We start from the raw sequence: 57,671 nt of genomic DNA, 5'->3' as shown, positions 1-57,671 counted from the left end.
GTGCAGGTAGAAAAAACCTGTTTAGATGAAAATGGTATTTTAATTAGTGGTTGGGAATATTGGCGAGAACATCAAAATGTCTTACCTGCGCCACATCTATTAATTATTGCGACTTTACCTCTACCATCTTTAGAAAATCCTTTGGTAGCCGGAAGGGTAGCTCATTACAAGCGATCGCATCAAGATTGGTTCCGGGTATACTTATTACCAGCCGCTTTGAATGAACTACAACGCGCGATCGCCCCTGTAAGAGAAAATCAAGGTGTAGTAGCTTTACTTGACAGTCGAGTGGTTAACCGTAGCTATGGCTCACAAATCCTCGCCGCCCTTAGCCCTCTAGCACGCATTAACTATCTTGACCCCAGTTTATTCGCCAACCCAGATAAAGAAGATTCAGCTTAAATGACGAATAACTATTTACATTTTGTCAACGGATAGCGATCGCCCCTGAAGCAAACGGTATTATCAGCTTGTTCGCAAATTTTGAATTAAACACACACTAATTAAAATTTTGAATTGCTAATTATGGGTGAAGCAAAACGTCGCAAAGAAACATTGGGAGAACAGTACGGTCAAGATGAGCGCATATTATCTTGGGTTCCCATCACCAAACGTCAATCCGAATTATTTGTGACTTGGACTACTCGCGGAGCCTGGATTGGTATTGGTGGTATGGTTGCTGCTTGGGTAACTATTCGTTTTATCGGCCCTGCTTTTGGTTGGTGGCAAACTGTAGGTTAAAGAAAAATCCAGATGGTTGGGTTTTGCTATTGCTCAACCCAACCGACTGTTTTAATAAATAATTTTAAAAAAATACGTTCAAATTATCAAAAAAATGAGCGTTACAATCTGGTTAGCTAGAGAATGGTCTGATGAGGAACTTCTTGAGTTTGTAGAAGGCGATCTTGTTGATATTAACAATGTGCTTCAACAGCAAGGTTTACCAACTCATCAGGAAGCATTTGGAGAATGGGTTCAGAATTTAGAATTTCCACAACTTAGTTGGTCATATTCTACTATTCACTATCTGAGATACTTTGCTGCTAGATTTATTGAAAATCGTGGCTGGAATCCAACAGTTGAGGATAGTAATAAAAAAGACATTCCTACATATTTGGGAGATTATATATTTGAATTAAAAAAATCTCATTTAATATGTCATTCTGATTGTAATGGCTATTATCTACCAATTGATTTTGAAACAGTTATATATGATCAAAATTTACCTGGATATTGGCTAGGTTCCAGTATTTATTTAGTGAAAGAATTAGAATATTTAGCAGAATTATTAAGTTTTAATCTGGGAGAATTTACGCCTAATCTAAACAAAGTCTATGAACAAAGAAAAGAAGAGTTAGATAATAAGAGTGATTTTTTGAGTGTTCATAAATCATTACTATTAGATTTATATAATGTTGCACAAGCAAGTGTTGAATATGGAAGTGCGATCGCTTTCACCTAGTTTTTCAAACAAAACAGATTGACAGGGAACAGACAATAAATATCTATTCCCTATTATTTTCTACGGTTTAGTCAATTCGCTTTTCTAAATATTGACCAATCATTAACTGTTCACCAGCGCGAGAGATGATTGTTTGTCTGGTGCGATATTTATTCCCAATTAACTTTAATTCTTCCTCAAACACTGAATTGTTGTACTCAGTTCGCAAGCACAGAGTTTCCGAATTAGGAAAATGATACTCTGCGGTGATGGGTTTGGATGTGGCAAAACCGCGATCGCGGTACAAAATATTTCCTAATGCACCAAATAATGTCGAACCTTGAGAATCTTGCCTATTTTTTAGTATATCCGTACTATTCCATAGTACTTCTGCACCACAAATTAAATTAACCGTATCAGGTAAATTGTGCAACTGCGCCAGCTTTTGCAACTCAGTGCATCCTGCTGCTAAAAACCGAATGGTGATGAGACTCACCATTTCTTTAGTTTCGCCTTCTGGCAGAGTATAGTAGCGTCTTTCTGAGCGCCACTGACCGGCCGATTTGCGAAAAAATTGGGTAATTTCTGCTTCGTTAGTACTTTGAGTCAGTCTTAGCGGTGATGTCACGCGTTATTGTCCTCGCCTATCCTAAAAATAGCGTTTGTACATATACTACATGGTGACAAAAGACAATTACAGTTTAGAATTTTTAATATCTCTCATAAATACTGAGAATTGCAGATTGCTTTTCTAGCATCTTTGCTAGTATATATTAGGTATACTTAGTAAAACTAAATATTATTATTTAAAGCGTACTAACGCCAAAATCCGGCTAAAAATTAGGACTACATGGGAATTTTTACAAGTCTTATATCGTGAGCTTAAAGCCAAGATATAAGACAAAATTTACTGCCAACTTTATTTTATCAAAGGTAAAAAAACCCTCTACATCCGCATCAGCAGATAGCATCGGGTTTTTAAACTTTGATTTAGTAAAAGTAGTAAAAATTGATACAAAGAATTTATCTCAACATTGATTTATTATTAATTCTTCTATCTAAGGAAATATATTCAGAATTACTTGGGAAAAAGGCGGCTATTTTTGAAAAAAGTTTTTATATAAGCAAAATAAATGATTTTCAACGGACAACCGCAAAAATCGATGAAACAGCAAACCTACATAGCTCCAATCCCAGTGATGAATAGCCAGTTAGATTTATTCGCCACAATTAATTTCGGGAAACCAGCAAACAAGAGGACGTTTCCCCTTAGCCAAACCAGGAAATTCCTATCATTATTTGCTTGCTTATTAACCACAGGATTACTTTCGGCTAGTTGTGCTTCTCTACCCAAAGAAGCCGCCGAAGCACAATCGCAACGTGGTAGTAAACAAAGTGGTGGTGCGACACCTGTAGATGTAGCGATCGCCAGTACAGGTACACTGCAAACACAGCTAGAGTATATGGGTACGACAATTCCTTTCCGCACTGTCTCCCTGCGATCGCAAGTAGAAGCAAGATTATTATCTTTAAATGTAGACGTAGGCGATAGGCTCAAAAAGGGGCAGAGCATTGGACAGTTAGATGATGCTTTATTGCTGACAGAATTAAAACAAGCCGAAGCCGAACTCGCCGCCCAAAAATCAGATGTAGCCAGAGCCGAAACCCAGGTGAGTAACGCGCGTGCAGAAGTTGAAAGACTGCGGTTACAACTGGTACAAGCCGAAGCCGACTCCCAAAGACAGCAGCAATTATATCAACAAGGTGCGATCGCCCAACAAGCTGCCGAACAATCACGCACTCAAGCCCAAACCGCCGCCCAAGCCTTGCGGGCTGCAACAGAGCAAGTCCGTACAGAACAGCAAGCCGTCGCCGCTACCCAAGGTAGAGTTTTAGCCCAACAAGCAGTAGTCGCCCAAGTCAAAGAACGCCGTTCCTACACCCGATTGATTTCCCCCATCAATGGTGTAGTTACCAGCAAGGTTACAGAACCAGGCAATCTTTTGCAAGCTGGTGGCGAAGTTCTGCAAATTGGCGACTTTAGCCGCGTGAAAGTCGTCGTCCAAGTTTCCGAATTAGAACTCGCAAAAATTAAAGTTGGACAATCTGTACAAGTACGCTTAGATGCCTTTCCCCAAAGAACCTTAACAGGTAGAGTCATCCGCATCTCTCCCGCCGCCGATGTTACGGCTCGCCTCATCCCCGTAGAAGTTGAAGTTCCCAACAGTCAAGGCAATATTGGTAGCGGATTGTTAGCACGAGTTAATTTTGCTACCCAAGCACAGCCAAGAGTTGTAGTTTCCCAAACCGCCCTGCAAAAGTCAGCCAAACAGCCTTCTGGGTCTGAAGCAGCAAATAACGAGACAAATGGCACTGTATTTGTAGTTACAGATACACAAGGTAAACCAACAGTAACAGCACGTAGCGTCACCTTGGGCAAAAAAGCTGACAGCAAAGTAGAAATTTTATCGGGTTTGCAACCAGGAGAACGTTACGTAGTTCGCAGCGGTAGACCCTTAAAAGATGGCAACCCTGTACGTCTTTCGATTCTCTCCGAAACAGGCGAATCGAAATCTTCACAACGCGGAACTAGAAATTAAGAATCTTAGATTTGGAGTGCAATCATAAGTCATGCAGCAAATCCAGAAAAGCGGCGGATTTAGTATCAGCGCCATTTCCATCCGTCAACATATCGGTACACTCATGCTTACCCTGGCGGTAATCGTCATGGGTATATTTTTTATAGTCAAACTACCAGTAGATTTACTACCATCAATTACTTATCCTCGGATTGGTGTGCGGATACCAGCGCCAGGGATTTCGCCAGAAGTAGCAATTGATGAAGTGACAAAGCCTTTAGAAGAAGCCTTTTCCGCTACCGAAGGCGTATTACAAGTTTTTTCTCAAACCCGTGAAGGTCAAGTCAGTTTAGATTTGTACTTTCAACCGGGAGGTAATATCGACCAAGCCTTAAACGATGCTACTGCGGCATTTAATCGAGCCAGAGGTACTTTACCCGACACCATAGAAGCACCACGCATATTTAAAGTAGATCCTTCCCAGTTACCTGTTTATGAAATAGCTTTAACTTCACCGAGCTTAGAAGGTGTAGAGTTACGTGTATTTGCCGAAGAAGAATTAGCCCGTGAACTAGGGGTTGTCCCTGGAGTCGCTGGGGTAGATGTATCAGGCGGAGTCCCAGAAGAAGTTAGAGTCAATATTGATTTGAACCGACTGCAAGCTTTGGGAGTAGGTTTAACAGATGTCTTAGATGAACTGAGAGACCGCAACCAAGATATCTCTGGTGGGCGAATTTTGGGGCAGAATTCCGAGCCATTAACTCGGACTGTGGGGCGCTTTCGGAGTGCAGAAGAATTGAGAAATCTATCCTTTGAGGTATCTTCAGGAACTGCTGCGTCAAATACTAATACACAATCCTCTGTCCCTAAGTACCGTGTCTATTTGCGAGACTTTGCCGAAATTATAGATGGTGCAGAACAACAAAGAGTTTTCGTTTCCCTGAATGGCGAACCAGCCGTCAAAGTCAGTATTCAAAAACAACCAGATGCCAATACTATCAATGTGGTTGATGGTGTCAAACAACGGGTAGAAGAACTGCAGCAGTCTGGTGTAATTCCTGAAGGGACAGTAATTACTGCTACGTTAGATGAATCAAGATTTATCCGTAACTCTATTTCTAATGTTACCAGTTCTGGTTTGATTGGGACAGCATTAGCCGCGATCGCAGTTCTTTTATTTCTGGGTTCTATACGCCAAACCTTAATTATTGTCCTAGCTATTCCCTTAGCCACCCTAGCCGCAATTATCTTAATGGGTTTATTTGGCTTATCTATCAATGTTTTCAGTTTGGGTGGTTTAGCGTTGGGTGTGGGTATTGTCGTCGACAACTCCATCGTTATGTTAGAGAACATTGCCGAAGGTGCGGGAATGACTCCAGGGAAAACGGCTAGAAGTAGGTTGAGTCAAGAGCAACTAATTAATCAATCAGAACAAAGTAGTCGAGAAGTCGAATCAGCCTTAGTCGCGTCTACTAGTACCAATTTAGTAGCAGTATTACCATTTTTGCTGATTGGTGGGTTTATCGCCCTACTATTCAATGAATTAATTTTGACAATCAGCTTTTCTGTAGCGGCTTCAATTGTCATTGCCGTTACCGTTGTCCCCATGATGGCATCTCGCCTATTGGGATGGAAGTTTTCTAGCCGTTTGAGTGAATTTTGGCTATTGCGAGAATTTAATCACCGCTTTGATGCTGCTACCAGGGGATATGGCAGCTTTTTAAGTATGATATTACGCTGGCGATTAATTACAGTGGCGATCGCCCTCCTCTTCTTTGGTGGTGGTAGTTTGTGGATGGCTCCGCAAATTCCCCAAGAAATCCTCCCCAGAATTAATACCGGACAAGCTAACTTAAATGCCCAGTTTCCTCCAGGTACACCCTTAGACTCTAACCTCAAAGTCATGAGCGCCGTGGATGAGGTTCTCCGCCAACAGCCAGAAACAGAATATATATTTTCCACTGCTGGTGGAGCCTTATTTGGTAACACCACCAACGCCAACCCCTTACGCGGTTCCAGTACCATTAGCTTAAAATCTGGTACTGATGTCGAAGCTTATGTAGAACGAGTCACCAAAGAACTTGATAAATTAAACTTAGCGGGAATTCGTTTGCGTCTCTCACCAGGACAAGTGCGGGGTTTGATTTTAAATAACTCTCCTGTCCGGGGTGCTGATGTTGACGTGATTTTGCAAGGTAACAACCCAGATACTTTACAACAAGCCGGTCGTCAAGTCTTAGCCGCGTTAGAAGAACAAGCCACCCTCGCCCGATTCCGCCCCGATGCTGATGAACGACAACCAGAAATTCAGATTTTGCCCGACTGGGAGCGAGTTGCAGCTTTAGGCTTAACTACGGCAGATATTGGCGATACCATTCAGACTGCCCTCGAAGGTAGCGTCCCCACCCAGTTACAACGCGGCAACCGCTTAGTTGATGTACGCGTCAAGTTGAATGAAACAGCTATCCAAGCACCATCTCAATTAGAAAGATTGCCGTTATTTGTAGATAACAATCAGCAAGTCCGGTTAAGTGATGTTGCCAGAATCGTGGAAGGCCAAGCTCCTGGTGAAATTCAGCGCATCAACCAGCGTCAAGTTGTCATTCTCGCAGGGAATTTAACCGAAGGAGCTAGTTTAAGTCAAGCCATAGCCCAGGTAAAACAAGTAATAGATAACCTCGAATTGCCAGAAGGTGTGAGTGTTTTACCTAGCGCCGCAGCCGAATCAAATCAGCAATTGCAAAGCTCACTGCAACTATTAGGTGGATTAGCAACATTCCTTGTATTTGTAGTTATGGCAGTGCAATACAATTCCCTGATCGACCCATTGGTGATTATGTTTACCATTCCGTTAGCACTAGCGGGGGGAATTTTCGGTCTTTATATTACTCAAACTGCCATTGGTGCAACTGTGATAGTTGGTGCAGTCTTGTTAGTAGGTATTGTGGTTAACAATGCCATCATCATGGTTGAGTTAGCCAACCAACTTCGAGAACGAGACAATATTGATCGCAAAACTGCAATTTTACAAGCTGCGCCACAACGTTTACGGCCTGTACTCATGACTACTATTACCACCGTTTTAGGTATGTTCCCCTTAGCATTGGGAATTGGCGAAGGCTCAGAATTTCTCCAACCATTGGGCGTAGTTGTGTTTTCAGGTTTGTCATTAGCAACTGTATTAACACTGTTTATTATTCCGTGTTTTTATACATTGCTGCACGATGTTTTAGATTTTGGCTGGATTCAACCAATATTAACCAAGTTGGATAAATGGAAGAAAAGGTATTACTAAATCAAGGCTAGAAAATAAAATGAGAAGTAATAAGTAAAAAGTATTATGTTGGTTTTATGCGAATGGACTCATGGCTATATAAGTAGAAAAGTGCAAATAAACCGAACTATGTAACGAACAGTAAAGTGGCTAGAAAACCTCTTTCCTCCTGCCCTCTGCCTCCTGCCTTGTCATAACGACAATTTTTAACACCGACCTACTTATAACAGATAAAACTGCTGTGAATTCTATTCGCGCTTGTTCCTTAAATTGCTCACAACTGATTTTGAGTGAACCTCTAATATAAGACAAACTTGCGGATAATTTTACTCTGAAAATGCAACCGACGTAAGAAGACAGTAGTTAAGAAAATTTTCCAAACCATTGGCGAGAATGCCGATTTGTTTAACATCATCAGAAAGTCAGGAAAATTTTTCTGCTTCAGTTCTACAAAAGCCCAATGTAATATCAAATATCTTCTTATATCTGGCATTTTGGGAATATCATGGCGATGCTTTTCATTAACTAAAGCATGAATTTTTTCTTTGATTAAAATATTGGTATCTAACCGCTTGGATACAGAGAATTTATGATTATAAGCACCTGTCCAAATCGTCCGATAAGCTAAACATTGATTGATAAAAATCGCATCCCCAAATTGGGCAATGCGTAGCCAAGAATCGATGTCATCACAGTTAGCATCAAGTTGGGAATCCCAGCCTTCTGTTTGCCAAAAAGCATCCCGACTACAAGCAACTTGTACAGGTGTCCCAAAGGGCAGTAATTCCAAAAGCATTCCATAGTGAATATCGGCTTGGGGAACGGAAAAAGCTAATCCAGGCCCAAGGTGAGGGGTACGACTGAGTTCTACTTCCTGTTCATCTACCTGCGCCGCTACACAAGAGCAAATCACGGCACTCGGACAAAGAGCGATCGCCTTGGCCATCTCTTCGATACAATTGGTAGCCAAATAGTCGTCATCATCCAAAAATTTAATCCAGTCGCCACTAGCTTGATTGACTCCTGCATTCACCGTGGCTGCATGACCTTTATTTACCTCATTTCGATGGTAAATTACTTTATTACCTAAGCTTTCTACGTAGGCTTGCGTCTCATCAGTAGAACAATCATCAGCTACAATCACTTCGCAAGGAATTGTTTGGTTGATAGCAGAATCAACGGCTCGGCGTAGTAAGCTTACGCGGTCATAGGTAGTGATCACGACGCTAAATTTCATAAATATCACACCTGTAGCAAAGCTTTATGCAATATAGCTTTCATTTTTCGATCTGTGGGATCGGGGAAAAAATTATAAATCTCACATATCACTAGACTGAAAGCAGATTCTCGACTTATTATGGATGATTGTGAGTTTTTCACCAGATAGGCTATGAACGCTCAAGAGATCATCCGCTCCATAGAAGCGGAACAACTAAAATCTAATTTGCCCAACATTTATGTGGGCGATACAGTCAAAGTCGGCGTAAAAATCAAAGAAGGCGAAAAATACCGCGTACAACCCTACGAAGGCGTTGTCATTGCTAAACGCAACGGTGGTATTAACGAAACTATTACCGTTCGCCGCGTATTTCAAGGCGTAGGCGTAGAGCGAGTGTTTTTATTGCATTCCCCTCGCATCGACAGCATCAAAGTTATCCGTCGTGGTAAGGTGCGGCGTGCTAAACTGTACTATCTGCGCGATCGCGTTGGTAAAGCCACCCGGATCAAGCAACGTTTCGACCGTCCTTTGTAATTTTTTGCTCAGGGTATGAGAGAAATCTCAATTAACAAGCGGCTTTTGCCGCTAAGTTGTTTCCCCGACAAAAATCATGTACAATAAGAATCGCAATTGCGTTAAACTAAATAAAAGTTCAGCGCAATCACCGAATCAAAACCAACCTGTGCGCTCTTAGTTCAGTTGGTAGAACGCAGGTCTCCAAAACCTGATGTCGGGGGTTCAAGTCCTCCAGGGCGCGCTCGCAAGCAAAAAATAAAACCCGAAACAGTAGCACTTCTACTAATACAGTAGTTAGTGCTTATGATTTCGGGTATAATTGTTTGATAATTAAGAATTTTTTGCGGCAAATAGGCAGGATGGAATCAAAGCTGTAAAAGTAAAATCAAAATTAGCAATATACAGCTGTACAAGAAACGGGGGGATAAACAACAGTGGCTAAAAAAAGTGAAGCTGAATTGCCAGAAAACACTAGTGGATTAAACTTGCAAAACTTCATTCAAGGGACGAAAGAAGAACTTGAAAAAGTAGTTTGGCCAAGTCGAAGACAGCTAGTGAGCGAATCAGCAGCCGTCCTGTTAATGGTGACACTCTCCGCATCTTTGATTTATTTGGTGGATGGATTGTTTGCTTGGGCGGCAAAACAGGTGTTCTGATGACTTTTGCAACAGACGACCCACTTAACTCAAATTTGCAGTCAGAGGAAACAGCAGAAGCGGCGCTCAAAGAAGCGCGGTGGTATGCGGTGCAAGTAGCCTCCGGCTGTGAAAAACGCGTCAAAACAAATTTGGAACAACGTATCCAAACATTTGACGTTGGAGACAAAATAATTCAAGTCGAAATCCCACACACACCAGCGGTAAAAATCCGTAAAGACGGGAGTCGCCAGCACACAGAAGAAAAAGTTTTTCCTGGCTATGTGCTAGTACGGATGGTACTGAATGACGATACATGGCAGGTAGTGCGTAACACCTCTCATGTCATTAACTTTGTGGGTGCAGAACAAAAACGTGGCAGTGCTAAAGGTCGTGGTCACGTTAAACCAGTACCTCTGAGTTACTCAGAAGTAGAGCGTATATTCAAACAAACCGCCGAACAAGAGCCAGTTGTCAAAATTGACATGGCCACAGGTGATAAGATAATCGTGCTTTCTGGGCCATTTAAGGACTTTGAAGGCGAGGTGATTGAAGTCAGTCCAGAGCGAAGTAAACTCAAAGCCTTGCTCTCGATTTTTGGCCGAGATACACCAGTGGAATTGGAATTTAATCAGGTAGAGAAACAGAGCTAAATACAGATGGCGAAAAAAGTAGTAGCGGTCATTAAACTGGCCCTGAACGCTGGAAAAGCCAACCCAGCACCGCCAGTAGGCCCTGCATTGGGTCAACATGGCGTTAACATCATGATGTTCTGCAAAGAGTACAACGCCAAAACAGCCGACCAAGCTGGTATGGTAATCCCTGTAGAAATTTCGGTTTATGAAGATCGGAGTTTCACATTTGTACTCAAAACCCCGCCAGCATCAGTATTAATTCGCAAAGCAGCGAAAATCGAAAGAGGTTCCAACGAACCCAACAAAAAGAAAGTTGGCTCAATTACTCAAGCACAATTGCGAGAAATTGCCCAAACTAAATTACCCGATCTCAATGCCAACGACATCGACGCGGCAATGAACATCGTGGCCGGAACCGCTAAAAATATGGGCGTAACCATTACTGAATAGTACAAAAAGGCAGGAGACCGGGGGCAGGAGGCAGAAGTAAATAGTAGAACTTCATACTCCGCACTCATACTTCGGCTTTGCTCGGTGTAAAGCACTTAGCATTTAAAAAACTATCGGGGGAGAAGCCAAGCTTCGCCAATGACCCCAGGAGAAAAAAATGGGAAAAAAATTATCACGTCGCTTGCGAGAACTGCAAGCAAAAGTAGAGGATAGGGAATATTCACCCCTAGAAGCTTTAACACTACTCAAAGAAACAGCAACAGCTAAATTTGCTGAAGCCGCAGAAGCGCATATCCGGTTGGGAATTGACCCCAAATATACAGACCAACAGTTGCGGACAACGGTAGCACTACCCAAAGGTACAGGACAAATTGTCCGGGTAGCAGTTATCGCTAGAGGTGAAAAAGTAACAGAAGCAAGTAACGCTGGTGCTGATATTGTTGGTTCCGAAGAACTGATTGACCAAATTCAAAAAGGCATGATGGACTTCGATAAACTGATTGCTACACCAGATGTCATGCCACAGGTAGCCAAACTAGGTAAATTGCTAGGCCCCCGTGGTTTGATGCCGTCTCCCAAAGGTGGTACAGTAACATTTGACGTTGCAGGTGCGATCGCCGAATTCAAAGCTGGTAAATTAGAATTTCGGGCTGATCGTACTGGTATTGTCCATGTTATGTTTGGTAAGGCAGGTTTCTCGCCAGAAGATTTATTAGTCAATCTGAAGGCCTTGCAAGAAACAGTTGACCGCAACCGTCCTTCAGGAGCAAAAGGTCGCTATTGGCGAACCTTCTATATATCTGCTACTATGGGGCCTTCGATTAAAGTTGATATCACCGCTTTACGGGATTTAAAACTTACCGAAGCTGCTTAATTTTTAGTCATTAGTCATAAGTCAAGGGTCATTTATTAGAGATAAACGGCAAAAGACAAGTGACTAACGACAAAACTAAATAATCCAAACCGGAGACAGCAGGTGCCAATAGCTTAATATCCTGCCGAGGTAAAAATTCTCATTAGCTGAAGTCCTACCTAAAAAGTGTAAGTGCTACAGCGTCAAGAGTTTTGCTGTGAAACCCCGGTTGAAGAAATCGGGGTTTATTGTTTTGGGTTACTCACAACTAGAACACACAAGCAGGGAAATCACTGATTTTGCCCTTGGAGGTGAAACAAGATGGGTCGAACGTTAGAAAACAAACAAGAAATAGTTGCTGACCTCAAACAATCTTTGAGTGAGTCAACTTTGGCACTTGTAATTGAATACCAAGGGCTAACAGTTGCCGAAATCACAGATTTGCGGCGGCGGTTGCGTCCGACTGGCACTACTTGTACAGTTGCCAAAAATACCTTAATGGGTATTGCCATTCAAGAGGATGAAAAATGGCAACCACTGTCAGAGTTGCTCAAAGGTTCTTCCGCCTTTTTGTTAGTCAAAGAGGACTTCTCATCAGCAATTAAGGCTTACCAAGACTTCCAAAAAGCCACCAAAAAAACAGAAATGCGTGGCGGTGTCATGGAAGGCCGCTTGCTAAGAGAAGCCGATGTCAAGGCTCTAGGTGACTTGCCATCCAAAGAACAACTCATGGGTCAAATTGCTGGCGCTATCAACGCTTTGGCAACAAAAATTGCTGTGGGTATCAACGAAGTTCCTGGTGGCTTGGCGCGGGCTTTACAGGCTGTGGCCGAACAAGAACAAGGAAGTTCGGCTGAATAGTCAAGAGTCAATAGTCAGTGATAATGACAAATGACAAATGACAGATCACTAATAACTAATCAAACATTACAGGAGTTACATCCATGTCTGCAACAACCGATGCTATTTTAGAACAGTTGAAATCCTTGAGCTTGCTAGAAGCTGCTGAATTAGTTAAGCAAATTGAAGAAGCTTTTGGCGTAAGTGCTGCTGCACCCGTTGGCGTAGCTATTGCTGCTCCTGGTGCTGCTGCTGCACCTGAACCAGTAGAAGAGAAAACTGAATTTGACGTAATTCTAGAATCTGTTCCTGCTGACAAGAAGATTGCCGTACTGAAGATTGTCCGGGAATTGACTGGTCTAGGTCTGAAAGAAGCAAAAGACTTGGTAGAAGCTGCACCCAAGGCTGTTAAAGAAGCTATTGCTAAAGATGCAGCTGAAGATGCTAAGAAGCGAATTGAAGAAGCTGGTGGTAAAGTGACTGTGAAATAGTACAGTTTCAATACTAGTGTTGAAAAAAGAAGCCCAAAATAGGCTTCTTTTTTTGTATTAGATTCATATTTTTCTCTGGTGGTTTTCAGTCAGATAAGCACTGATAATTTCAAGATCATGAGCTTGGGTTCGTGGCTATTTCATCTGAGAATAATCCGATTACGTCCTTCGGCCTTTGCTGTGTAAAGCGCTTTATCGGCTGCCACAATCAAATCGGAAGGAGACAATTCCCATGTAGGAATTAAGGTAGCTACGCCTATGCTCAGGGTGACATACTCATTCACAGCAGAAGCATCGTGAGCAATTTGTAAATTTTGGACACCAGATTGCATGATTGTCGCTACATGAAATGCACCAGAGGCATGAGTATTTGGCATAACTACAGCAAATTCTTCACCCCCGTAACGTGCGACTAAATCGTGATGTTTTTGGGCATTTTTGCTCAAAACAGCACCGACCTTTTGTAAGCAAACATCTCCAGCTGGATGACCATATTGATCGTTATAAAATTTGAAATAATCGATATCACATAAAATTAATGACAAAGGAGATTCCTCCTGTGCCAGATTAATCCACTGTGTATTGAGATATTCATCAAAACGACGGCGATTAGCAAGACCTGTTAAGCCATCAACATTAGCAAGTTGCTGTAAAGCTAGATTGGCTGCTTCTAATTGTTTGTATACTTGAGCTTGCTGTAGCAGACGACGTAAACGCTGGCGTAAAACTGCCCAATGAATTGGCTTAGTAACATAATCAGATGCTCCTGCTTCAAAGGCACGGTCAACAGACTCGGCATCATCCAAACTGGTGATCATTAATATCGGTGTGCGTTCCCATAATTTGGAGATAACAGTGTTGCCCGTAGCCGAGTCAGTATCAAGGTTTGCCAGTGCTGACATCAGGTTATTTCTGGCAATTTGGAGCAAGTGCTTACAACAAGTAAAGCCATCCATTACAGGCATAATTGCATCTAGCAATACTATGTCTGGTTTGACAGTCTCATAAGCATCTAAACACTGCTTACCGTCTGCAACCTCAACAACTCGATAGCCTTCTTGTTCCATAGCTTCACGCAAAAGCAGGCGGATGGTCTTATCATCATCAGCCACCAGAATTACTGGAGGTTGTTTAGGAAGAGAAAATGGGCTTAAGCCTGACATGAATTGCGTTCCACAGAAAATGAAAGTATCGACGAGGGGGAAACTTGAGAAAACCTGCATAACACAAACAAATAGCCAATGAGCAAGATTTTATGACAGTAAATCTTACTGGAAGGCAACTAGCTGGAAGTTTATGACCGCAGCAAAAGTTGGAGATACAGTAACGGTCTGAGTTGTACAGGATGTCTAAACTTAATGCTTGTTAGCACCACTATCTGATGCCACAAACTATCTGACTGGCAACTAAGGCGGCGATCGCATAAAAGCTCAATCAAGGCTATAAATTTTATACCCAAGCTGTCTAACTGCACAATCAATTTTTTCTGGTCAAAAGAATATTTAATGAGCTTCAGCAAAGAAAAGTTTGGATAAATCTGTTTCATAGACAATTTACTGAAAAGGGAAAGGCAATTTTTAATTGGCTAGATCTGGCTTTAGAAGGAAGTCTTATATTTATATTTCCCTAGTGATAAAGTGTAATTACTATTTTGAGCAAAACTTCAAATCTACACTATGGTTATTAAGCTCTAAAGTGACTTTAGACACATACTGAGGATATTCTCAGCAATTACAGAATATTGCCCAGCAAATAGCTAAACCTAAATCTGGCGATCGCTTGACTGTTTTTTATTTATACATATTGTTAAACTTAACCCATTTCAATTGACGGGTAATTACATAAAATACGTGAGGTTAATATCAAGTTGTATAATAAACTTTATTGTTGAGCGGCTAATTAACTTGAGAGTTACGTAAAATTCCTGATTTCGTTCTGAATCATTTATGTGAAATACAAAACATAGATATAGCTTTCAAAAAATCCTCATTTACTGCTTACAATATATAAAGGTACTATTTAGGAAAAATTTATTTAACTAATTTGATTGCATTTGAAATTTTTCCAGAAAATAATTTAAATTAACTCAAGTACAGCTATGCCAGACTCTTTAATGTATCAACAAGATAATTTTGTGGTGTTAGAGACTAATCAACCAGAACAATTTTTGACAGCATCAGAATTATTTGAAAAACTAAAAACAGTTTTACAAACAATTAATTCCCAAGATTTACCGCCAGATCTACAAAATATTGATTCTTTGGAAGCTCAAGTTCAATATCTCATTGATACTAGTTGTGAGTTGGATATTGGAACTGGACAATATTTACAGTGGTATGCAGTGAGATTAGAAAAGTAATTAGTGTGATGGGATTTAAAGTATTCCTAAATGTTTGGCTAATTTTGGATGTCAGTAATATCTTTAGTCGTTACACCATCATAGGTCTCAGTGTTATAGCTTGCACCAGCCTCGATCAATAATCTTATCGCTTCTAGGTATTGATTGACGGCTCATTGAATAGTCTGATTAATAGAAGACAGACATCATACTTACAAATAGATTACTTAAAATATCAGCGATCGCACAGTCAATAGCTAATAATTAATATTTATTGCTATTGACTATTGAGCATTGACTATTGATTAGTAACTAACGCTAACTCAATTTTATCTTCAGCTGGCTGAGTGATTTTAATTTCTACTCCAGGGCCAAAATAGCTGGTCATTTTTTCTTGTTTTTCTTGCCAAACACTAAGGGGGATGAAAGGAGAATCAAATTCTAAAATTAAGGTATAAGCGCCATTAGTATCTTCTTCTCGTAACCCGGTAACTATTGGTCTTTCTTCATCAGAGGGACTCAGACGTAAGTAAGAGAGTGCTGCATCTAAGTGAGCATCTTGACCGTAACAATAGCGGGTAATGTCTTTGCGAATTTTATTTTGAGTGATAGTTGCTTGCTGCTGCCGCAGAAATAATACTGATGGTGTTGTAGTTTGGCTGAAGGGTATTGGGTTAAGTTCATTGGCTTTGAGTGCCAGTCCTCCCAACAACAGCGGAAAACCGTAAAAGAAGCCGACAAGATTTAATGTGGCATTATTAGCAGCATAGGCGATGAAGCCGACAAGAGTTAATATGCCACCAACAGTTAAACCTATAGTTCCCAAAGATATTTTGCGTAACATGAGCCGAAGATAATATTTATTAACACATTAGTTTTATTATCATCGGCTATGTGTAACAGATTAGGGAAGCCCAACAAATTAAAACTTAGTTACTTGATGCATAACAACTCATCTGGTGAGATGGTGACAACTTTTGACTGCTTGATCAAGCTTCACTTTGTTTTGCGTTAACTTTAAACTGGACTATAGTTAAAAATTGGCAGACAAACAATGGATTTACAAACTATCAAAGACCGAATTGCCGTAGTTCAAAGCAAACGCGACTATCTTTTAAGTCTCTTAGAACAGCCAAACTTGGGAACTTTGAGAATCGATGTCAATCAGGCTTTAGAAGAACTGGATGATTTAATAGATGAATATAGACGCACTATTCCACAAACAGGAAATAATTAAGCTGCACTAAAAATTGCGTCGGTAACTCTGATAACTAAGAGTTTTACCGACGCTTCTGAATAACACAACATTAGTAACTCTCCAGAACGAACCCAAGCTTAAGTCAATCTGCCATTAATTTCCTGGCCATATTTATCTTGTCAGTTCACTATTTCCTTTACGGTGTCCTAACTGTCTGACTAAAGCGATGAGTTCAGTTGTCGATACGTCTTTCTTGCAAAAATCGTCAAAGCTAGTCATTCCGATTGCGCGTGGAGAATTCCCCTCTTCTACGGAGGAGTAAGCGAGTATCTGAGTATGGGGAGATATGGCTTTAATTTGACTAGAAGCACTCCAACCATCCATGATTGGCATCTGTAAATCTAAAACAATCACATCAGGCTGGTAGCGTTTCACCATTTCTATAGCTTCTTGACCGTTACTCGCTAACCCAACAACTTGCATATTCTCTTGACAAGAGAAAGCTAATTGTAGGGTTAAACGAGTCAATTCGTGGTCATCAACTACAAGAACGCGTAAGGCAGAAGACTCACAGGAGAGCATTAACATTCAAGGGAAGAAAAAAATAGTGACAATAATGTTTATAGTTTATGAGAGCGAGTACCGACAATTACTCTATCTTATGGTTGAATCACTACTTTTTTCCCAATTAATTCATCTAGATAAAATGCGGAAAAATTAAACTTTACTAAAAAAATCAAATTTTTCCTAGCTATCAGTGTAAGAAAGACTCTTTTGTGAATCCAGCAAGTTTGGAGTTCCCCCTGTAGAACGCAGTGCCATATTCATAAAACTTATTTGTGAATTAGCTTCTGGACAATCATCACCAGGACGGCGTTGTGTGTAACTACCATCAGCTTGTAATTCCCAGGCTTGGCGATTGTCTGCCAACATAATGCCCAAGATTTCTTGCAAATCTTTAGCAATATCTTGATCTTTAATTGGCGTAATTACTTCTACTCGCCGATCGAGGTTCCGGCGCATCCAGTCAGCACTACCGATATAGATTTCTTCTTGACCATTATTGTAGAAATAATATATGCGGGAGTGTTCTAAAAAGCGACCGACAATGCTGATTATGCGAATATTTTCACTAATGTCTTTGAGTCCTGGACGTAAACAGCAAATCCCTCTAATAATCAGGTCGATTTGCACGCCAGCACGGGAAGCTTCGTACAAGGTGGCGATGATTTGTGGATCAACAAGAGAATTCATTTTGGCAACGATGCGTCCAGAAAACCCTTTTTGTACATTGGCGATTTCGCGCTGAATTAAAGACAAAAAGCGATCGCGCATATTCACAGGTGCAACTAATAATTCTCGATAAGATTTTTGTCGTGAATAACCAGTCAGAAAATTAAACAAATCTGTGATATCAGCGCCTAATTCTTCACGACAACTAAACAATCCTAAATCGGTATATAGTCGTGCAGTTTTTTGATTATAATTTCCAGTACCAATATGTACATAGCGACGCATTCTATCTTTTTCTCGGCGCACTACCATAACGGTTTTGCAATGGGTTTTTAAGCCAACTAACCCATAGACAACGTGAACTCCTACCCTTTCTAAACGCCTTGCCCAATAAATATTATTTTCTTCATCAAACCGGGCTTTTAATTCGACCAATACTGATACTTGTTTACCATTTTCAGCCGCAGCAATTAAGGCGTTAACTATTGGGGAATCACCGGAAGTGCGGTAAAGGGTCATCTTGATAGCTAATACATTCGGGTCATGGGCTGCATGGGTAATAAAACGTACAACTGTTGCCGAGAAAGATTGATAGGGATGGTGGACAAATAAATCCTTTTCCCTAATCACGGCGAAAAAATCTTTGCCTTCTTCCATCTCCAAAACATCTTCATCTATATGCGGTTCGCGCAACCGTTGCAAACGAAGAGGGACAACAGACTGACGGGGTGGATCTTTAAGTTCTGGTAAGGGCAAAGCCATAAAATACATCAAGTCTCGCAGACCCAATAAACCATCTACTTCATAAACATCGCTATCTGTTAAATCTAAATCTTGTAATAACCTTGCCCGAATTGGTTCTGGAGTCTGGGATTGGATTTCGATTCTAACAGGACTACCACCGATGCGGCGTTTGCGTAGTTCTTGTTCAATAGCTAACAGCAAATCATCGGCTTCATCCTCTTCCAGCGCTAAGTCAGCATCACGGGTAATGCGGAAGGGGTGATATTCCTGGATATTCATCCCTGGAAATAAAGCATTTAAATTATGGGCGATCGCCTGTTCTAAAGGTACACCTGTCCAGTTGGCTGGTTGTCCATTTTCTTGAATGCCTAATTCTGGTGGTAAAGGCAAAAATCTTGGTAGTACATTAGGAACTTTAACTCTGGCAAAAAATTCTTCCTCAGTATCTGGGTTTTTGACGACAACTGCCAAATTTAAACTGAGATTGGAAATGTAAGGGAAAGGGTGGCTAGGGTCAACAGCCAAAGGAGTCAAAACCGGAAAGATTTGTTCTTCAAAATAATTATCTAAATAAGTCCGCTGTTTCTGATTTAAGTTGATGTAATCAACTAGATGAATGCGGTGCTTCGCCAATAGTGGACGCAGGACTTGTTCAAAATGTTGATGCTGTTGGGCTACTTGCGGGCTAAGATTTAAGCGAATATCGTCTAGTTGTTGTTGCGGGGTACGGCCATCAGGAGTTAACTGAGTAACTTTTGCTTCTACTTGCTGCTTTAAAGCGGCAATCCGCACCATAAAAAATTCATCTAAATTAGAACTGAAGATTGCTAAAAACTTCAGCCTTTCTAACAGTGGTGTGCGTGAGTCGCAGGCTTCGTGCAATACTCGATGATTAAATTCTAGCCAGCTTAACTCTCGGTTGAGATAGTATTGTGGATCGTTGAGATTGATGGGATTGGGGCTTTTTTTAGATTTCGGCATGAGGATCTGCGGGTAGCCAGAAGTAGCCCACAGGAGTGGAGAACAATAAACATAGTAGTGGAAATCAGTTAGAGACGAGAAGCAGCTTTTTTACAAAAGTCAGACAAGTTGAGATTGACCTGATGAGAGTGAAGCAAAAAACTTTATTTTTCCTTAATTTCTTTAGCTGCTGTCGAAATTGGTAATTGCAGATTTTGGTCGTAGACAAACTCGTTGCGGATAGTGACATCGCGTTTAGGGAGAGTATCGCTACTAGCGATCGCATCTTGTGGCGGAACGCGTAATGTATAATTGCCAACAGGAACACCATCTACACGATACAGACCAAATTCGTCAGTCATCGCCGATAAAACTTCTGTACCAGCAATATTGACTAGTTCTACCCGCACATCAGACAAAGGCTGGCCTGCAACATCGGTAATTCGACCAGCTAAACCATATTCTAATCTGGCGGCAAAATCTACATTGGTAACACCTGCCATCCCCACCTCAGCCACTCTGCCTGTTTTTGGTAAGGTAAGTTCTACAGGTAATTGATCTGGGTCAACTTCTACTCGATAAACACCCTCTGGTAAACCACCAACAAAGAAGTTACCGCTAGAGTCTGTTGTTGCACCACCAACAGGCTTGTTGTGGTTATTGATTACCCTGACACTAGCCCCTTGTAAGTCATAACCTTTGTTTTCACCTTGGACAGCAATACGTCCAGCGATCGCACCCCGTTCCTTACTCAAAGAGTTAAAGCTACTCGGAATAGCCCTACCACCAGCAAAGGATAAGTCTGATACTAATGATACGGTCAGGCGATCGTCATTAAATCCGCCAAAAGCATTTCTTCTCCCAGCAAAGGGAATACCTTGATATTCAACTCTGGCAAATAATCCTGGTAGTACTTGCATACTAGCACCAACAATCGGGCCAAAATTCCCCTCACGGTAAGCCAGTCCCATTCGCCAACTCAGTTGTCTAATATTTGGAGGATTATAGTTTAATGCTGCTGTATAGCGAGTAGCATAACTACCACCAAAATCAGTACCTAAAGAAACTTGATAGTTGCGATTAAAGTCATAAATTAGACCGGTAGTGTATCTATCACCAAAAGTATTAAAAGATAGTCGTGCCGCACGATTTACTTGATAATAAGCATTGAATAAATACTGCCCATTAATATCAGGCCTACCGTTTAAAGATAAACGACCAAAAGGTCTTAAAGAGAAAGTAGGCGATATATATTCATTTGTATCACTACCGCTTTTACGACTACGTGCTAGAAACCCTAACTGAAAATTATTATTAAATCGATAACTTACTTCGGCACTATGGTTAAAGAACTCACCAGAGTTTTTCCCATTCCGATATCCATTAGGATAAGATTGGGAGTTAGCTGTAATATCTAATTTTCCTAATTGAATATCTAAATCTGTATTGTAAGCTAATTTACCAAACGAATTACCTACACTAGCAGATAAAACAACAGGATTAGCTACTCGCCAAATTAATCCAGCTTGGCTCTGTAATGTGTTAGGAATAGCTTGTAAAGAACCTTCAAAAGTTAAATTGTTAGAAAGACCTTGACGAACTTGATAAAAACCTGCAAATTGACCAGCCTCAGTACCATTATTATTATCAAACAAAGAATTCTGTACTAAATTTCCAGTTAAACCTACACCAGCTAATTGAACATTCCCACCTGCTGGCAGTAATAAATCAGAAGAATTAATTCTTACAGAACGAATCTCACTAGGAACGTTCAGATTATTCCGATCAAAAACTAAAACTTCAATCTGGTTATTTTGCCCAACTGGTAAATTAACATCAACAAATTCGTATCTACCATCAAATCCAACCTGCTGCTGTGCTACAACAACTCCAGAAACTCTAAGTTGCACAAAACTAGCGGCTGGAACTACACCTTGGAAAGTTTGTAAAGGTCTAGAACGTCTAGGTAATAACTCATTGGCACTGTTAGTTTGATTAAAGCGATTAGTTGGTATATTGGTATAACCGAATTGCGCTCCTGTCAAATTCAGACTATTGACTAATGGGTTAATACCAATTTGTTGCCGACCGACTTGATAAAGAAATCCACCATTGCGTTTATAGTAAAAATATTCAGATAAATCAGGAGAGTTTTCAAAATTATTATTGACCCGTACCCGCCATAAACCACCTGCTAATCTGCCACCCAGTAGTGTAGTACTGCGTAAGTTTACATCCCCAGCATTACTAACAATATTTAACTCTTGCCTTAAATTAGAAAATCCGTTGAGTGGGGCAAATACATCTGGTTGTAAGTTGACTGCTTCACTTGTATATGCTGTACCATCACCACGCCAAGGTAAATCAATAATTAAAGCTAGATCCAAAGAGTTAAATTCAATATTTGAAGACAGTTTATCTCTAATAAAGGCATCACTAATATAGTTAACACCTTTGAAGTTTTGAATGTCATCTTCAGCCAGATTAATTGCGCCTAAAGGCGTGTTTAAATATGTATTATTATCTTTTGTCTCAACTGTAATACCAGCAAGTTTAGCAAAATCATCCAAAGGCAACAGTAAAGTATTTCCTTGACGGATAACATCTAAGTTACCTACTTCTCTCCTGTTAATGATTACCCCAAGCAATAAATTTTCTAAATTTGAGCTTGCTGTTTGAGTGAAAGTTATGCGTGAGTTATCATCTACATTTAATATATTCGTGCTGACATCTACCCCTTGTTTCTTCGGCTGTACTTCAGCCGGGTTAGTATTGAGAGGTTTTTGAATTGATTCTGCTGATGAATTTGGCGCAGGAGTGGGGTTAGTTGCAGTTTTTTGTGGAACCTGTGGATGAGATGGTTGTTTTGTTAAAAACGCTGATAAATCTTCCGATTTTTTTGATGTTTGGGTGGTACTTGGAACTTCCGCAGGTACATTGGCAACTTTATATTGAACTGATGAATGAGGGGGTTGTTTGGTTAAGAAACTAGCTAAATCATGAGAATTTATCGAAGTTTCAGTAATTGCTTCAGTAGATGCAGTTGTACTAACATCAGGAAACTGTGACTGAGATGCTTGTTTACCTAAAAAAGTGCCAAAATCATCAGTACTCTCAGAAGCATCTTTGGTAGTTACTTCTGAGAGTGCTGTAACTGTTTGTGACCTTTGTTTAGTGACAAAAGTTGCTAAATCTTCTGGTGCTTTAGCCGCAATTGTAGTTGACGCAGAGGCTGTTGTAGTTTGACCTTGTTGTGGTTGTTTGGTCAAAGAACTAGTTAATTCTTCCGATTTTTTGGCAGCATCAGCAGTGCTGGCAACTTCAACTTTAGTATTTAGTGCCTGTGGTTGAGGTGGTTGTTTTAATTTTGTGGAGTCAGTCTCACTAGTAGCGACTTTAGCAGGTGGGGTGGTTCTTGTACGCTGAACTGATGCTTTTGGTTTGGTCTTTTTGTTGGGAGTTGTAGCCGCAACTTGAGTAGGTGCTTGAACTTTGCGTTGAGCAGAAGGTTGTAGTGTTTTTTTTGTTGTGGATGCTGAGTTATTAGTAGCTACAGCAGCAATTTCAGTAGGTGCTTTGACTTTCTGTTGAACTGAAGGTTGTGACGGTTGTTTTGTTAATGACGCTGCTGAGTTATCTGGTGTTGTTATAGCAACTTGAGCAGGTGCTTTGACTGGTTCACATTTCACCAGTTGTTTAGTCAATAAATCAGGAGATTCTTCTAATTGTCCTGAAATTGCATTAGTTGAAGCTACTTGTGCAGATATTGTAGCTGTTTTGCATTGATCTAGTTCTTTAGTTGACTTGTCTGGTATTTCGGGAATTCCACTAGTAAAGGAAATATCAGAGAGTACTGTACCTGACTTCTTCTGTGGAACTGATGCTTTATCAGAATTGTCCTCATCTGACTTGTCTGATATGTCGGGAATTCCAGTTGTAAAGGAAACATCAGCAAGTATTGTATCTGACTTCTTCTGTAATACTGGCGCTTCACCAGAATTACTCTCAGCAGAGGATTCCCATTCTTCTAAGCCATTGGTGGAAAACTCCGCTTCTGGTGTGGTTTCTGGCGGGATGGGGGTCGCTACTGTATGCCGTGCAGTTTTGTAGGCTGGGTTAGCATTATTTTTATCCGGCGCTGTAATAGGAGTATCTTGCGCGGGTAGAGTAGTAACTTCTGCTGGTGGTAAAGGTGGTGAAGCTTGGTAGATCATACTTGTATACAAATGCTGGTATGACAGCCTAAAAAAGTTCTAGGCTGGAAATTAATTGCAGAGACAGACAAGGTAAATAACTTAAAAAATTAGAGAATTTCGGTTGAGAACTGGCAAAATCTATATGATGTGAGGAGAGATTAGAAGATTACCAGAAGTGAGAAAACTGATGTTTAAAAGCTGTTTTATTTACTTCTGGATGTAACTGTAAAAGTAATGCCTTTATCAATTGCACCGCCATTCAAATCACCATTAACATCTAAAACATATTGACCAGGAGGCAGTTTTTTACTGATATTAAGGATTAATTGACGACGAGTACCAGGTAACACAGGCGTTGAAGGTAACATTCCAGCATCTAACACACCATCTGGTTTCTTATTTTTTTGTGCTTGCAGGTTAGCTATTTGCTTAGTAGCACTCGCACCAGGATATTTGTTAGCAGACCAGATTGCATATTGACCATTCATTCGCACATAAGCATTACCTTGGCTAGAAATGTCAAATGCAGCTTTGAGGTTATTGGCTTTACTATCAACCGAAATGGAATTGAGAACACCTACTTTCTTTATACTGCCAACATAAGCATAGACAGCAACACCAAAACGTCCCAAAACTCTAACTCCAGACCTGGGTTTTTTATCTTGGTCAGAATTGACTTCTTCAACAAAAATTAAAGCGCGGTGTTCTCCAGCTGGAGGTTTGACACGAGGACGAACTGAAAAACGCACGGTTTGGGTTTTACCAGGAGGAAGGGTAAAGGTTACAGGGTTGACGGTAATCCAGTTATCTAGAGATTGCTCACTTGATTTTACAGGTTGAATTTCATTTTTTTCGTCAATTGTCCAACCTTGGATATAAACCCTAAATGTTGCGGGTTGATTATCAACGTTAACGACACGAAAAACCTGAGTTTTGGCTTTTTTATCATCAAGTTTTAATTCAAATCTCGGTGGACTAACCCCTATTGAGATTGCAGAAGTATGGGGACAATTTAATGCTAATGTGCTTAGTGTTAATAGCGCAGTAGCTCCAATTTTATAAATGCTGTTAACTAATTTTTGCTGCTGATTCATTGGTTGATTGAGTGAAGATTTAAATCCCGGTAAAAGTGATAGTTAATGTGCCTGAATAAACACCGGGAATTTTGATATCGGAAAAGTCTAAGTTAAAGATAGCTCCTCCCTGTAGAATTCTCTTGGCAGAATTGGGATCTATAGTTGGGTTAATAGGAGTAATAGAAACTTTGATTTGTTCACTAATACCTCCTTTACTCAGACTATTAGTAGTTCCCTGATCTGAATTCAAACCATAACTAACAGATATTTGATTTTCATCTTGATTCGCATCAAGTTCTAGTCTCCAAATGTTTGAGACTGTACGATTCACTGTTGTAGTCAGTGAAGGTGCGGTTAAGGATGGACTAATTGATGATTTGCTGATTATGCCATCGTTGACTTGATTAGAACCTGCCGAAAAAATATCAGTGACTTCAATTTTGTCTAGAGTTAGGGTATTACCAGGTAAACCTAATTGCCCAAAAGTTTTGGGTTGAGCCAACAGAAATACAGACAAAAATGTACTGAGAAATAATAGTCGGTTCATCAGATGCTTACCCAAACTAATTCAGAAAATGACCTTGAGATAATAAGTTTCGGGAAGAGCAATTAAATTAATATGGTAATTTTGCTCTCAGCCATAACTGTTTATTTTTGGCTTTTGTTGAGAAACAACTCAAGGTCAAAATATATGATGTCTAAATACCCGTAGCTGTGATGGTCAAATATTCATTAGGATTAGAGTAAGTACCAGCTGATGAGGCGTTTGCGAAGTTAAATGTAAATGCTACAGATCCTTCAATGGGAGTTGCGTTCGTTACATCAAGCCCTGGTGCTGTCGCAGTTCCACCAAGTGCGCTGATTGTCACACCTACATTAGAGCTAGAGGCCGTATCACCACCAAGATAAAGCGTTCCAGTGGTGCCACCGTTAAATTCAACAGAGTGCTGAATCTGACCGTTACCACCAGTACTAGTACCCCAAATTCTATAAATTAAAATATCTCCTGTTGTGATATCTCCTGTAGTGGGAGTTAAAGTACCGTTAGGGGCAGGAAGTGTAGTAATAGTACCGTCTGAAGAAAAGAATCCATCAGTATCATTCACAGGTGCGGCAGATCCGAGATACTCTGCGCTAGTAGGTCTAAAAGTCAGGCTTTTGTAAGTTTGGATGTAAATAACTTCTGGAACTTCAACTTGGAGTGGAACATCAACAGAAACGGCTCTAGCAGGCGCAGATAATAAAGTATTCGCCAGAGAAACTGCGCCTAGAGTAAATGCTGCTAAAAAGAAGTTCTTTTTCATGGGGGCTAAATAATTACTCTTTAGAAAAAGATGACAAAATCAATGTAGCCGTTGTAGCAAAAATAGCACCTCAGAGAATTTACCAAAGTCTACGCATTTTACATATATTTCCCTTGTAGATAATTCTCTATAAAGCTACTGTAAAAATAGAAATTATTTATGCTAATTTCTGCCTAAGTATATCGATATAAACTTAATTAATATATCTTTGTCGACGGTGAAATTACTATTGTTAAGTCGGGTTATCTAGCCTTAGATCAAGCAGTTTATGAGTTAAAATTAGGAGAAAGATGTAAAGTTTTTATTAAATCAACTTCTAAATTGATAATGTAGACTCAATTTAATTGGCTCTTATGGAACTTTTTAGCCATAAAGTCTAGTAATCTACGATATTTTTAGCTATTAGTTAATGTTCTCAATAAATCTACTTAAGTAGATTTTGGTTGCAAGTATGTTTCAAGCTACTCGTCGTCGGCTGGCTATTTGGTACACTGCCGTAACAGCGGTGTTATTATTACTGTTTGCCAGTGGTGTTTATTTATATGTCCGTAGTACGTTGGTGGAGCGAATTGACGATACTTTAAATCATGTGGTGGAAATTGTAGAGCGATCGCTTGTGATTGAGCCAGTAAATAATGAAACTAATAAACACCGCATCAATGTAGAAGCCAGCTTTCGCAACAATGCCAATAATGTAGAGGATGACCACATTGACTTGGAATGGTTTAGTCCTACAGGAAAATTACTTTGGTCGACTTTATCAGAACCTCTCAATATCCCTATTCACGGTAATCATACTGGTGAAACAGTCCGTGTACCTAAACAAGACCAATGGGGAGACTCAGAACTATCGTTGCGTCAAGTAACCCAGCGCGTGGAATTTGGCCGACAAGTCTTAGGATATCTGCGTGTAAGTCATCCTTGGTTTGAAGTTACTAAACCCAGCCGCCAGCTAATTTTGGATTTAGCACTGGGGATTTGGTTAATGTTAGTATCTGTAGCTGCAAGTGGCTGGTTTCTTTCTGGGAAAGCAATGGAACCAGTAGGTGATTCTTATCAAAGACTCAAGCAATTCACCGCTGATGCTTCCCATGAACTGAGAAGTCCCATTACTTTAATTCAAACTAATGTGCAAGTCGCCCTGAGTGAATTAGAGTTAGTAGAAACAGAAGTGAGTACTTCTACCAACTATCGTCAGCAGTTAAAGGTAGTGGAACGACTGACACAACGCTTAGGTAAGTTGGTTAATGATTTATTATTTTTAGCACGACAAGATAGCGGTATCAGTAAAGATACATTCTCTCCTTGTCCTTTAGATGCCTTGTTGATGGAAGTTATCGAAGAACAGCAACTTCTAGCCAGTGAAAAAGGCATTGCTTTGAATTTAAACTTAGTTGATCCTCCTGTTGCTGACACTAGCCCCGAATTATTAGAAAATTGGTTCACACTAGCAGGTAATTGGGATCAACTCGTCAGACTATTGACAAACTTAATTAGTAATGCTTTACAGCATACTCCGGCTGGTGGCAAGGTAAACGTAGAGTTGGCACGCCAAGAAGGAATCAGCCGCGTTTCCAGAATGCGCGTTAGTACTGCTCAGTTACAAATTAAAGTAAGTGATAACGGAGTTGGTATTCCTACAGAAGCATTGCCACGTTTATTTGACCGCTTTTACCGGGTAGATCCTGCACGTACGCATAAAAAAAGTGGAAGTACAGCGACTGACAGTGCTACAGGTTCAGGATTAGGACTAGCGATCGCTCAAGCTATTGTTGAACATCACCAAGGTCAAATTCAAGTTGAAAGTACCATCGGAAAAGGTACAACTTTCATTGTCACTCTACCTATAACTCTAGAGTCTTAAATTTTAATCTATTGTTTACTGTAATATTAATAAATTTTTATACAAAAAGCCTGTTTGAGATAATCATCCACAAACAGACTAGACTTTTTTTGGCTTTTAATTAAGCTTGTTCCCAAAGCTCACGGATACGATCGGGGAGCCAGCCAGCAATTTCCTGAATCCGCTCTTCGGAAAGTTCGTCTTTGGTAGCAGAGAAGACAGCTTTAATTGCCTCATCTCGGTTTACTGTTCCGGGTAGTCCTCCTTCATTGGCAACTCTGGTAAGAAATAGATTGGAATCAATTCCAATTGGAGCCGGCCCTCTCAAAGGTTGACGTACTCGACTTAAGAATCTCACAATTGGATTGGTATCTTTCCAAAGTTCAGCAACTTCCATTTGGAGTGCTTTCTCGTCCGTAGGCACAGCTTCATGATGTAGCTCTGACTCAACGCGATCAATGGCATCTGTCGTCATTAAGTCGCGCATGACGCGAAACACAACTTCGCTAAAGTCTCTTGCGTCATACAAATCTGCAAATCCGGCTTTAACCATAACCTTTTCTAGGAAGGAGCGGTGTTCGTCGGCGATCGCAGTTCGAGAATCTTCAATCTCCGTTGGGTCAACTTCTGGAATGTTTGTTCTAAATGTTTGATCTGGCATTGTTTTTTGTGCTTCTTAATTTTGAGTCTTTATGCTTACTTATGTAAGGTCGCACAAATCAAAAACACTTAGTCTCATCCAGAAGTTCAAGATACTATCTATCCAAAAGTTAGAAATCTCACGAATAATATTCAGAGAGAATTGAAGAAATTGCTAGTTGGCTACCAGATAGGGTTCGCCAACTTTGGGAAGAAGCTTAGATTCTTCAATATAGCTGGCTAAAATTTTTGGGTTATGAATTGTAATTTACTTGCAATTTATAACTCAAGTCTTATTTATAAAATTTTTAATGCAATTGCTAATATCCCACTCTAGAAGTAATTTGATTCTTGATATTTCAACACTTTAGCTAGATATACAAAAACAAGTTAACAATTAAATTTAATGATTGTAAGTCCAAAAAAACCATTAAATCAGACTTATTAATAAGTATCATTTGTATTGAGCTTATATAAAAACAGGGAAGTGAATACATCAAATTTATGTTGATTAGCCTATCAAATCAATATAAATGTTATCGTCACCAACTAATACTAAAAGTGTTGAATTCATTTCTTTATAAAGTTTCCAGACAATTAATTCTCAATTTACTCAGGAGTTAAGAATGAATATGACTTATCAAAAATTACGCAAGTTTACTGAAATATTCGGCGCTGTTTGTGGAGGTTTATTGATTAGTGTACCTACGATTTCTCAAACAGCATTAGCTCAACAACCAACTTCTGTAACACCCCAGCAGTCTACGGTTAAGGTTAACCCTTGCCCTAGTATTTTTTATGAAGAGCCACACAATAGCCGAGTTGTCGTACCACAAGGATGTCCGCCTAATGCACTCACTCAACGACTAGCTAATCAAGGGCTTCTTCCTCGTGCAGGTGCTACGCCTACATCTAGTCCATACCAAACAGGTGTAGGTGGAGAAACACCCCAGGCTGGTGCTACTACACTTAATCCTTGCCCACGAGTTTTCTACGAAGAACCCTTCAACAGTAGAAATCTCGTACCACAAGGGTGTCCACCTAACGCTTTCTCACAAGGACAGCAACCGCAAGGGAACATTTCTAATCAAGGTGTACCTGTAACTCCGCAAAGTTCTACCAGTGGAACTATGACACCTCAAACTACCGTACCATCTCAAGGGGAAACATCTAGTCAAGGTGTACCTGTAAATCCGCCGGTTTCTACAGGTGGAACGACCACAAATCAAACCCCTTCAGCATCTCAACAACAAATGCCTAGTGCAACGATCGCTCTTGCTAATGGTAAAGTTGATGTGAATTTGATTAACGCTACTGGTGCTAGAGTAACTTACCAAGTTATTGGCGATACAGAAGCGCGATCGCTAGAAGGTAAGTCAAATGTGATGTTACAAGGTATCAGCGTCCCAGTTACTGTCACATTCCAACGCGAAGACGGCGGACTATTGTTAGTCACACCCCAAGCTTCTGCTGAACAATCAGGAATGTTAGAAGTAACTTTGAATGAAGCTACTGACTTAGCTCAAGATACTAAAGCTATGCGAATTCAACAAAACGGTTCAGTGTTCTTGAATTAGTTTGAATTGGGAGTAGGAAAAAAATCTTCAGGATATATAAACTCTGATATTGAGTATTTTCCTACTCCCCACTCCTACAAATTAGTACCTTCTGGAGTTGATGACTGAGGTAACAAAGGTTCAGGTTGAGGTACTGGTTGAGGACTCAACAATTGCTGCCAATTTCTGATTTGTTCTTGTGCTGTGTTGTAAGCAGTTGTACCTCTAGGAATCAACTGAGCAGTTTCAATGGCTTTGCTGAGATTAGAACTACTTTGAGAGCGAGCAATGTCTAGTAACTGTTGACTCCATTGGTCAATAGCGACATTTGCATCTAAGCGGAGGATATTACTACTTGGTACTTTATTGGCTAAACGAATTGCCTCAACTAACGCATCTGGTGTACCCACAACTGCAACTTCTCTAGCTTTTTTCCAGTTATCTTTAGCGCGAATTTGTCCTCGCCAATCATCGATAGCTGCTTGGGCTTCACCAGACAGCGCTCTTCCAGAAGATGCAATTGTTTGTGCTGCATTAATAGCAGCATTTAAATCTCCAGTTTGAGCTAAATCTCGCGCCTGATCTAAGTATGGCTGGTCTTGGATGCGTTGTACTTTAGCTGTCCAACTGTTAATTCTTTTGCGTGCTTCTGGGTATAATGCCCGACCCCGCCGAATTTGGCTGGCTTCGGAGATAGCGGCTTGCAAAGAGTTGATATCCTCTAGTAATGCTATTTGTTCGGCACGTTCTAAGTAGGGACGGTCTTCAATTGTCTCAACTTGAGCTTGCCAACGGCCTACTTCTTCTCTAGCTTCTGAACCACGCGGATTGTTAGAAGGAATCTGCTGGGCTTGAATGATTGCTGCGGCTAAATCGTTAATTGTACCTTGACCAGCTAATGTGCGTGCTTTTTCCAGGCGGGTGACATCGGCAATTTCCAGTTGCCAACGGTTAATTAACTGTTGTGCTTTGTTATAGTTGGCGCGGGAAGGATCAATTTCTTGTGCTTGGGCGATCGCTGTTTCTAAACTGGAAACTGTACCTAACCAAGCGCTTCTTTGGGCATCTGCTAAAGAAATAAAGTCTTCAATATCCGCTTGTAATTTGGTGATATCAGGAATTTGTCTGGCAATATCTAAGGCTGCATCTGCATCCCGTGCATCCATCTTAGCTTGCGCTAATTCCAACATTTTGCGACCAAATAAAGGAATCGACTCCTGGGCTTTTTGATAGAAATAGCTGTCTTTGCCAATCGATTCGGCAATTTTAATTGCTTCTAATAAGTTATCTACTACTTTGGTTTTTGCTAAACTATCAGCTTTATCTAACTTATCTCCATCTTCCCGCACCGATACAATCAATCGGTTGATTTGATCATACTTAGTACTTGACCAGTATTTGTTATCTACACGCAGTAATTTCGCTGCCAGCAGCGAGGCGGATTGCCAACGTCTTTGCTGCAATTCTTGTTGTACTGCTTGATAAAGTTCATCGGCTTTAGACCAAATAGATTCCCACTTGGCAATTTTCTCGTCAACTAATTTATATGCAGGCAAGTCTTGAGGAATTTTCTGGGCTGTGGCGATCGCTTCTTCTAAATCTCCCGCTTGAAAACTTTGATCGGCTAACTGTAAAATATCCCGCGACCAATCTTCCACAAACCGATCAATTTCTCCCCGCAGAGGATGGTTTTGTGGTAACTGTTTAACTAGGGCGATCGCTTGTAATAAATCATTGACTGTCTGCTTAGAAGCCGCTAACTGAGCGCAATGTAGCCGCACTGATGCACTAGCTAACGGCCAAAAAATAGATGGGCAGTTAGGGGCCGCAGGCAATTTCAGCAGCATTGCCATTGCGATAAACCCTATACTGCCAGGAATTAACGCTAACAATATCGACCATAACAACCAACTTTTCATCCAGCGTCGCAATGGTCTAGAACGTTTGCTGGGCGAACTGGTTTCGGCGGAATGATGATCTTTTATCGGTAATTCTTCCGAGTTATTTTCTGTTTGTTGCTTCACTGACTTAGAGTTAGAACCAGTAGCTGGGATGCCAAATGCTTGAGTTTCACCGATATTTGGTGTTCGGTTTGTGTGATCTGGCTCTCTGGCTCTGGCTGGAGACCAACCTTCTGGAATATCCCGCTCTGTCATCTCTCACACCAAAAATTTATTAAATAGCGATCGGCTCTAGGCCAAACAATTTTGGATTTTGGATTTTAGATTTACCCCACAGATAAATCTGGGGGCTGCTTGTACCATTAAGAAGCTCTATGTCAATAATTCGGTTGTTGCCATAGTAACTTTCTCATTGTTAAAAAGCTACTGTTTATCTGAACTTTCTCCTGGTATACCTTTAACCTTTAGAAAATTCAGTGTTATTTTATACTGTATTCTCAAACAGAAGATTCTGCTTGTAAATCAACAATCAACTGAGCTAATTGATCACTATTTGCCTCATAAACTCTGCCACAAAAATCACAAATAGCCTCAGCGCCATTATCTTTTACAATCATGTCTTGTAATTCTGCTTCCCCTAACATCTTAAGTGCGCCTAGCACTCGATCAAAAGAGCAACCACAATGAAAGCGCAACATCTGGGTTTCAGGAAATATCGACAAACCCATATCGCCTAAAAGATCACCAAAAATTTCTGGTAGTGTTTTACCTGCTTGCAACAATGGGGTAAATCCTGATAAGGCAGCCACCCGTGATTCTAAAGTTGCGACTAAGGCTTCATCTCTGGCGGCTTTTGGTAAAACTTGTACTAATAACCCTCCCGCAGCAGTCACTCCACCGGCACCCACGAATACGCCTAAAACCAAAGCTGAAGGTGTTTGTTCAGAATTTACTAGATAATGCGCCACATCATCACCGATTTCTCCAGACACAAGCTCTACCGTACTGGAGTAGGGATAACCATAACCAATATCTCGAACAACATAGAGGTAGCCACTGCCTACTGCACCGCCGACATCGAGTTTACCTTTAGCATTGGGAGGTAGTTCTACAGATGGGTTGCCTACATAACCCCGGACTGTTCCATCCAAACCTGCATCTACCAATATACCACCCAAAGGGCCATCGCCTTTGACTCGGATATTAATTCTTGAGCCTACACGCTTCATCCCGGAAGCCATTAATAAGCCCGCTGCCATCGTCCTTCCCATTGCTGCCGTCGCCACGTATGAAAGTTGGTGGCGCTGTCGAGCCTCTTCTGTCAAGCGCGTAGTGATGACACCCACTGCACGAATCCCACCCTCGGCTGCTGTTGCGCGAATTAACTGATCCGCCATGAAAAAACCTTACATTTCTTAACAACTTCACTTTTTCTATTCTAAGTTCTCAGCTACCATCCAGGTGAGTGGATGATAAGTAGCGATCGCATTTGCAATACTAGAAATACAATTCATTAAAAAGTCACATAAAAAATGCTAGGTAATTTTCAACAAAGTCAACTGCGGATAGAAATCGCAGCATCAGCCAGCGCCATTGGTGATAGCTTGCTACGTCCTGCACAATTAGAAAAATGGCTCTTAGGGCAACGTTTTAACCCCGGAATGCCAGAAGAAATTTATCCAGGATTCCAGTTTACAAGCTGGACTGGCCCCATCTCCATTCATCATCAAGTAGATGTAGCGCAATCTAATTGTCTACGCTTCCTACTCAGTGGTGGAATTGACGGCTTTCACGAATGGTACTGGGGCGAAGGTTGGGTACAGTCCCGCTTAGAAGGCATTTCGATGTTACCCATAAATTTAGGTCAAACCCTGAGTTTATTAAGCTTACGACAGTTTTTAGCTCAGGCAGAAAAAAGGTAAATAGTGAGATATGATGCGTCAAATTCTAGTAGTTTCAACCACAGCAGCAATCTTATTATCGTTAATGGCTATTTCTTCCGCCAATGCTGATAACCAAGAAGAAATAGATATTAACAGAGTGGTGGAACAGGAATCAGTAGGATAAATAAAACCCAACTACTCATACCCTGATAATTCCAATAAGGATAAAAAAGAGTTTGATAAAGTCAAACAACTATTAAAGCAAATGAAAGTTAAGGACGGTTTGAAATTAAAATCAATCAAACTTGTTTCCTACAGCGATTATATTAATTTAATCAGCGATTCTAATTTTGGCAAAATTGAAAATTACCAAGTACATCCAAACAGACAGATGTTTTTAGTGGAAATACATACAACTAATGGCTATAAACTGCCCAAACGAAGGGAATCAAAAATTTATGGTATCACTAAAAACAATCCCCCACTTGAATTTAAAAAAGCAATACTTTACCAAGTATTTGATGCTGAAACTGGCAATTTATGGAGTACGAATGTAAGAGAAGTGCAAAACCTAGAAGATTATTAACTCGTTTCTGCTAAATTTTCGTAGACTCATAATATAGAGATTGAACATTAAACAGGCTCTATTCATTCATCTGTTTATTATGTAATGCCCTTTAATCTTCAGCAGATAACACTTGCTCAACTGTTAATTTTAATTCGGGCAAGGTTGCCGATAAAATTCTTTCTGCTCCAACAAATTCTGCGGGTTCGTATAATTCATCAATCAATGTGAAAACAGTCACTTTATTGATTAACGGATCAACAATCCAATACTCTGGAATATTTAGAGCATTATACTCAACTCGCTTGGCTCGATAATCTACAGTTTTGGTTGATTCACTGACAACTTCTACTACTAACAATGGAGGTGGTTCATTAATTTCAATCACTGCTTCCCGATTTCTTAATTCTCGCCATTGAGGTAAGGGAATAATCACGACATCAGGAATTCTTGATGTCTCCCATTTACCAGCACGGGGAGAACGCACCCCAATCACCATTTGTTTGGCAGTCCAATCCAAATTTAATCTAATAATTTCATTTTGCAAGCATTGAGTGATAAATCCTATTACTGCCCCGTGTTGCCCACTTCCCAAACTCATGGGAATTAATTCTCCATTGACTAGTTCGTAACGAGTATCAGTGCCATCATTGTATTTTAAATATTCGGCAAAAGTGAGTTTTGGGGTGATAGTAGTCATACTACTTTTACGACCATTGTTAATTTTTATTTGGTTTTACCACTAATACAGAACAATTAGCTTCTTCCACTACTTGACTACTCACAGAACCCTGAACAATTCGCTTCATCCCAGTCAATCCGCGACTACCAATAATAATTAAATCTGCTTTGTAAATATTAGCTAGGCGAATAATTTCATCCGCAGGTTCGCCTGTTACCAACTCTACTGCGCTTTGAATAGATAATTTTTTTTGATAAGCTTGTAGTTGTTTTTCTATTTGGAAATACGACAACGCTGGCGATTCTGGATGAGGACGATCTGCGGGTAGTTCCATATCTGAATCTGGTGTGGGGAAAACATGACAAAGAACAATTTTGGTTTCGGGCGATAATACTAAATCATCCAAAACCTGAATTACACGTTCTGCAATATCCGAACCATCCAGAGCTATCAAAATATTGTTTAGCACTGCCCTCGTCTCCTGAAACGTAGACCCCTAAAACTTCAGTGCTGACACCAAATAATATTGCTAATGAAAACTGAAGTTTATCTTGTGTTATGTATACTGAGCGATCGCAAATCGCTTTTCAGTCATACAGTTTAATCCTTTAGTGTGCAGCCCCAGGTTACTATTTGCGAAAAGTAGCAGAAAAAATTAAGCATTCCCTCTTATTCATCTTGTTGAATCCGCCGCCGGACTGAATCAGCATGGGAAGGTAAGCCTTCCGCTGTGGCGAGGGCATCAATTGCACCCGCTACTTTTTGCAAGGCCGTTGGTGAGTATTGAATAATACTAGAGTGTTTGAGGAAGGTTTCTACGCTTAATGCCGAAGTATAGCGGGCAGCGCCAGAAGTGGGCAATGTATGATTTGGCCCTGCTAAATAATCACCGACAGCTTCTGGTGTCGAGTAACCTAAAAATATCGCGCCAGCGTGGCGGATTTGCGGCAGAATTGCCCAAGGGTCTTTAACTTCTAACTCTAAGTGTTCGGGGGCAAATTCATTGGAGAGTTCTGCTGCGGCTTCGAGAGATTCTACCAGCACAATTAAGCCATAGTGGGCGATCGCTTTTTCCGTATCGATCCGCCTGGGATGATCAACTAACTGTCTCTCCACAGCGACTTGGACGTTTTTCGCCAAAGCCGGATCTGTCGTCAGTAAAATCGCTGCGGCCATTGGATCATGTTCGGCTTGGGCTAACATATCGGCGGCTACATGGACAGGATTAGCAAATTCATCGGCAATAATTAGCACTTCGCTCGGCCCTGCCAGCATATCAATGCCTACGGTACCATAGACGAGTTTTTTTGCTAAGGTGACGTAAATATTGCCTGGGCCAGTAATTATATTGACTTTCGGAATCGTTTCTGTGCCATAAGCTAAAGCTGCGATCGCTTGCGCCCCGCCAACGCGATAAATTTCTTGTACTCCTGTTTCTTGGGCGGCCACTAGCACAGATGGGCTAATTACTTTTCCCGCACCTGGCGGTGTCACCATGACAATGCGTGGTACACCAGCCACTTTTGCCGGAATGGCGTTCATCAACACAGTACTTGGATAAGCCGCACGACCACCAGGGACATAGATCCCGGCTCGGTCTACAGGGGTATAGCGTTTGCCTAACACTACATCATCTTCCCCAAAATTTACCCAGCTTTTGGGGACTCGCTGACGGTGAAATGCTTCAATTTGACGTACCGCTAATTGAATTACTTGGAGCAATTCTTGCGACACTTGTTGGTACGCTGTATCTAGTTCGGAACCCGTAACACGCAGTTCTTCCAGCTTCAAGGTTTGGTTGTCAAATTCAGCTGTGTAATGTAACACAGCTTTGTCGCCTTGGCGCTTCACAGCTTGCAACACTTCCCGCACCGTTGCTTCTTTGTGAACCACCTGTTCGTCATGGGTGCGATCACAGATACGTTGTAGTTCTGCTCTAACGTCTGCCTGCTGAGTAATGATTCGCAGCATGGAGTAAGGAAAATGCCAAAATTTTAGATTATTCCCGCTTGAGAACTTAGTCTTGCTCTTGACCCCCTAGAGGGACGAGTTTCGCTTTCATTCTCATCTCTAGCTTAACCTGGATTTTTTTGATACTCCCAAGGCTTCCAGCACATGGGTTACTTAATTTAGTGAGGAAATGTCTCAGGTCGTAATATGCTGACAAAAGCAATGTGCCATTTGTATACACGTAAAAACCTGAAATTTTACTGATTATAGTTACTGTCTACTAACAATACATCCTGATTCGGACGCGATTTGAAAAATCACACCGCTAGTTCAGGTGGTAGTTAGCTAGGTAGATAATTTATTGAAGTACCTTATTTTAGCTTATTTACTAGGTTTGGCATACAAATTAAATAGACTCAGAAGGTTGCCAGAAAGTGCTTCACTCCCTCACAACCTTCTGCATTTATCCCCGTCTCAAGATTTTTTGGAGAAATTCTGACATTGGCAAGATGAATGCTATATTAGTAAATCTAGTAGTGTGTGTACATATCAATAGTCTTTTTGGGATCGACTGTGGCGAATACAAAGTCTGCTCTTAAACGCGCAAATATCGCCGAACGCAATCGGCTGCGGAATAAAACCTATAAATCAGCTGTTAAGACGCTGATTAAGAAATACTTTACTGTCGTAGAAACCTACGCGGCTAATCCTACTCCAGAACTCAAACAACAAGTAGATGAGCGGCTCGCTGAGGCTTACAGCAAAATTGATAAAGCTGTAAAGCGTGGGATCCTGCACCCCAATAATGGGGCTAGGAAAAAATCGAGATTGGCTCATAAACTCAAGCCAGTCGCACAAACAGCACAGTAAATAGTCCAAAGTCAATTGTCCCAAGTCAAAAGGACTTAGTGAGGACAATTGACTTTGAATAATTGACCCTTTGGGTGACGCTCCTGCGTCGCTATCGCTGCGCTAACGTTAGTTGCTCATGGGGGAAACCTCAAGACATTACTAACTTACAATTGACATTTGACTAAAAATGCAGCTGATTGACACCCACGTTCACCTTAACTTTGATAACTTCCAGCCAGATTTAGCAGCAGTTCGATCGCGGTGGCAAGCAGCAGGGGTCGTCCGTTTGGTACACTCTTGTGTTGAACCATCAGAGTTTTCTAGCATTCAAACCATTGCCCACCAATTTCCCGAACTAAGTTTTGCTGTTGGCTTGCATCCATTGGATGCCGAAAAATGGCAAAGTGATACAGCCGAGAAAATTAAATGCTTGGCGAGTTCTGAACCAAAAGTGGTGGCGATTGGGGAAATGGGACTGGATTACTACAAAGCCGAAAACTATGAGCAACAGCAGATAGTTTTTGCAGAACAATTAGCGATAGCCGCTGAACTTAACCTTCCTGTGATTATTCATTGTCGTGATGCGGCTAGTGATCTCAGGGATATTTTGCAAAAATGCCAGGAAGCCCAAGGGGAAAGGATTCGGGGTGTAATGCATTGCTGGGGTGGAACACCAGAAGAAACCCAATGGTTCCTTGACCTGGGTTTTTATATTAGCTTTAGCGGAACTGTTACATTCAAAAACGCTAAAGAAATTCACGCCTCAGCCGCGATGGTCAGTAGCGATCGCCTATTAATTGAAACAGACTGTCCTTTCCTCTCTCCTGTTCCCAACCGAGGAGAAAAACGTAATGAACCTGCTTATGTTCGCTATGTAGCGGAAAAATTAGCCGAGTTGCGCGGAGAGACTGTAGAAGCGATCGCCCACCAAACCACGCAAAATGCCTGTAAATTATTTAGTTTGGCTCTATAAGAGTTAACTATGTCCATTTCAGGCTATGGTAAAAATAATTAAAAACTCAGGAGGATAAAAATATGTTAATATTAATCCCTCCAAAACATTTTGCTTGCGTCATAATGATAAAGGAAGAAACAAAAAACTTTTAAGCTTATTGTATTGTTATCAACTTGACCATCCTCCACTCTCCACATCGGATGCTCTGCCTAAATGAATAACCGTGACAACCAACATTCGTAGCTCAAATTTGGCAAAATATACCCTGCTTTGTATCTAAAACTATAGAAAATTGTTAAAAGTAATTATCTTGTGAGTAAAACCCACCAAAATAAAGCCATTTTGACTCAACACCGCCATCAAGCGACCGATTATCATTATCTTTTGAGATTGCCGTCCAGATAAACGGTGTATTTAAAGATGCAAAAATTTTAAACTGCGTCAGCTAATCTACGCGGTTTTTGGGAGGGGAAGTGAGGAAAGTAAAGCAAATGCATAAATATCTCAACCTATTGTTGAGAAATCAAGTTAATAGCTGGGTTTTAACAGCTATTGATGGCTTGCACGGGCTTTTACCCTCCTTGTCAAAATCAACCTGTCCAGATTAAAAAAATGCTGCGGTTAGCTGCATAAATTAATAGCAGGTGGCACAAGGAAAAGTTTCCCAACGGATATGGACACTGGCTAGTAGCAGGAACTGTCTATACAGCAGTGTCCTCTAAAAGTTTAACCAGGTTGACAAAGGTAGAGGCATGAATAACGACAAATATCTGGAACCCGCCTTTTTGTTGCCCGACTTAATTGAAATTCAGCGAGCAAGCTTTCGCTGGTTTTTAGAAGAAGGGTTAATAGAAGAACTGAACTCCTTTAGTCCTATTACAGACTATACAGGCAAACTCGAACTGCACTTTTTAGGACATAACTATAAACTTAAGGAACCAAAGTACAGCGTTGAGGAAGCAAAGCGGCGAGATAGTACGTACGCAGTGCAAATGTATGTCCCCACACGCTTGTTGAACAAAGAAACAGGGGACATTAAAGAACAAGAAGTATTTATTGGTGATTTGCCGTTAATGACCGATCGCGGCACGTTCATTATTAACGGAGCCGAGCGGGTAATTGTCAACCAAATTGTGCGATCGCCTGGAGTTTACTACAAATCTGAAATCGACAAAAACGGTCGGCGGACATATTCAGCCAGTCTCATCCCGAACCGGGGCGCATGGCTAAAATTTGAAACAGACCGGAACGATTTAGTATGGGTACGGATCGACAAAACCCGCAAACTTTCAGCCCAAGTACTCTTAAAAGCCTTGGGTTTATCAGATAACGAAATTTTTGATGCCCTGCGCCACCCAGAATATTTCCAAAAAACCATCGAAAAAGAAGGGCAATTTTCTGAAGAAGAAGCCCTGATGGAGTTGTATCGCAAACTCCGTCCTGGTGAACCACCAACCGTATTAGGTGGACAACAACTATTAGATTCTCGCTTCTTCGACCCCAAACGGTATGACTTGGGTCGGGTCGGTCGCTATAAACTTAACAAAAAACTTCGCTTGTCAGTTCCCGACACCATGCGCGTCCTGACTCCAGGTGATATTTTGTCAGCTGTCGATTACCTCATCAACCTGGAATATGACATTGGTAGCATAGATGACATTGACCATTTGGGTAATCGCCGTGTCAGAAGTGTGGGCGAATTACTGCAAAACCAAGTACGGGTAGGTTTAAACCGCCTAGAACGGATTATCCGCGAACGGATGACCGTATCTGATGCCGAAGTTTTGACACCAGCATCCTTGGTCAACCCCAAACCATTAGTTGCAGCCATCAAAGAATTCTTTGGTTCCAGCCAATTAAGTCAGTTCATGGATCAAACCAATCCCCTGGCAGAACTGACACACAAACGCCGACTTTCAGCTTTAGGCCCTGGTGGTTTGACCAGAGAAAGGGCTGGTTTTGCAGTACGGGATATTCATCCCTCCCACTACGGACGGATTTGTCCCATTGAAACTCCAGAAGGCCCCAACGCTGGTTTAATTGGCTCCTTGGCGACCCATGCAAGAGTTAACCAGTACGGCTTTTTAGAAACACCATTCCGACCAGTAGAGAATGCACGAGTCAGATTTGATCTAGCACCCGTGTATATGACCGCCGATGAAGAAGATGACCTGCGGGTAGCACCGGGAGATATTCCTGTTGATGAAAATGGCTACATTATTGGGCCACAAGTACCAGTCCGTTACCGCCAAGAATTCTCCACCACCACACCAGAACAGGTAGACTACGTAGCGGTTTCCCCCGTTCAGATTGTCTCGGTAGCTACCAGCATGATTCCTTTCTTGGAACATGACGACGCTAACCGCGCCCTAATGGGTTCTAACATGCAACGCCAAGCAGTACCCCTGTTGAAACCAGAACGCCCCTTAGTGGGAACTGGTTTGGAAGCTCAAGGCGCGAGAGACTCTGGGATGGTGATTGTCTCCCGTACAGATGGGGATGTTACCTACGTGGATGCCACAGAAATTCGTGTCCGTCCCAAACCAAATTCACCAGAAATTAGATACACCGTTTCTAAATACCAGCGTTCTAACCAAGACACCTGTTTAAACCAAAAACCCTTAGTCAGAATGGGTGAGAGGGTTGTAGCGGGACAAGTACTAGCAGATGGTTCCTCTACAGAAGGTGGTGAATTGGCGCTGGGACAAAATATTGTCGTCGCTTATATGCCTTGGGAAGGGTATAACTACGAAGACGCAATTTTGATTTCCGAGCGACTGGTACAAGATGACGTTTACACCTCAATTCACATTGAAAAATATGAAATTGAGGCTCGACAAACAAAATTAGGGCCAGAAGAAATTACCAGAGAAATTCCCAACGTTGGGGAAGATGCTTTACGTCAGTTAGATGAACAAGGCATTATCCGCATTGGGGCATGGGTAGAATCAGGAGATATCTTAGTCGGTAAAGTTACACCCAAAGGTGAATCTGACCAACCACCAGAAGAAAAACTCTTACGTGCCATCTTCGGGGAAAAAGCGCGGGATGTGCGCGATAACTCCTTGCGTGTACCGAACGGTGAAAAAGGACGGGTAGTTGACGTGCGCTTGTTTACCAGAGAACAAGGCGATGAACTACCACCGGGAGCAAACATGGTAGTGCGGGTGTATGTCGCCCAGAAGCGGAAAATTCAAGTCGGGGACAAAATGGCAGGTCGCCACGGCAATAAAGGAATTATTTCCCGGATCTTGCCATTGGAAGATATGCCTTACCTACCAGATGGTTCACCCGTAGACATTGTCCTTAACCCCTTGGGCGTACCCAGCCGGATGAACGTAGGACAAGTATTTGAATGTCTGTTGGGCTGGGCGGGTCATACCTTGGGCGTGCGGTTTAAGATAGTTCCCTTTGATGAAATGTATGGGGAAGAATCATCCCGGAGAATTGTGCATGGCAAATTGCAAGAAGCACGGGATGAAACAGGTAGAGATTGGGTATATAACCCAGATGACCCAGGCAAAATCATGGTGTTTGATGGCCGTACCGGCGAACCATTTGACCGACCAGTCACAGTAGGCGTAGCTTATATGCTGAAGTTGGTGCATTTGGTAGATGATAAAATCCACGCCCGGTCTACAGGCCCTTATTCCTTGGTTACTCAGCAACCCCTTGGTGGTAAAGCTCAACAAGGTGGTCAGCGCTTTGGAGAAATGGAAGTGTGGGCATTGGAAGCCTTTGGTGCAGCCTACACCTTGCAGGAATTGCTGACAGTCAAATCCGACGATATGCAGGGACGAAATGAAGCGCTAAATGCGATCGTTAAAGGTAAGGCGATTCCTCGACCAGGAACACCGGAATCCTTTAAGGTGTTGATGCGAGAATTGCAATCCTTGGGATTAGATATTGCTGTTCATAAAGTAGAAACCCAAGCAGACGGCAGTTCTTTAGATGTAGAAGTCGATTTAATGGCAGACCAAGCAGCTAGACGCACGCCACCACGACCCACTTACGAATCGCTTTCCCGTGAATCGTTGGAAGACGACGAGTAAAAAGGGAAAAGGGATGCGGGAATGGGGAAGAGGAAATTGGGAAATTTCGACTCCCCCCTACCACGCCCTCCAAAAACTAAATATCCCTCCTAGCACGGGTGTAGAACCTCGTGCATTTACATAACTCATAACTTTGAACTTAGTAATAAAGAAATGAGATCAGCCCAAACTAATCAGTTTGACTACGTAAAAATCGGCTTGGCATCACCAGAACGCATTCGGCAATGGGGTGAACGCACCCTACCCAATGGTCAATTAGTAGGTGAAGTCACCAAACCAGAAACGATTAATTACCGGACTCTCAAGCCAGAAATGGATGGCTTATTTTGCGAGCGCATTTTTGGCCCCGCAAAAGATTGGGAATGTCATTGTGGTAAGTACAAGAGAGTTCGTCATAGAGGTATTGTTTGCGAACGCTGTGGTGTAGAAGTAACCGAATCTAGAGTGCGCCGCCATCGGATGGGGTATATTAAACTCGCTGCACCAGTAGCCCACGTTTGGTATCTCAAAGGTATCCCCAGTTATATTGCCATTCTGTTGGATATGCCTTTGCGGGATGTTGAGCAGATAGTTTATTTCAACTCTTATGTTGTTCTCAGCCCTGGTAATGCCGAAACTCTAACCTACAAGCAACTACTGAGTGAAGACCAGTGGTTAGAAATTGAAGACCAAATTTATAGTGAAGATTCTACTTTACAAGGGGTAGAGGTTGGCATTGGTGCGGAAGCACTGTTGCGCTTATTAGCTGATATCAATTTAGAGCAAGAAGCAGAGAGCCTGCGGGAAGAAATTAGTACAGCTAAGGGACAAAAACGCGCCAAGCTCATTAAGCGTCTGCGGGTAATTGACAACTTCATTGCTACTGGTTCTAAACCAGAGTGGATGGTCATGACAGTCATACCCGTGATTCCCCCTGACTTGCGCCCAATGGTGCAACTAGATGGTGGACGGTTTGCCACTAGCGACTTGAATGATTTATACAGACGGGTAATTAACCGCAACAACCGCCTGGCACGCCTACAAGAAATTTTGGCACCAGAAATTATTGTGCGGAACGAAAAGCGGATGCTGCAAGAAGCAGTAGATGCTTTGATTGATAACGGTCGTCGGGGTCGCACGGTAGTTGGTGCTAATAACCGACCGCTAAAATCTTTATCTGACATTATTGAAGGTAAGCAAGGACGCTTCCGCCAAAACTTGTTGGGTAAACGGGTTGACTACTCTGGACGTTCGGTAATTGTGGTGGGGCCAAAGTTACATATCCACCAGTGTGGCTTACCAAGAGAAATGGCGATCGAGCTATTTCAACCATTTGTGATCAATCGCCTGATTCGCAGCGGTATGGTTAACAACATTAAAGCGGCGAAAAAGCTGATATCGCGCAACGATCCAAGTGTGTGGGATGTACTGGAAGAGGTGATTGAAGGACACCCAGTGATGCTCAACCGCGCTCCCACATTGCACCGTTTGGGGATTCAAGCTTTTGAACCCATTTTGGTGGAAGGACGAGCAATTCAATTACATCCATTGGTGTGTCCGGCGTTTAACGCTGACTTTGATGGAGACCAAATGGCGGTACACGTACCACTGTCCTTGGAAAGTCAGGCAGAAGCACGGTTATTGATGTTGGCTTCTAATAATATTTTGTCGCCAGCTACAGGTAAACCAATCATTACACCTAGCCAAGATATGGTATTGGGGGCATACTACTTAACCGCAGAAAATCCCCATGCTACGAAAGGTGCTGGTAAGTACTTTGCGTCCCTAGAGGATGTCATTATGGCATTTGAGCAAGGGCAAATAGATTTACACGCCTATATCTACGTGCGGTTTGATGGTGAACTGGAATCAGACCAACCTGATACAGAACCGTTGGAAGTAACCAATAACGATGACGGTACTCGAACATTAATGTATAAGTTCCGCCGAGTTCGAGAAGACTCCCAAGGAAATTTGATTTCTCAGTATATACGCACAACACCTGGACGCGTCATTTACAACAATGCCATTCAGGAAGCACTAGCAAGTTAAAAGTAAAAAGGCAAAAAGCAAAAGAAAAAAGTAATTTTACCTTTTTACTTTTGCCTTTTGACTTCTATTGACTAAGGACGAATGACTAATGACTAACGAAAATAAAGTTTTTCGCAATCGCGTAGTTGACAAAGGTCAATTGAGAAATTTAATTTCTTGGGCGTTTACCAACTACGGTACGGCGCGAACTGCTGTAATGGCAGACAAACTGAAAGATTTAGGTTTTCGCTACGCGACTAGAGCCGGGGTTTCCATCAGTGTTGATGATTTGATGGTACCACCGAGTAAGCGCAGTCTTTTGGAAGCGGCAGAAGAAGAAATTCGGGCGACAGAAGCGCGTTACCAAAGGGGAGAAATCACAGAAGTTGAACGTTTCCAGAAAGTAATTGATACCTGGAATGGTACCAGTGAAGCTCTCAAAGATGAGGTAGTTGTTCACTTCAAAAAAACTAATCCCCTCAACTCCGTGTACATGATGGCGTTTTCTGGGGCGCGGGGTAATATTTCCCAAGTCCGTCAGTTAGTCGGGATGCGGGGACTGATGGCAGATCCCCAAGGGGAAATTATTGACTTACCAATTAAAACCAACTTCCGCGAAGGTTTGACTGTCACAGAATATATTATTTCCTCTTACGGTGCGCGTAAAGGCTTGGTAGATACCGCGCTACGGACGGCTGACTCTGGTTATCTGACTCGCCGTCTGGTTGACGTATCTCAGGATGTGATTGTTCGAGAATTTGATTGCGGTACTAGCAGAGGTCTAGCCCTACAGTCGATGACAGAAGGTAGCAAAACCTTGATTCCTCTGGCCACACGTTTGATGGGACGGGTAGTGGGAGAGGATATAGTGCATCCTACAACCAAAGAAGTAATTGCACCACGCAACACCCCCATTTCTGATGACTTGGCAAAAATAATTCAAAAAGCTGGGGTAACACAAGTGGTGGTGCGATCGCCCCTCACTTGTGAAGCTGCACGTTCTGTCTGTCAACATTGCTACGGCTGGAGTTTGGCTCACGCCAAGATGGTAGACTTGGGCGAAGCTGTGGGGATCATCGCTGCCCAAAGTATCGGTGAACCTGGGACTCAGCTAACCATGCGGACATTCCACACCGGGGGTGTATTTACAGGAGAAGTCGCCCAACAAGTGCGCTCAAAAATGGCGGGGACAGTCAAGATTCCGCGCAAATTGCGGACAAGACCCTATCGTACTCGCCACGGTGAAGATGCTTTGTATGTGGAAGCTAACGGCATCTTGATGTTAGAACCCAAGAAAGAAGGTTCGGAAACGCCAGTTGCCCAAGAAATTCAAGTTACCCAAGGTTCCACATTATATATAGTTGATGGTCAACAGGTAAAGCTAGGACAGTTACTAGCAGAAGTCGCAATTGGTGGTCGGACAACTCGTACCAACACCGAAAAAGCGGTCAAAGATGTGGCCACTGACTTGGCGGGAGAAGTCAAATTTGCCGATGTCGTTGCTGAACAAAAAACAGACCGTCAAGGTAACACCACAACCACCGCATCACGAGGTGGTTTGATTTGGATTTTGTCTGGGGAAGTTTACAACTTGCCCCCTGGTGCAGAATTGGTGGTGAATAATGGCGATCGCATCGCGAGTAATGGCGTTTTAGCCGAAACCAAGCTAACTAGTCAGCATGGTGGTGTGGTGCGTTTACCAGAAGCTACCCCTGGTAAGAGTACCAGAGAAATTGAAATCATCACCGCTTCGGTAGTATTAGACCAAGCCGCCGTTACAGTTAACAGTTCTCAAGGCCGGAATAACTACCTCATCTCCACAGGCAACAACCAGGAATTCAACCTCCGGGCTACCCCAGGCACTAAAGTGCAAAATGGTCAAGTAGTTGCCGAATTAATTGATGACCGTTACCGCACTACCACTGGTGGCTTTTTGAAATTCGCTGGACTAGAAGTCCAGAAGAAAGGCAAAGCCAAACAAGGTTATGAAGTGGTACAGGGAGGCACAATGCTGTGGATTCCTGAAGAAACCCACGAGGTCAACAAAGATATCTCCTTGCTATTAGTAGAAGATGGTCAGTTTGTCGAAGCTGGCTCGGAAGTAGTAAAAGATATATTCTGTCAAAACAGCGGTGTAGTAGAAGTTACCCAGAAAAACGACATTCTGCGGGAAGTAGTAGTTAAACCAGGCGAACTACTCATGGTCGATGATCCAGAAGCTGTCATCGGACGAGATAATACCTTTGTCCAGCCTGGTGAAGAATTGTTGGGACAAACCTTTACGGAATTGCGCTACATCCAGTATGTAGAGTCTCCAGAAGGCCCAGCTTTGTTAAGTCGTCCTGTTGTAGAATTTGCCGTACCCAACACCCCAGATGTACCTTCTACCACATCTGTGAGTCAGCAAACCGGACGGTCAATTCAATTGCGAGCCGTACAGCGTTTGCCATACAAAGATGCTGAACGTGTCAAATCTGTAGAAGGTGTGGAACTGTTACGCACTCAGTTAGTATTGGAAATTGAGCAAGAAGGTGAACAAGACCACAATGCTTCTCCTTTAGCAGCAGATATCGAACTGATTCCTGATCCGGAAAACTCAGATATCCAGCGCCTACAGCTAGTAATTTTGGAGTCATTAGTAATTCGGCGGGACATTGTTGCTGATGCTACCCAAGGTAGTACCCATACAACATTGCAAGTACAAGATGGCCAAAGTATTGCCCCTGGTGCCATTGTCGCCAGTACCCAAATCTTGTGTAAAGAAGGGGGTATTGTTCGGGGTGTACAAAAAGGTACAGAAGCTGTACGCCGTTGCTTAGTATTGCGTCACAGCGATATGATTACGATGACTACTGCCTCTAAACCCAAGGTGAAAGTGGGCGATTTGATGGTCGAAGGTGCCGAAATAACTCCGGGAGTATTTGCTGAAGTATCTGGGGAAATTGTCGAAGTTAAAAATTCGGCTCCAGCAGCAGCAGGTGAGGAATCAGCCCTTAGTACCCAGAAATATACTGTAACTCTTCGTGCTGGTCGTCCTTACCGAGTCAGCCCTGGTGCAGTATTGCAAATAGAAGACGGCGATTTAGTACAGCGCGGTGATAACTTAGTGCTGTTGGTATTTGAACGCGCGAAAACAGGAGACATCATTCAAGGTTTGCCCCGGATTGAAGAACTTCTAGAAGCTCGCAAACCAAAAGAAGCGTGTATCCTAGTCCGCCGTGCTGGGGAAGTCAAGGTAGTTTATGGTGATGGCGATGAAGCGATCGCTGTTAAAGTTGTGGAATCCAATGGTGTCGTTACCGATTATCAGCTTGGCCCAGGACAAAACCTCATCGTACCCGATGGTTATCACGTATTAGCCGGACAGCCAATTACTGATGGCCCATCCAACCCCCACGAAATTCTAGAAATTTTCTTCAGCTTGGGTTCTGAGGATGGAGTCTACGCTTGCGCCAGCCATGCTTTGCAGAAAGTGCAAACATTCTTGGTGAACGAAGTGCAATTAGTGTATCAATCCCAAGGTATTGATATTGCCGACAAGCACATTGAAGTGATTGTCCGCCAGATGACCAACAAAGTCCGAATTGATGATGGTGGAGATACCACCATGCTTCCCGGTGAGTTGGTAGAATTGCGCCAAGTTGAACAAGTCAACGAAGCAATGGCAATTACAGGTGGTGCAAGAGCGCAATACACACCAGTATTGTTAGGTATCACCAAGGCATCCTTGAACACAGACAGCTTTATCTCGGCTGCATCCTTCCAAGAAACAACACGGGTCTTGACGGAAGCAGCAATTGAAGGTAAGTCCGACTGGCTGCGTGGTTTGAAAGAGAACGTAATTATCGGACGCTTGATTCCGGCGGGTACTGGATACAATACCTATGATGAACCCGGTGCGATCGAAGATTACGCGGCGATAGACACCACCAGTGTTCTCGATGAAGTTGATGATCCGCTGGATATGGTGTTAGACGATCGCACTGCTCGTGCCTACAATTTAGATACACCTTCTCTAACAGAAAGTACATTTGGTGGCCGACGCACAGGATCAATCCTGGATGAAGATGATTTGATTCTTGATGGAGTCCATGAAGTCCATGACCTCATCCCAGATGACGAAGAGGATGAATATGAGGAAGTTGACGATGATGACGATGATTTCGATATGTAAATCACAAGTTAATCATTAGTAAAAAAGGCAAAAGAAACTTTTCTTTTGCCTTTTTCTTTTGACGATATTGCAACAACTATGTTCAAATTATTAAATAGAGGAATTTTCAATTATTGAGAAAATAGTTTAGGTAACTTTTGCCTTTACCAGCACTCTAATTAACAAGAACATAAATTTGATATATGACTAACGAAATAAATACTCCATCTTTAACTACCCTAGAATATTTTCCTTACATTGATGCAGAAGGAAAAATAACGGAAATATTTCAAGGAAAAATAGGTGTGTATGCAATATTTGACCAAAATAAATCTCTACAATTTGTGGGATATTCTCGTGATGTTTATTTAAGCTTGAAACAACATTTAGTCCGACAACCAGAAAAATGTTATTGGGTAAAAGGCCAAACTATAGAACGTCCCAGTCGTACAATTTTAGAAAATATTGAAAATACTTGGATTGCTGAAAATGGCACTATCCCTATAGGAAATGGCGAGCATAAAGAAATATGGACACAACCCATCAACGTTAAAAGCTTAATGAGACCAGAAGAGCAGACAAGTTATCAAAATCCCGCTAATGATGAGTTAGCACAAATAAAAGTTATTAAGAATGTCGCACGGCGAGTAGAAACAGAAATTCTAAAACTTTTGGAATCGCGTGGTTTACAAATGCAACTCCGGTTCAATCCCAAATTAAAAGAAGAAGGATTACTAGATTTGAAACCTTGAATAAGATTTTAAAAGTTAGAATTAATGGAAAAATTTTACTGGAATTGCTTAAATTTACTATTTGCCGATAGCAATAGCTCTTGAGCTTTTAAATACACAGTTGTACCTTTCTCCACCTTTTCTAATTGGTTGATAATACTGTGCAACTGACTAATTACCCGATGGCGATCTAAATTTTTAGGGTCATTGGGCATGGAAGCTACTAAGTTTTCGATTTCTCGTTGCGCCCTAGCTAAAGCTTGTACAGAATCTGTCTCAGCTTGTCGTCTGACTTTCACCTGACCCAAATTAGTCTCATAAGTGGCTAATAACTTTTGTGCTTGGGCATAACCTACAACATCTGATGCAGAAATCTGTTGTAAACGATTAATTGCTTCTGACCACAAATTTTCGATTTGTTGCCATTCGGTGACTGTGTGTGGTGGATTTTGACCAGCTTTAGCAGCTTGCCAAGAAAATTGCTGGGCGGCGGTAATTAAAGCACTAACACGTTCATTACCAGCGGCTAATCCCACAACCTCCTGAAATTCCCGTTTGTAAGCATCTAGCTGATTTTGGGCAGTTTTGCCAGCTAAGGTTTGGCTGGGGATTTCTTCTAACTTATCAAGGGCGGAACGCCAAGCTGCGATCGCTAACTTTTTATCAGTGATTGTTGTAACTTGTTGATACTGCTGTTTGGCGTTTAATAATGCCTGGTCATTATCAACAAGCAAAGTTTGAGCATTTTTTTCCTGAAAAACCTGGGCTTCTAGTTGTCCTACTTGACGACGCAGTTCATTCAGACCATAAACGCTGAACCGCCATTCATACCAGCCATATTTATATTCCGGCCAATCGTTAGCTAATCCAGTTGGCAAGTTATTGAGATGTGTTTTTGTCTGTTGCAGCTGCTGTTCACCCAACGCCAAATCTGCTGCACTAGTTGGTCTTTCAATCAAGTATTCAGCTTGCTCAATTAATATCAAAGCTTGCCGATAATGTTGTTCCATACTGATGTAACTGGGGAGCAACAAAAACGGTGCTTTTTGCACCACAGTCCGGCGAATCGTTGGTTCAGGCTGATTCGCCACCCAGACTAGACTTGCGGGAATGCCGATAAGTATTGTTATCCAAATCAGCTTACCTATACCTCTGTTGGCTTTGCCAGGTTTTTGTTGAGATGATGTACTACTAACTTGCCCTTGTGCTGCTATTTCCTGTTCTAATTCAGCCAACGTTTTTGGTTTAGTTGGTTGCTGCGACACCATCTGTTGTGGGTTGATAGATGAATTTATCCCAGAATTATTACGTACAAAAATTTTAGTAATTCCGTGTAAAAAAGCCATAAATATATTCAATGCTGAGTTTAGTATTCCCAAACTCAGCTGAAAGTAAAAACAAATAAATTGTTTTTACTTCCACTCACCTTGTAAAGTAAAAGCTGCCCAATAATAAGGTGTAGAATAATTCTCATCTCGTGATAGTTCTAACCTAGCTTCTCGCAATGCCGCTGAAGGTGTCAATCCCTGCTTCAAGATTTTGGTATAAAATGTCTTCATCAATTTTGATGTCGCTTCATCATCCACATTCCACAAACTGACTAACACACGAGGGCTACCAGCATACATAAACCCCCTAGCTAATCCAACTAATCCTTCGCCCTTGATTTCTTGGCTTAAGCCAGTCTCACAAGCGCTGAGGACAATTAATTCCGCAGTGAGTTTGAGGTTGAAAATATCTTGCAGACGCAAAAAGCCATTTTGCAACATCCCTTTTTCGTCAAATAGTGACAGCACCACGCCCGATAAAGCAGGGTTTGCAGTATCCAAAATGCCGTGAGTGGCAAAATGTATTATGCGGTATTCACCCAATTGAGAACTAGTCACAAAAGCACGGTTAGCAGCAAAGTCTAATGCTTGTAGAGTCTGAGATTTAGGTACTAAAGATAAAATGCCTTCTGCTTCTTGGCGAGTGAAAGATAAACGATCAAAAGAAAAGTTGGGATTGAGGAAGGGAATATTTTGTTTTGGTATAGGGTGATGGATAATTCTCGTAAGGCGATCGTCATCATTGCTAAATACCGCATCTGCTATTACAGCTAAGGTTTTGAGCGGAGTTTTGCGTTCTTTGTGTTCGCGCCTAATGACGGCTAGAGTAGATGCTGAGGGTATGTAAATAACTTCGTTGGTTTGTAGCAGAGGTTTGATGTTCTTACCTGATGTTCCGGGTTGAGCTAAAGCAGAAAATGGCAGATATTGCAACGCACCATCACCAACAATCACCAGACGTTTGTTTTTGATTTTGTCGGCGACTGGTTTTAACAGCATTTGATTGAGTTTGTCCAGTACTTCGTAACTACTAAAAGTGCCTAAACCAGAGCTTGCATCTATTTTGGTGTTGATGGTGAGGCGATAGTAGCGTATTTTCAATAAATAGTTAAATTGCTTAACAACTTTTTCAATATCTGTACGTTTAGGTAACTCATAGCTGCTGATACTGGTTTTACTCACCGCCCACAAATAGCTGCGTTCTTCTCCGAGGGCGTATTCCAATAACAGAGTATCGTCATCTAATACCTGCTGTTGAATTTCTTTGAGAGAAAGGGGTTGAGGTTGAGTTAGTGCAGCATACTTGGGGCTGGTAAATCTGATTTGTGCCTGTACTTCTTGATAGTCTTTGATCAGTGAGGCCAGTTCGTTTTCTAAGACTTGGGCTTGTTCTGGAGTGTATTGGCCACTGGTGTATAGTTCTAAACGGCGTTTCTCGGTTGCATCTAGTCGCTGTTGTAGGTTTTGTTCTGCTTCTAGTAGTTTAGGTTCTACACCTTGGCGAATATCAGCATTAGCTTCTGTTAGTAGTTCCAACAAACTGCGCGATCGATATTTTTCACTAGTTTGCAGCGCCAAAGCATCATAGCCTTGGCGGGGATATTTCTTATGCAACTGCATTAATAAGTCATTGGAAAACTGGTAAATGTTTTGCTGGGAGGCGAAATAAGAGGTACGCAGTTGCTCGTTAGTGATTTTCGTCCGGAGATTTTCGATCAACTTGATAGCTGCTTCAATTTGAATCAGAGATTTTTTGAGGTTGCCTTGCTCACGTTCTAGATAAGCAATGTTATAGAGAGTAATGGCTTCTCCAGCTTGATCTCTCATTTGTCGTCTGAGGGGCAAGGACTGATTGTAGTAGACTAGGGCTTGCTGTTTGTCATCCAACGCAGAGTAGACTCCGCCAATGTTATTGAGGCTGGTTGCTTCCCCTGCTTTATCACGCACTCGCTGTGATAAAGATAGGGATTGGTTGTAGTACTTGAGTGCCTCCTGTTTCTGCCCTAATGAGTCATAGACACGGCCGATGTTATTCAGCGTGACGGCTTCTCCAGTTTTATCTCCTACTTGCCGTCTTAAGGGCATTGACTGGTTGTAGTATTTGAGTGCCTGTTGCTTGTCTCCTAATGAATCGTAGACACGGCCAATGTTATTTAGGGTGACAGCTTCTCCAGTTTTATCTCCTACTTGCTGTCTCAAGGGCAGAGACTGGTTGTAGTATTTGAGTGCCTGTTGTTTGTCACCCAATGCAGAGTAGATTCCGCCAATGTTGTTGAGGGTAGTTGCTTCGCCGGCTTTATCACCCACTTGTCGTGATAGGCCTAGAGATTGGTTATAGAATGCTAGAGCCTGCTGTTTGTCTCCCAATCCATCGTAAATACCGCCAATATTGTTGAGAGTAGCGGCTTCTCCAGTTTTATCTCCTACTTGTCGTCTTAATGGCAGAGACTGGTTATAGTATGTCAGCGCCTGCTGCTTGTCTGCTAAGGAGTCGTAGACACGTCCAATATTATTGAGAGTAACTGCTTGCCCGGCTTTATCTCCTACTTGTCGTGATAGGGCTAGAGATTGGTTATAAAATGCGAGAGCCTGCCGTTTGTCTCCCAATGCGTCGTAGATACCACCAATGTTATTGAGAGTGATGGCTTCTCCGGTTTTATCTCCTACTTGCCTTCTCAAAGGCATAGATTGGTTGTAGTACGTCAAAGCTTGTTGTTTGTCTCCCAAGGCATCGTAGATACCACCGATATTGTTGAGAATCACTGCTTGTCCGGCTTTATCTCCTACTTGTCGTGATAAGGGCAGAGATTTGTTGTAGTACATCAAAGCCTGTTGCTTGTCACCCAAAGCGTCGTAGACACCGCCTATATTGTTGAGGGTGATTGCTTCCTGGGCTTTATTGCCCATTTGTCGTGAGATTGGCAGAGACTGGTTATAGTATTTGAGTGCTTGCTGTTTGTCTCCCAAGGCATTGTAGACACCACCAATGTTGTTGAGAGTCACGGCTTGCCCAGTTTCATCTCCTACTTGTCGTGAGATTGGCAGAGACTGGTTATAGTATTTGAGTGCTTGCTGTTTTTCACCCAAGGCATCATAGACACCGCCGATGTTGTTGAGAGTCACGGCTTGCCCAGCTTTATCTCCTACTTGCTCTCTGAGAGGCAAAGACTGGTTGAAAAATACTAGTGCTTGCTGTTTGTCGCCTAGGGCATCATAAATAAAACCTAGTTCGTTGAGTGTAATAGCTTGTTGTTTAGCATCGCCAATTTTTTGCCATAGCTTTAAGGCGGTTTCAAATTTAGCGATCGCCTGTTTTAGTGATTCAGCTGTACCTCGCGCTAGTAACTCTTCTCCTTCTTGAAAGATTTTCTCTGCGGTAGTATGGTTGACTTCTGATGAATTTCCTTGTGGTTGTTGAGTAATATTTAGTACATAATTTCTAGCAGCTACACCTGATTCAGCAAAGATAATTATGCTAACCAAGAGAAGGGAAGTGTAACTAGTGAACGCCGCTAAAAATCTTCTTGGCTTCTTGTGACCTTCAATTCTCTTAGTCATAACAACATTTTTTAACAAGAAGTTGTATCTGCTTCACTATACGTTTAGGGTTTGTATAGCTAGGATTTTTTAATGAAAAAACCCGACTATAGATAGATGGCATTATTATTTCTCTATAAATCTGAATAGGGAAAGTCGTCTGTAAAAAATCCCAAATATACTATCATCTCTGTGCCGAAAAGCTTTGTATTAAGTATCACTTCCACTCACCTTGTAAAGTAAACGCCGCCCAATAATAAGGTGTAGAATAATTCTCTTGCCACAACTCCAACTGGGACGATCGCAGTGCCGCGGCTGGTGTCAATTTCTGTTTCAAGATTTTGGTATAAAATTTCTGCATTAATTCTGATGTCGCCTCATCATCTACACTCCACAAACTCACCAACACACGCGAACTCCCTGCATACATAAAACCTCTTGTCAAGCCAACTAATCCTTCTCCTTTGATTTCTTTGCTTAACCCAGTTTCACAAGCACTGAGAACAATTAATTCCGCAGGAAGTTTCAGGTTAAAAATATCTTGCAGACGTAAAAAGCCATTTTCTACTCGGCCTTGTTTGTCAAATAGCGACAACACCACCCCAGATAAACTGGGATTTTCTGTATCAAAAATGCCGTGGGTGGCAAAGTGGACTAGGCGATAGTTACTGAGTTGGGGACTAGTAGCAAAGGCGCGGTTAGCTGCAAAATCTAATGCTTGGAGAGTTTGAGATTTGGGGACTAAAGCTAAAATTGCCTCGGCTTCTTGGCGAGTGAAGCGTAGACGTTCAAAAGCAAACTTGGGATTGATGGGGATGGGGGTATTTTGGGTGACAATGGATTGTAGGCGATCGTCATCGTTGCTAAAAACTGGGTCGGCGATGATAGCTAAAGTTTTTGGTGCAATTTTCCGTCCTTGGTGTTCACGCCGAATAATTGCCAAGGTAGAAGCTGAAGGTAGGCTGATAATTTCATGCTTAACTATGAGAGGTTGGATATTCTTACCGACAGTCTCAGGTTCGAGTAAGGCGGTGAATGGTAGATATTGCAAAGCACCATCACCTACAATTAGCAAACGTTTATTACCCAATTTATCCGCCACTGGTTGCAACAAAATTTGACTAATTTTTGCCACCACCTCAGAACTCCGAAAAGTCCCCAACCCAGATTCTGCACCGATTTCTCTGTTACTGCGGAGGCTGTAAGAGCGAATTTTTAACAGATAATTAAACTGTTTAACCAGAATTTCGATATCTGCACGTTTGGGTAATTCATAGCTGCTGATGCTGGTTTTACTCACCATCCATAAATAGCTGCGTTGTTCACCGAGGGAGTATTGCAACAACAAAGTGTCATCATCAAGGATTTGTTGCTGAATTTCTGGAACCGAGGGTGTTTGCGGCTGAGTTAAGGCGGCGTAGCGGGGACTAGTAAATCTAATTTGGGCTTGGATATCTTGATAATCTTTGACGAGAGAGGCAAATTCGGTTTCTATAGCTTGGGCTTGTTCTGGGGTGTATTTACCACTGTTGTAAAGTTCTAAACGGCGTTTTTCAGTTGTATCTATTCGCTGTTGTAAGTTGCGTTCTGCTGCGAGTAGTTTTGGTTCTACACCTTGGCGAATATCGGCGTTTGCTTCTGTGAGTAATTCTATTAGACTGCGGGCGCGAGATTTTTCACTGGCTTGCCAACCCTTAGCATCGTAGCCTTGGGTTGGGTTTTGTTTGTGCAGTTGCATGAGTAAGTCAATGTAAAACTGGTAAATTCCTTGTCTCGATGCAAAGTAGGAAGTACGCAGTTGTTCGTTAGTGATTTTGGTGCGTAAGTTTTCAATGAGTTCTATGGCTGCTTCAATTTGGGTGAGGGCTTGTTGGAGATTTCCTCTGTCGCGTTCTAGGTAAGCCAAATTATAAAGAGTAGTGGATTCTCCTGCTTTATCACCGACTTGCCGTGCTAGGGGTAGGGACTGGTTGTAAAATTTCAGCGCTTGCTGTTTGTCTCCCAAATCATCGTAGACACCGCCGATGTTGTTGAGGATGACGGCTTCCCCCATTTTATTCCCGACTTGCCGTGATAGGGGTAGAGACTGGTTGTAAAATTGCAGCGCCTGCTGTTTATCTCCCAAATCTGAGTAGACAGTGCCGATGTTGTTGAGAGTTCTGGCTTCCCCAGTCTTATCCCCAACTTGCCGTGATAGGGGTAGAGACTGGTTGTACAATTTGAGCGCTTGTTGTTTATCTCCCAATGCGTCGTAGACAAGGCCGATGTTGTTGAGGATGGTGGCTTCCCCAGTCTTATCCCCAACTTGCCGTGATAGGGTTAGGGACTGGTTGTAAAATTGCAGTGCCTGCTGTTTGTCTCCCAAATCATTATAGATACTGCCGATGTTGTTGAGGGTTCTGGCTTCTTGGGCTTTATCACCGACTTGCCGTGATAGGGGTAGGGACTGGTTGTAAAATTGCAGCGCCTGCTGTTTGTCTCCTAATGCAGAGTAGACACTGCCAATGTTGTTGAGGGTTCTGGCTTCCTGGGTCTTATTTCCGACTTGCCTGGTTAGAGGTAGGGACTGATTGTAATATATTAGCGCCTGCTGTTTATCTCCCAAATCGTCGTAGATACTGCCGATGTTGTTGAGGGTGACGGCTTCCTGGGTTTTATCACCGACTTGCCGTGCTAGGGGTAGGGACTGGTTGTAAAATTGCAGCGTCTGCTGTTTGTCTCCCAAATCTGAGTAGACACCGCCGATATTATTTAGGGTAGCGGCTTCCCCAGTTTTATCCCTGACTTGCCTTCTTAGTGGTAGGGACTGGTTGTAAAATTGCAGCGCCTGCTGTTTATCCCTCTTCTGTCACTTTCCGAAATAAGCAAGTAGTAAATAAATGAAATTATCCAGAAGAGAAAAAAGGTTTAAATTGGTTCATTGTGAAAATTAGGTGATTAAATCCAAGCAATAAATCGGAATTGGGAAAAACATTTAGCCAGGGATAAATCAACCAAAATAATAAAAGAGGTTGAACAATTAAACGAAGATTATTTAAAGTATTCTTCCATC

At 41.9% G+C, this 57,671-nt stretch carries 44 protein-coding genes, 1 tRNA gene, 2 pseudogenes and 1 other annotated feature (1 of these 48 running past the window's edge); of the genes and pseudogenes, 26 read left to right on the top strand and 21 right to left on the bottom strand.

Annotated features, from left to right (window positions below; translation table 11 throughout):
- From IQ244_RS15590 to IQ244_RS15580, 3 genes are all read left to right on the top strand, one after another.
- Positions 1–402 carry the 3' end of a helicase C-terminal domain-containing protein gene (locus IQ244_RS15590; protein WP_193895584.1) on the top strand. The gene continues 1,155 nt to the left of window position 1, outside the view, so only the last 402 of its 1,557 coding nucleotides appear in the window; its start codon lies beyond the left edge, outside the window; its stop codon occupies positions 400–402.
- Positions 403–525: 123 nt separating this feature from the next.
- On the top strand, positions 526–741 hold the full coding sequence (locus tag IQ244_RS15585) for a DUF2839 domain-containing protein (RefSeq protein WP_193895582.1): 216 nt from the start codon (positions 526–528) through the stop codon (positions 739–741).
- 94 nt (positions 742–835) lie between these two features.
- Positions 836–1,462 carry a hypothetical protein gene (locus tag IQ244_RS15580; protein WP_193895580.1) on the top strand — a complete coding sequence of 209 codons (627 nt, stop codon included), beginning with the start codon at positions 836–838 and terminating at the stop codon, positions 1,460–1,462.
- Between the two features lie 67 nt (positions 1,463–1,529).
- Here the strand turns inward: IQ244_RS15580 and IQ244_RS15575 are convergent, their stop codons facing one another.
- Positions 1,530–2,069: a phycobiliprotein lyase gene (locus tag IQ244_RS15575; RefSeq protein WP_193895577.1), complete on the bottom strand. Its 540-nt coding sequence runs from the start codon at positions 2,067–2,069 to the stop codon at positions 1,530–1,532.
- A gap of 505 nt (positions 2,070–2,574) precedes the next feature.
- Between IQ244_RS15575 and IQ244_RS15570 the strand changes: the two genes are divergently transcribed.
- Positions 2,575–4,041 carry an efflux RND transporter periplasmic adaptor subunit gene (locus IQ244_RS15570; RefSeq protein WP_416209777.1) on the top strand — a complete coding sequence of 489 codons (1,467 nt, stop codon included), beginning with the start codon at positions 2,575–2,577 and terminating at the stop codon, positions 4,039–4,041.
- 31 nt (positions 4,042–4,072) lie between these two features.
- Positions 4,073–7,315 (top strand): efflux RND transporter permease subunit, encoded by a 3,243-nt coding sequence (locus IQ244_RS15565; RefSeq protein WP_193895575.1) that lies wholly within the window; start codon positions 4,073–4,075, stop codon positions 7,313–7,315.
- Positions 7,316–7,592: 277 nt separating this feature from the next.
- Here the strand turns inward: IQ244_RS15565 and IQ244_RS15560 are convergent, their stop codons facing one another.
- Positions 7,593–8,531: a glycosyltransferase family 2 protein gene (locus IQ244_RS15560; RefSeq protein WP_193895573.1), complete on the bottom strand. Its 939-nt coding sequence runs from the start codon at positions 8,529–8,531 to the stop codon at positions 7,593–7,595.
- 153 nt (positions 8,532–8,684) lie between these two features.
- Here IQ244_RS15560 and rplS point away from each other — a divergent pair, with 153 nt between their 5' ends.
- From rplS to rplL, 8 genes are all read left to right on the top strand, one after another.
- A complete protein-coding gene (rplS, locus tag IQ244_RS15555) occupies positions 8,685–9,047 on the top strand; it encodes a 50S ribosomal protein L19 (RefSeq protein WP_193895571.1) in 363 nt (120 codons plus the stop codon).
- 150 nt (positions 9,048–9,197) lie between these two features.
- Positions 9,198–9,270 (top strand) — tRNA-Trp (locus IQ244_RS15550).
- A 193-nt stretch (positions 9,271–9,463) separates the two neighbouring features.
- Positions 9,464–9,685: a preprotein translocase subunit SecE gene (gene secE, locus IQ244_RS15545; protein ID WP_193895569.1), complete on the top strand. Its 222-nt coding sequence runs from the start codon at positions 9,464–9,466 to the stop codon at positions 9,683–9,685.
- Positions 9,685–10,317: a transcription termination/antitermination protein NusG gene (gene nusG, locus IQ244_RS15540; RefSeq protein WP_193895567.1), complete on the top strand. Its 633-nt coding sequence runs from the start codon at positions 9,685–9,687 to the stop codon at positions 10,315–10,317. Before secE ends, nusG begins: the two co-directional genes overlap by 1 nt.
- A gap of 6 nt (positions 10,318–10,323) precedes the next feature.
- Positions 10,324–10,749: a 50S ribosomal protein L11 gene (gene rplK, locus IQ244_RS15535; RefSeq protein ID WP_193895565.1), complete on the top strand. Its 426-nt coding sequence runs from the start codon at positions 10,324–10,326 to the stop codon at positions 10,747–10,749.
- A gap of 157 nt (positions 10,750–10,906) precedes the next feature.
- Positions 10,907–11,623 carry a 50S ribosomal protein L1 gene (rplA, locus tag IQ244_RS15530; protein ID WP_193895563.1) on the top strand — a complete coding sequence of 239 codons (717 nt, stop codon included), beginning with the start codon at positions 10,907–10,909 and terminating at the stop codon, positions 11,621–11,623.
- A gap of 71 nt (positions 11,624–11,694) precedes the next feature.
- Positions 11,695–11,861, top strand: a sequence feature (ribosomal protein L10 leader region).
- 62 nt (positions 11,862–11,923) lie between these two features.
- Positions 11,924–12,463, top strand: coding sequence for a 50S ribosomal protein L10 (gene rplJ, locus IQ244_RS15525; RefSeq protein ID WP_193895561.1), 540 nt, complete (start codon positions 11,924–11,926; stop codon positions 12,461–12,463).
- An 83-nt stretch (positions 12,464–12,546) separates the two neighbouring features.
- Positions 12,547–12,933: a 50S ribosomal protein L7/L12 gene (gene rplL / locus IQ244_RS15520; RefSeq protein ID WP_193895559.1), complete on the top strand. Its 387-nt coding sequence runs from the start codon at positions 12,547–12,549 to the stop codon at positions 12,931–12,933.
- Between the two features lie 140 nt (positions 12,934–13,073).
- On the opposite strand, the gene IQ244_RS15515 is transcribed toward rplL, so the two are convergent.
- Together IQ244_RS15515 and IQ244_RS15510 are read right to left on the bottom strand one after the other, a co-directional pair.
- Positions 13,074–14,096 (bottom strand): response regulator, encoded by a 1,023-nt coding sequence (locus tag IQ244_RS15515; protein WP_193895558.1) that lies wholly within the window; start codon positions 14,094–14,096, stop codon positions 13,074–13,076.
- A gap of 131 nt (positions 14,097–14,227) precedes the next feature.
- Complete coding sequence (locus IQ244_RS15510; RefSeq protein WP_193895556.1) at positions 14,228–14,479, bottom strand: hypothetical protein; 252 nt, start codon at positions 14,477–14,479, stop codon at positions 14,228–14,230.
- A 552-nt stretch (positions 14,480–15,031) separates the two neighbouring features.
- Between IQ244_RS15510 and IQ244_RS15505 the strand changes: the two genes are divergently transcribed.
- Entirely contained in the window at positions 15,032–15,292 is a 261-nt protein-coding gene (locus IQ244_RS15505; protein WP_193895554.1) for a chlororespiratory reduction protein 7, read from the top strand.
- Between the two features lie 277 nt (positions 15,293–15,569).
- On the opposite strand, the gene IQ244_RS15500 is transcribed toward IQ244_RS15505, so the two are convergent.
- Complete coding sequence (locus IQ244_RS15500) at positions 15,570–16,115, bottom strand: DUF2854 domain-containing protein (RefSeq protein ID WP_193895552.1); 546 nt, start codon at positions 16,113–16,115, stop codon at positions 15,570–15,572.
- A gap of 210 nt (positions 16,116–16,325) precedes the next feature.
- On the opposite strand from IQ244_RS15500, the gene IQ244_RS15495 reads away from it, so the two are divergent.
- Positions 16,326–16,508, top strand: coding sequence for a hypothetical protein (locus IQ244_RS15495; RefSeq protein ID WP_193895550.1), 183 nt, complete (start codon positions 16,326–16,328; stop codon positions 16,506–16,508).
- A 132-nt stretch (positions 16,509–16,640) separates the two neighbouring features.
- Here IQ244_RS15495 and IQ244_RS15490 read toward each other — a convergent pair whose 3' ends face one another.
- The 6 genes from IQ244_RS15490 to IQ244_RS15465 all read right to left on the bottom strand — a co-directional run bounded on the left by IQ244_RS15490 (position 16,641) and on the right by IQ244_RS15465 (position 25,982).
- On the bottom strand, positions 16,641–17,057 hold the full coding sequence (locus tag IQ244_RS15490) for a response regulator (RefSeq protein WP_193895548.1): 417 nt from the start codon (positions 17,055–17,057) through the stop codon (positions 16,641–16,643).
- A gap of 159 nt (positions 17,058–17,216) precedes the next feature.
- Positions 17,217–19,427, bottom strand: a complete 2,211-nt coding sequence (ppk1, locus tag IQ244_RS15485) for a polyphosphate kinase 1 (protein ID WP_193895546.1) — start codon at positions 19,425–19,427, stop codon at positions 17,217–17,219.
- A 143-nt stretch (positions 19,428–19,570) separates the two neighbouring features.
- Positions 19,571–23,620 carry a carboxypeptidase regulatory-like domain-containing protein gene (locus IQ244_RS15480; RefSeq protein WP_193895544.1) on the bottom strand — a complete coding sequence of 1,350 codons (4,050 nt, stop codon included), beginning with the start codon at positions 23,618–23,620 and terminating at the stop codon, positions 19,571–19,573.
- A gap of 185 nt (positions 23,621–23,805) precedes the next feature.
- Positions 23,806–24,696, bottom strand: coding sequence for a molecular chaperone (locus IQ244_RS15475; protein WP_193895542.1), 891 nt, complete (start codon positions 24,694–24,696; stop codon positions 23,806–23,808).
- 19 nt (positions 24,697–24,715) lie between these two features.
- Positions 24,716–25,225, bottom strand: a complete 510-nt coding sequence (locus IQ244_RS15470) for a hypothetical protein (protein WP_193895540.1) — start codon at positions 25,223–25,225, stop codon at positions 24,716–24,718.
- Between the two features lie 151 nt (positions 25,226–25,376).
- A complete protein-coding gene (locus tag IQ244_RS15465) occupies positions 25,377–25,982 on the bottom strand; it encodes a hypothetical protein (RefSeq protein WP_193895538.1) in 606 nt (201 codons plus the stop codon).
- Between the two features lie 451 nt (positions 25,983–26,433).
- Between IQ244_RS15465 and IQ244_RS15460 the strand changes: the two genes are divergently transcribed.
- Positions 26,434–27,846 (top strand): sensor histidine kinase, encoded by a 1,413-nt coding sequence (locus IQ244_RS15460; protein ID WP_193895536.1) that lies wholly within the window; start codon positions 26,434–26,436, stop codon positions 27,844–27,846.
- 100 nt (positions 27,847–27,946) lie between these two features.
- On the opposite strand, the gene IQ244_RS15455 is transcribed toward IQ244_RS15460, so the two are convergent.
- Positions 27,947–28,486: a DUF2267 domain-containing protein gene (locus IQ244_RS15455; protein ID WP_193895534.1), complete on the bottom strand. Its 540-nt coding sequence runs from the start codon at positions 28,484–28,486 to the stop codon at positions 27,947–27,949.
- A gap of 610 nt (positions 28,487–29,096) precedes the next feature.
- On the opposite strand from IQ244_RS15455, the gene IQ244_RS15450 reads away from it, so the two are divergent.
- Positions 29,097–30,041, top strand: coding sequence for a hypothetical protein (locus IQ244_RS15450; RefSeq protein ID WP_322746070.1), 945 nt, complete (start codon positions 29,097–29,099; stop codon positions 30,039–30,041).
- Between the two features lie 74 nt (positions 30,042–30,115).
- Here IQ244_RS15450 and IQ244_RS15445 read toward each other — a convergent pair whose 3' ends face one another.
- Positions 30,116–32,176, bottom strand: a complete 2,061-nt coding sequence (locus IQ244_RS15445; protein WP_193895530.1) for a chromosome segregation ATPase — start codon at positions 32,174–32,176, stop codon at positions 30,116–30,118.
- Positions 32,177–32,418: 242 nt separating this feature from the next.
- The gene (gene hslO, locus IQ244_RS15440) at positions 32,419–33,318 is read right to left on the bottom strand and encodes an Hsp33 family molecular chaperone HslO (protein WP_193895528.1); all 900 of its coding nucleotides are present in this window, start codon (positions 33,316–33,318) and stop codon (positions 32,419–32,421) included.
- A 135-nt stretch (positions 33,319–33,453) separates the two neighbouring features.
- Between hslO and IQ244_RS15435 the strand changes: the two genes are divergently transcribed.
- From IQ244_RS15435 to IQ244_RS15430, 3 genes are all read left to right on the top strand, one after another.
- Positions 33,454–33,843, top strand: coding sequence for a hypothetical protein (locus tag IQ244_RS15435; protein WP_193895526.1), 390 nt, complete (start codon positions 33,454–33,456; stop codon positions 33,841–33,843).
- 10 nt (positions 33,844–33,853) lie between these two features.
- Complete coding sequence (locus tag IQ244_RS33000) at positions 33,854–33,988, top strand: hypothetical protein (RefSeq protein ID WP_265578936.1); 135 nt, start codon at positions 33,854–33,856, stop codon at positions 33,986–33,988.
- 81 nt (positions 33,989–34,069) lie between these two features.
- Entirely contained in the window at positions 34,070–34,390 is a 321-nt protein-coding gene (locus IQ244_RS15430) for a hypothetical protein (RefSeq protein ID WP_193895524.1), read from the top strand.
- Between the two features lie 91 nt (positions 34,391–34,481).
- Here IQ244_RS15430 and IQ244_RS15425 read toward each other — a convergent pair whose 3' ends face one another.
- From IQ244_RS15425 to hisD, 3 genes are all read right to left on the bottom strand, one after another.
- Entirely contained in the window at positions 34,482–35,069 is a 588-nt protein-coding gene (locus IQ244_RS15425) for a Uma2 family endonuclease (protein ID WP_193895522.1), read from the bottom strand.
- 19 nt (positions 35,070–35,088) lie between these two features.
- A complete protein-coding gene (locus IQ244_RS15420) occupies positions 35,089–35,520 on the bottom strand; it encodes a universal stress protein (RefSeq protein ID WP_193895520.1) in 432 nt (143 codons plus the stop codon).
- A 200-nt stretch (positions 35,521–35,720) separates the two neighbouring features.
- A complete protein-coding gene (hisD, locus tag IQ244_RS15415) occupies positions 35,721–37,022 on the bottom strand; it encodes a histidinol dehydrogenase (RefSeq protein WP_193895518.1) in 1,302 nt (433 codons plus the stop codon).
- Positions 37,023–37,574: 552 nt separating this feature from the next.
- On the opposite strand from hisD, the gene rpsT reads away from it, so the two are divergent.
- From rpsT to IQ244_RS15385, 6 genes are all read left to right on the top strand, one after another.
- The gene (gene rpsT / locus IQ244_RS15410; protein ID WP_193895516.1) at positions 37,575–37,871 is read left to right on the top strand and encodes a 30S ribosomal protein S20; all 297 of its coding nucleotides are present in this window, start codon (positions 37,575–37,577) and stop codon (positions 37,869–37,871) included.
- A gap of 169 nt (positions 37,872–38,040) precedes the next feature.
- Positions 38,041–38,826 (top strand): TatD family hydrolase, encoded by a 786-nt coding sequence (locus IQ244_RS15405; RefSeq protein WP_193895514.1) that lies wholly within the window; start codon positions 38,041–38,043, stop codon positions 38,824–38,826.
- A 734-nt stretch (positions 38,827–39,560) separates the two neighbouring features.
- Complete coding sequence (gene rpoB / locus IQ244_RS15400) at positions 39,561–42,860, top strand: DNA-directed RNA polymerase subunit beta (protein ID WP_015114823.1); 3,300 nt, start codon at positions 39,561–39,563, stop codon at positions 42,858–42,860.
- Between the two features lie 153 nt (positions 42,861–43,013).
- Entirely contained in the window at positions 43,014–44,891 is a 1,878-nt protein-coding gene (locus tag IQ244_RS32995; RefSeq protein WP_015114822.1) for a DNA-directed RNA polymerase subunit gamma, read from the top strand.
- 88 nt (positions 44,892–44,979) lie between these two features.
- Entirely contained in the window at positions 44,980–49,044 is a 4,065-nt protein-coding gene (locus IQ244_RS32525) for a DNA-directed RNA polymerase subunit beta'' (RefSeq protein WP_193895512.1), read from the top strand.
- A gap of 182 nt (positions 49,045–49,226) precedes the next feature.
- Entirely contained in the window at positions 49,227–49,775 is a 549-nt protein-coding gene (locus IQ244_RS15385) for a GIY-YIG nuclease family protein (protein WP_193895510.1), read from the top strand.
- Between the two features lie 35 nt (positions 49,776–49,810).
- On the opposite strand, the gene IQ244_RS15380 is transcribed toward IQ244_RS15385, so the two are convergent.
- The 4 genes and pseudogenes from IQ244_RS15380 to IQ244_RS15365 form a co-directional block, all read right to left on the bottom strand.
- Complete coding sequence (locus IQ244_RS15380) at positions 49,811–51,100, bottom strand: hypothetical protein (RefSeq protein ID WP_193895508.1); 1,290 nt, start codon at positions 51,098–51,100, stop codon at positions 49,811–49,813.
- Positions 51,101–51,166: 66 nt separating this feature from the next.
- Positions 51,167–54,640 (bottom strand): CHAT domain-containing tetratricopeptide repeat protein, encoded by a 3,474-nt coding sequence (locus tag IQ244_RS15375; RefSeq protein ID WP_193895506.1) that lies wholly within the window; start codon positions 54,638–54,640, stop codon positions 51,167–51,169.
- Between the two features lie 196 nt (positions 54,641–54,836).
- Positions 54,837–57,458: pseudogene (locus tag IQ244_RS15370) on the bottom strand (tetratricopeptide repeat protein); the annotation flags it as partial.
- Positions 57,459–57,504: 46 nt separating this feature from the next.
- Positions 57,505–57,671, bottom strand: a pseudogene (locus tag IQ244_RS15365) (IS701 family transposase); the annotation flags it as partial.

The sequence above is a fragment of the Nostoc sp. LEGE 06077 genome (genome assembly GCF_015207705.1).
GTDB lineage: Bacteria > Cyanobacteriota > Cyanobacteriia > Cyanobacteriales > Nostocaceae > Nostoc_B.
Note: the sequence above shows the minus strand (reverse complement) of the source record. Positions and strands in the feature narration are given on the sequence as shown.

Coding starts and splice junctions, on each gene's coding strand:
- IQ244_RS15425 (WP_193895522.1), bottom strand. CDS start 35,069: ATGACTACTATCACCCCAAAACTCACTTTTGCCGAATATTTAAAATAC.
- IQ244_RS15495 (WP_193895550.1), top strand. CDS start 16,326: ATGGATTTACAAACTATCAAAGACCGAATTGCCGTAGTTCAAAGCAAA.
- IQ244_RS15510 (WP_193895556.1), bottom strand. CDS start 14,479: ATGAAACAGATTTATCCAAACTTTTCTTTGCTGAAGCTCATTAAATAT.
- rplA (WP_193895563.1), top strand. CDS start 10,907: ATGGGAAAAAAATTATCACGTCGCTTGCGAGAACTGCAAGCAAAAGTA.
- IQ244_RS15580 (WP_193895580.1), top strand. CDS start 836: ATGAGCGTTACAATCTGGTTAGCTAGAGAATGGTCTGATGAGGAACTT.
- IQ244_RS15445 (WP_193895530.1), bottom strand. CDS start 32,176: ATGACAGAGCGGGATATTCCAGAAGGTTGGTCTCCAGCCAGAGCCAGA.
- IQ244_RS15460 (WP_193895536.1), top strand. CDS start 26,434: ATGTTTCAAGCTACTCGTCGTCGGCTGGCTATTTGGTACACTGCCGTA.
- rpoB (WP_015114823.1), top strand. CDS start 39,561: ATGAATAACGACAAATATCTGGAACCCGCCTTTTTGTTGCCCGACTTA.
- IQ244_RS32525 (WP_193895512.1), top strand. CDS start 44,980: ATGACTAACGAAAATAAAGTTTTTCGCAATCGCGTAGTTGACAAAGGT.
- IQ244_RS15405 (WP_193895514.1), top strand. CDS start 38,041: ATGCAGCTGATTGACACCCACGTTCACCTTAACTTTGATAACTTCCAG.
- IQ244_RS15465 (WP_193895538.1), bottom strand. CDS start 25,982: ATGAAAAAGAACTTCTTTTTAGCAGCATTTACTCTAGGCGCAGTTTCT.
- IQ244_RS15380 (WP_193895508.1), bottom strand. CDS start 51,100: ATGGCTTTTTTACACGGAATTACTAAAATTTTTGTACGTAATAATTCT.
- IQ244_RS15505 (WP_193895554.1), top strand. CDS start 15,032: ATGCCAGACTCTTTAATGTATCAACAAGATAATTTTGTGGTGTTAGAG.
- IQ244_RS15375 (WP_193895506.1), bottom strand. CDS start 54,640: ATGACTAAGAGAATTGAAGGTCACAAGAAGCCAAGAAGATTTTTAGCG.
- IQ244_RS15500 (WP_193895552.1), bottom strand. CDS start 16,115: ATGTTACGCAAAATATCTTTGGGAACTATAGGTTTAACTGTTGGTGGC.
- IQ244_RS15515 (WP_193895558.1), bottom strand. CDS start 14,096: ATGTCAGGCTTAAGCCCATTTTCTCTTCCTAAACAACCTCCAGTAATT.
- IQ244_RS15585 (WP_193895582.1), top strand. CDS start 526: ATGGGTGAAGCAAAACGTCGCAAAGAAACATTGGGAGAACAGTACGGT.
- hisD (WP_193895518.1), bottom strand. CDS start 37,022: ATGCTGCGAATCATTACTCAGCAGGCAGACGTTAGAGCAGAACTACAA.
- IQ244_RS33000 (WP_265578936.1), top strand. CDS start 33,854: ATGATGCGTCAAATTCTAGTAGTTTCAACCACAGCAGCAATCTTATTA.
- IQ244_RS15480 (WP_193895544.1), bottom strand. CDS start 23,620: ATGATCTACCAAGCTTCACCACCTTTACCACCAGCAGAAGTTACTACT.
- rplK (WP_193895565.1), top strand. CDS start 10,324: ATGGCGAAAAAAGTAGTAGCGGTCATTAAACTGGCCCTGAACGCTGGA.
- ppk1 (WP_193895546.1), bottom strand. CDS start 19,427: ATGCCGAAATCTAAAAAAAGCCCCAATCCCATCAATCTCAACGATCCA.
- IQ244_RS15455 (WP_193895534.1), bottom strand. CDS start 28,486: ATGCCAGATCAAACATTTAGAACAAACATTCCAGAAGTTGACCCAACG.
- IQ244_RS15565 (WP_193895575.1), top strand. CDS start 4,073: ATGCAGCAAATCCAGAAAAGCGGCGGATTTAGTATCAGCGCCATTTCC.
- IQ244_RS15450 (WP_322746070.1), top strand. CDS start 29,097: ATGACTTATCAAAAATTACGCAAGTTTACTGAAATATTCGGCGCTGTT.
- rplS (WP_193895571.1), top strand. CDS start 8,685: ATGAACGCTCAAGAGATCATCCGCTCCATAGAAGCGGAACAACTAAAA.
- rplL (WP_193895559.1), top strand. CDS start 12,547: ATGTCTGCAACAACCGATGCTATTTTAGAACAGTTGAAATCCTTGAGC.
- IQ244_RS15560 (WP_193895573.1), bottom strand. CDS start 8,531: ATGAAATTTAGCGTCGTGATCACTACCTATGACCGCGTAAGCTTACTA.
- IQ244_RS15470 (WP_193895540.1), bottom strand. CDS start 25,225: ATGAACCGACTATTATTTCTCAGTACATTTTTGTCTGTATTTCTGTTG.
- IQ244_RS32995 (WP_015114822.1), top strand. CDS start 43,014: ATGAGATCAGCCCAAACTAATCAGTTTGACTACGTAAAAATCGGCTTG.
- IQ244_RS15570 (WP_416209777.1), top strand. CDS start 2,575: ATGATTTTCAACGGACAACCGCAAAAATCGATGAAACAGCAAACCTAC.
- nusG (WP_193895567.1), top strand. CDS start 9,685: ATGACTTTTGCAACAGACGACCCACTTAACTCAAATTTGCAGTCAGAG.
- IQ244_RS15435 (WP_193895526.1), top strand. CDS start 33,454: ATGCTAGGTAATTTTCAACAAAGTCAACTGCGGATAGAAATCGCAGCA.
- hslO (WP_193895528.1), bottom strand. CDS start 33,318: ATGGCGGATCAGTTAATTCGCGCAACAGCAGCCGAGGGTGGGATTCGT.
- IQ244_RS15490 (WP_193895548.1), bottom strand. CDS start 17,057: ATGTTAATGCTCTCCTGTGAGTCTTCTGCCTTACGCGTTCTTGTAGTT.
- IQ244_RS15430 (WP_193895524.1), top strand. CDS start 34,070: ATGAAAGTTAAGGACGGTTTGAAATTAAAATCAATCAAACTTGTTTCC.
- rplJ (WP_193895561.1), top strand. CDS start 11,924: ATGGGTCGAACGTTAGAAAACAAACAAGAAATAGTTGCTGACCTCAAA.
- IQ244_RS15475 (WP_193895542.1), bottom strand. CDS start 24,696: ATGAATCAGCAGCAAAAATTAGTTAACAGCATTTATAAAATTGGAGCT.
- IQ244_RS15385 (WP_193895510.1), top strand. CDS start 49,227: ATGACTAACGAAATAAATACTCCATCTTTAACTACCCTAGAATATTTT.